At 74.7% G+C, this 54,692-nt stretch carries 58 protein-coding genes and 2 pseudogenes (1 of these 60 running past the window's edge); 40 read left to right on the forward strand and 20 right to left on the reverse strand.

Annotated elements, in window-relative coordinates; genetic code table 11:
• The 7 genes from K353_RS25925 to K353_RS25955 all read left to right on the forward strand — a co-directional run.
• A protein-coding gene (locus tag K353_RS25925; RefSeq protein WP_111555952.1) for a toxin glutamine deamidase domain-containing protein crosses the window boundary here: on the forward strand, positions 1–2,215 show its 3' portion. 1,085 nt of this gene lie to the left of the window's left edge; only the last 2,215 of its 3,300 coding nucleotides appear in the window; its start codon lies beyond the left edge, outside the window; the stop codon is at positions 2,213–2,215.
• Positions 2,212–3,489 (forward strand): SUKH-4 family immunity protein, encoded by a 1,278-nt coding sequence (locus K353_RS25930; RefSeq protein ID WP_111555953.1) that lies wholly within the window; start codon positions 2,212–2,214, stop codon positions 3,487–3,489. Before K353_RS25925 ends, K353_RS25930 begins: the two co-directional genes overlap by 4 nt.
• A 61-nt stretch (positions 3,490–3,550) precedes the next feature.
• A complete protein-coding gene (locus K353_RS25935; RefSeq protein ID WP_111555954.1) occupies positions 3,551–4,504 on the forward strand; it encodes a Ppx/GppA family phosphatase in 954 nt (317 codons plus the stop codon).
• 267 nt (positions 4,505–4,771) lie between these two features.
• On the forward strand, positions 4,772–5,599 hold the full coding sequence (locus tag K353_RS25940; RefSeq protein ID WP_111555955.1) for a sugar phosphate isomerase/epimerase: 828 nt from the start codon (positions 4,772–4,774) through the stop codon (positions 5,597–5,599).
• A 61-nt stretch (positions 5,600–5,660) separates the two neighbouring features.
• The gene (locus K353_RS25945; protein WP_233533837.1) at positions 5,661–6,440 is read left to right on the forward strand and encodes a class I SAM-dependent methyltransferase; all 780 of its coding nucleotides are present in this window, start codon (positions 5,661–5,663) and stop codon (positions 6,438–6,440) included.
• Positions 6,441–6,568: 128 nt separating this feature from the next.
• The gene (ilvD, locus tag K353_RS25950) at positions 6,569–8,413 is read left to right on the forward strand and encodes a dihydroxy-acid dehydratase (RefSeq protein ID WP_111555957.1); all 1,845 of its coding nucleotides are present in this window, start codon (positions 6,569–6,571) and stop codon (positions 8,411–8,413) included.
• A gap of 47 nt (positions 8,414–8,460) precedes the next feature.
• Entirely contained in the window at positions 8,461–8,982 is a 522-nt protein-coding gene (locus K353_RS25955) for a hypothetical protein (RefSeq protein WP_111555958.1), read from the forward strand.
• 7 nt (positions 8,983–8,989) lie between these two features.
• Here the strand turns inward: K353_RS25955 and K353_RS25960 are convergent, their stop codons facing one another.
• On the reverse strand, positions 8,990–10,183 hold the full coding sequence (locus K353_RS25960; RefSeq protein ID WP_146616571.1) for a hypothetical protein: 1,194 nt from the start codon (positions 10,181–10,183) through the stop codon (positions 8,990–8,992).
• Between the two features lie 61 nt (positions 10,184–10,244).
• On the reverse strand, positions 10,245–10,688 hold the full coding sequence (locus K353_RS25965) for a hypothetical protein (RefSeq protein WP_146616572.1): 444 nt from the start codon (positions 10,686–10,688) through the stop codon (positions 10,245–10,247).
• Between the two features lie 121 nt (positions 10,689–10,809).
• Here K353_RS25965 and K353_RS25970 point away from each other — a divergent pair, with 121 nt between their 5' ends.
• The 8 genes from K353_RS25970 (at position 10,810) to K353_RS26005 (ending at position 17,629) form a co-directional block, all read left to right on the forward strand.
• Positions 10,810–11,424, forward strand: coding sequence for a DUF6461 domain-containing protein (locus K353_RS25970; protein WP_111555961.1), 615 nt, complete (start codon positions 10,810–10,812; stop codon positions 11,422–11,424).
• A gap of 187 nt (positions 11,425–11,611) precedes the next feature.
• A complete protein-coding gene (proC, locus tag K353_RS25975; protein WP_111555962.1) occupies positions 11,612–12,439 on the forward strand; it encodes a pyrroline-5-carboxylate reductase in 828 nt (275 codons plus the stop codon).
• 11 nt (positions 12,440–12,450) lie between these two features.
• Entirely contained in the window at positions 12,451–13,104 is a 654-nt protein-coding gene (locus K353_RS25980) for an HAD family phosphatase (RefSeq protein WP_111555963.1), read from the forward strand.
• A 171-nt stretch (positions 13,105–13,275) separates the two neighbouring features.
• Positions 13,276–14,487: an MFS transporter gene (locus tag K353_RS25985; RefSeq protein WP_111555995.1), complete on the forward strand. Its 1,212-nt coding sequence runs from the start codon at positions 13,276–13,278 to the stop codon at positions 14,485–14,487.
• A gap of 136 nt (positions 14,488–14,623) precedes the next feature.
• Positions 14,624–14,884, forward strand: coding sequence for a hypothetical protein (locus tag K353_RS25990; RefSeq protein WP_111555997.1), 261 nt, complete (start codon positions 14,624–14,626; stop codon positions 14,882–14,884).
• A complete protein-coding gene (locus K353_RS25995; RefSeq protein ID WP_199528248.1) occupies positions 14,859–15,389 on the forward strand; it encodes a DUF6879 family protein in 531 nt (176 codons plus the stop codon). Before K353_RS25990 ends, K353_RS25995 begins: the two co-directional genes overlap by 26 nt.
• 21 nt (positions 15,390–15,410) lie before the next feature.
• Positions 15,411–16,259: a helix-turn-helix transcriptional regulator gene (locus K353_RS26000; protein ID WP_111555964.1), complete on the forward strand. Its 849-nt coding sequence runs from the start codon at positions 15,411–15,413 to the stop codon at positions 16,257–16,259.
• Positions 16,260–16,495: 236 nt separating this feature from the next.
• Positions 16,496–17,629, forward strand: a complete 1,134-nt coding sequence (locus K353_RS26005; protein ID WP_111555965.1) for a methyltransferase domain-containing protein — start codon at positions 16,496–16,498, stop codon at positions 17,627–17,629.
• Between the two features lie 95 nt (positions 17,630–17,724).
• Here the strand turns inward: K353_RS26005 and K353_RS26010 are convergent, their stop codons facing one another.
• From K353_RS26010 to K353_RS37290, 3 genes and pseudogenes are all read right to left on the reverse strand, one after another.
• The gene (locus tag K353_RS26010; RefSeq protein WP_111555966.1) at positions 17,725–17,940 is read right to left on the reverse strand and encodes a DUF397 domain-containing protein; all 216 of its coding nucleotides are present in this window, start codon (positions 17,938–17,940) and stop codon (positions 17,725–17,727) included.
• A gap of 50 nt (positions 17,941–17,990) precedes the next feature.
• A pseudogene (locus K353_RS37285) lies at positions 17,991–18,491 on the reverse strand (DUF5753 domain-containing protein); the annotation flags it as partial.
• Positions 18,492–18,540: 49 nt separating this feature from the next.
• Positions 18,541–18,744: pseudogene (locus tag K353_RS37290) on the reverse strand (multiprotein-bridging factor 1 family protein); the annotation flags it as partial.
• Between the two features lie 269 nt (positions 18,745–19,013).
• Between K353_RS37290 and K353_RS26015 the strand changes: the two are divergent.
• The 6 genes from K353_RS26015 (at position 19,014) to K353_RS26040 (ending at position 23,808) form a co-directional block, all read left to right on the forward strand.
• Entirely contained in the window at positions 19,014–20,201 is a 1,188-nt protein-coding gene (locus tag K353_RS26015; protein ID WP_111555967.1) for an acetoin utilization protein AcuC, read from the forward strand.
• Positions 20,198–21,055 (forward strand): phosphatase, encoded by an 858-nt coding sequence (locus K353_RS26020; RefSeq protein WP_233533838.1) that lies wholly within the window; start codon positions 20,198–20,200, stop codon positions 21,053–21,055. The genes K353_RS26015 and K353_RS26020 overlap by 4 nt, the downstream gene beginning before the upstream one ends.
• 117 nt (positions 21,056–21,172) lie before the next feature.
• A complete protein-coding gene (locus tag K353_RS26025) occupies positions 21,173–21,382 on the forward strand; it encodes a helix-turn-helix domain-containing protein (protein ID WP_014136488.1) in 210 nt (69 codons plus the stop codon).
• A gap of 123 nt (positions 21,383–21,505) precedes the next feature.
• Positions 21,506–21,604, forward strand: coding sequence for a 30S ribosomal protein bS22 (locus K353_RS26030; RefSeq protein ID WP_003948845.1), 99 nt, complete (start codon positions 21,506–21,508; stop codon positions 21,602–21,604).
• A 147-nt stretch (positions 21,605–21,751) separates the two neighbouring features.
• Entirely contained in the window at positions 21,752–22,807 is a 1,056-nt protein-coding gene (locus K353_RS26035) for an NAD-dependent epimerase/dehydratase family protein (protein ID WP_111555968.1), read from the forward strand.
• Positions 22,804–23,808 carry a lysophospholipid acyltransferase family protein gene (locus K353_RS26040; protein ID WP_111555969.1) on the forward strand — a complete coding sequence of 335 codons (1,005 nt, stop codon included), beginning with the start codon at positions 22,804–22,806 and terminating at the stop codon, positions 23,806–23,808. Before K353_RS26035 ends, K353_RS26040 begins: the two co-directional genes overlap by 4 nt.
• 61 nt (positions 23,809–23,869) lie before the next feature.
• On the opposite strand, the gene K353_RS34950 is transcribed toward K353_RS26040, so the two are convergent.
• The 3 genes from K353_RS34950 to K353_RS26060 form a co-directional block, all read right to left on the reverse strand.
• Positions 23,870–25,078, reverse strand: coding sequence for a DUF5667 domain-containing protein (locus K353_RS34950; protein ID WP_199528249.1), 1,209 nt, complete (start codon positions 25,076–25,078; stop codon positions 23,870–23,872).
• A gap of 303 nt (positions 25,079–25,381) precedes the next feature.
• Entirely contained in the window at positions 25,382–26,257 is an 876-nt protein-coding gene (locus tag K353_RS26055; RefSeq protein WP_370447657.1) for an ECF subfamily RNA polymerase sigma factor, BldN family, read from the reverse strand.
• Between the two features lie 518 nt (positions 26,258–26,775).
• On the reverse strand, positions 26,776–27,708 hold the full coding sequence (locus K353_RS26060) for an HAD family phosphatase (protein WP_111555971.1): 933 nt from the start codon (positions 27,706–27,708) through the stop codon (positions 26,776–26,778).
• A 95-nt stretch (positions 27,709–27,803) separates the two neighbouring features.
• On the opposite strand from K353_RS26060, the gene K353_RS26065 reads away from it, so the two are divergent.
• The 7 genes from K353_RS26065 (at position 27,804) to hemB (ending at position 35,181) form a co-directional block, all read left to right on the forward strand.
• Positions 27,804–28,076: a glutaredoxin family protein gene (locus K353_RS26065; RefSeq protein ID WP_111555999.1), complete on the forward strand. Its 273-nt coding sequence runs from the start codon at positions 27,804–27,806 to the stop codon at positions 28,074–28,076.
• Positions 28,077–28,258: 182 nt separating this feature from the next.
• On the forward strand, positions 28,259–28,942 hold the full coding sequence (locus K353_RS26070) for a 3'-5' exonuclease (protein WP_111555972.1): 684 nt from the start codon (positions 28,259–28,261) through the stop codon (positions 28,940–28,942).
• A gap of 107 nt (positions 28,943–29,049) precedes the next feature.
• A complete protein-coding gene (locus tag K353_RS26075; protein ID WP_111556000.1) occupies positions 29,050–29,925 on the forward strand; it encodes a redox-sensing transcriptional repressor Rex in 876 nt (291 codons plus the stop codon).
• 31 nt (positions 29,926–29,956) lie between these two features.
• Entirely contained in the window at positions 29,957–31,501 is a 1,545-nt protein-coding gene (locus K353_RS26080) for a glutamyl-tRNA reductase (RefSeq protein WP_111555973.1), read from the forward strand.
• A gap of 41 nt (positions 31,502–31,542) precedes the next feature.
• The gene (hemC, locus tag K353_RS26085; protein WP_111555974.1) at positions 31,543–32,517 is read left to right on the forward strand and encodes a hydroxymethylbilane synthase; all 975 of its coding nucleotides are present in this window, start codon (positions 31,543–31,545) and stop codon (positions 32,515–32,517) included.
• Positions 32,514–34,133 carry a uroporphyrinogen-III synthase gene (locus K353_RS26090; RefSeq protein ID WP_100837724.1) on the forward strand — a complete coding sequence of 540 codons (1,620 nt, stop codon included), beginning with the start codon at positions 32,514–32,516 and terminating at the stop codon, positions 34,131–34,133. The genes hemC and K353_RS26090 overlap by 4 nt, the downstream gene beginning before the upstream one ends.
• Positions 34,134–34,200: 67 nt before the next feature.
• Positions 34,201–35,181, forward strand: coding sequence for a porphobilinogen synthase (hemB, locus tag K353_RS26095; protein ID WP_111555975.1), 981 nt, complete (start codon positions 34,201–34,203; stop codon positions 35,179–35,181).
• 55 nt (positions 35,182–35,236) lie between these two features.
• Here the strand turns inward: hemB and K353_RS26100 are convergent, their stop codons facing one another.
• From K353_RS26100 to K353_RS26115, 4 genes are all read right to left on the reverse strand, one after another.
• Entirely contained in the window at positions 35,237–35,800 is a 564-nt protein-coding gene (locus K353_RS26100) for an RNA ligase family protein (protein WP_111555976.1), read from the reverse strand.
• Between the two features lie 211 nt (positions 35,801–36,011).
• Entirely contained in the window at positions 36,012–36,269 is a 258-nt protein-coding gene (locus K353_RS26105) for a hypothetical protein (RefSeq protein WP_100837727.1), read from the reverse strand.
• Positions 36,270–36,472: 203 nt separating this feature from the next.
• Entirely contained in the window at positions 36,473–36,817 is a 345-nt protein-coding gene (locus K353_RS26110; protein ID WP_111555977.1) for a rodlet layer protein, read from the reverse strand.
• A 148-nt stretch (positions 36,818–36,965) separates the two neighbouring features.
• Positions 36,966–37,310: a rodlet layer protein gene (locus tag K353_RS26115; RefSeq protein ID WP_111555978.1), complete on the reverse strand. Its 345-nt coding sequence runs from the start codon at positions 37,308–37,310 to the stop codon at positions 36,966–36,968.
• 277 nt (positions 37,311–37,587) lie between these two features.
• On the opposite strand from K353_RS26115, the gene K353_RS26120 reads away from it, so the two are divergent.
• A complete protein-coding gene (locus K353_RS26120; protein WP_111555979.1) occupies positions 37,588–38,295 on the forward strand; it encodes a hypothetical protein in 708 nt (235 codons plus the stop codon).
• Positions 38,296–38,386: 91 nt separating this feature from the next.
• Here K353_RS26120 and K353_RS26125 read toward each other — a convergent pair whose 3' ends face one another.
• The 3 genes from K353_RS26125 to K353_RS26135 form a co-directional block, all read right to left on the reverse strand.
• Positions 38,387–38,770 carry a hypothetical protein gene (locus K353_RS26125; RefSeq protein ID WP_111555980.1) on the reverse strand — a complete coding sequence of 128 codons (384 nt, stop codon included), beginning with the start codon at positions 38,768–38,770 and terminating at the stop codon, positions 38,387–38,389.
• Between the two features lie 112 nt (positions 38,771–38,882).
• A complete protein-coding gene (locus tag K353_RS26130; RefSeq protein ID WP_111555981.1) occupies positions 38,883–39,176 on the reverse strand; it encodes a chaplin in 294 nt (97 codons plus the stop codon).
• 88 nt (positions 39,177–39,264) lie between these two features.
• Positions 39,265–39,507, reverse strand: coding sequence for a chaplin (locus K353_RS26135; RefSeq protein ID WP_100837733.1), 243 nt, complete (start codon positions 39,505–39,507; stop codon positions 39,265–39,267).
• Between the two features lie 445 nt (positions 39,508–39,952).
• Between K353_RS26135 and K353_RS26140 the strand changes: the two genes are divergently transcribed.
• Both K353_RS26140 and K353_RS26145 read left to right on the forward strand, forming a co-directional pair.
• Positions 39,953–40,192 carry a chaplin gene (locus tag K353_RS26140; protein WP_030457840.1) on the forward strand — a complete coding sequence of 80 codons (240 nt, stop codon included), beginning with the start codon at positions 39,953–39,955 and terminating at the stop codon, positions 40,190–40,192.
• A 315-nt stretch (positions 40,193–40,507) separates the two neighbouring features.
• Complete coding sequence (locus K353_RS26145) at positions 40,508–42,163, forward strand: RICIN domain-containing protein (protein WP_233533839.1); 1,656 nt, start codon at positions 40,508–40,510, stop codon at positions 42,161–42,163.
• Positions 42,164–42,182: 19 nt separating this feature from the next.
• Here the strand turns inward: K353_RS26145 and K353_RS26150 are convergent, their stop codons facing one another.
• On the reverse strand, positions 42,183–42,761 hold the full coding sequence (locus K353_RS26150) for a DUF4291 family protein (RefSeq protein WP_111555982.1): 579 nt from the start codon (positions 42,759–42,761) through the stop codon (positions 42,183–42,185).
• Between the two features lie 110 nt (positions 42,762–42,871).
• Here K353_RS26150 and K353_RS26155 point away from each other — a divergent pair, with 110 nt between their 5' ends.
• Positions 42,872–43,900: an N-acetylglucosamine kinase gene (locus K353_RS26155; protein ID WP_199528250.1), complete on the forward strand. Its 1,029-nt coding sequence runs from the start codon at positions 42,872–42,874 to the stop codon at positions 43,898–43,900.
• A gap of 53 nt (positions 43,901–43,953) precedes the next feature.
• Here the strand turns inward: K353_RS26155 and K353_RS26160 are convergent, their stop codons facing one another.
• Positions 43,954–44,448, reverse strand: coding sequence for an ATP-binding protein (locus K353_RS26160; protein WP_111555983.1), 495 nt, complete (start codon positions 44,446–44,448; stop codon positions 43,954–43,956).
• Between the two features lie 167 nt (positions 44,449–44,615).
• On the opposite strand from K353_RS26160, the gene K353_RS26165 reads away from it, so the two are divergent.
• Complete coding sequence (locus K353_RS26165) at positions 44,616–45,374, forward strand: GntR family transcriptional regulator (protein ID WP_111555984.1); 759 nt, start codon at positions 44,616–44,618, stop codon at positions 45,372–45,374.
• A 261-nt stretch (positions 45,375–45,635) separates the two neighbouring features.
• Here the strand turns inward: K353_RS26165 and K353_RS26170 are convergent, their stop codons facing one another.
• Entirely contained in the window at positions 45,636–46,124 is a 489-nt protein-coding gene (locus K353_RS26170) for a hypothetical protein (protein WP_100837737.1), read from the reverse strand.
• A 378-nt stretch (positions 46,125–46,502) separates the two neighbouring features.
• Here K353_RS26170 and hemL point away from each other — a divergent pair, with 378 nt between their 5' ends.
• The 7 genes from hemL (at position 46,503) to K353_RS26205 (ending at position 53,474) form a co-directional block, all read left to right on the forward strand.
• On the forward strand, positions 46,503–47,831 hold the full coding sequence (gene hemL, locus K353_RS26175; RefSeq protein WP_111555985.1) for a glutamate-1-semialdehyde 2,1-aminomutase: 1,329 nt from the start codon (positions 46,503–46,505) through the stop codon (positions 47,829–47,831).
• A gap of 32 nt (positions 47,832–47,863) precedes the next feature.
• Positions 47,864–48,514 carry a histidine phosphatase family protein gene (locus K353_RS26180; RefSeq protein WP_111556003.1) on the forward strand — a complete coding sequence of 217 codons (651 nt, stop codon included), beginning with the start codon at positions 47,864–47,866 and terminating at the stop codon, positions 48,512–48,514.
• Positions 48,515–48,688: 174 nt separating this feature from the next.
• Entirely contained in the window at positions 48,689–49,285 is a 597-nt protein-coding gene (locus K353_RS26185) for a TlpA disulfide reductase family protein (RefSeq protein WP_111555986.1), read from the forward strand.
• Between the two features lie 5 nt (positions 49,286–49,290).
• A complete protein-coding gene (locus K353_RS26190) occupies positions 49,291–50,067 on the forward strand; it encodes a cytochrome c biogenesis CcdA family protein (protein WP_370447658.1) in 777 nt (258 codons plus the stop codon).
• 2 nt (positions 50,068–50,069) lie between these two features.
• Positions 50,070–51,887 (forward strand): cytochrome c biogenesis protein ResB, encoded by a 1,818-nt coding sequence (locus K353_RS26195; protein ID WP_111555988.1) that lies wholly within the window; start codon positions 50,070–50,072, stop codon positions 51,885–51,887.
• A gap of 3 nt (positions 51,888–51,890) precedes the next feature.
• Entirely contained in the window at positions 51,891–53,012 is a 1,122-nt protein-coding gene (gene ccsB, locus K353_RS26200; RefSeq protein WP_233533840.1) for a c-type cytochrome biogenesis protein CcsB, read from the forward strand.
• A gap of 57 nt (positions 53,013–53,069) precedes the next feature.
• Entirely contained in the window at positions 53,070–53,474 is a 405-nt protein-coding gene (locus K353_RS26205; protein ID WP_111555989.1) for a hypothetical protein, read from the forward strand.
• A 67-nt stretch (positions 53,475–53,541) separates the two neighbouring features.
• On the opposite strand, the gene K353_RS26210 is transcribed toward K353_RS26205, so the two are convergent.
• Positions 53,542–53,742, reverse strand: a complete 201-nt coding sequence (locus tag K353_RS26210) for an acyl-CoA carboxylase epsilon subunit (protein WP_111555990.1) — start codon at positions 53,740–53,742, stop codon at positions 53,542–53,544.
• A gap of 57 nt (positions 53,743–53,799) precedes the next feature.
• A partial coding sequence (locus K353_RS26215; protein WP_305000337.1) for an acyl-CoA carboxylase subunit beta occupies positions 53,800–54,692 on the reverse strand: 893 nt, incomplete at its 5' end.

Below are 54,692 nucleotides of genomic sequence, written 5' to 3' on the forward strand. Positions count from 1 at the left end.
GGTGATGCTGGACGCCGACGGCACCCAGGTCGCCGGCCTGGTCGCCGACCCGGACGGCCACCTGCTGACCGGCCACGACGGCCACCCGGTCACCGTGGACGCCGCCGGCCGGGCGGCCGGCCCGGGCGGACAGGTGATCCAGTTCGGCGCGGACGGCCGCCCGCTGGACCTGCTCGGCCCCGACGGGCAGCCGGTCAGCGTGGTGGACGACCAGCAGCCGGACGGCCCGTTCCAGAACGACCTGCCGCACGCCCACGGCCACGGCGGCCCGGACGGGCACGGCACCTGGGCCGGCGACGGCACCGGGCCGGGCACGGGCCCGGGCCTCGGGCACGGCGGCCCGCTCGGCCCCGGCCACGGCGGCCTGCTGACCGACCTGACCGGCACCGTCACCGACCCGGTGTCGGCGGTGACCCAGAGCGCGCTCGGCGACCCGGGCGGCCACCCGCAGTCCGGCCCGGCCGACAGCGGCGGCTACCGCGGCCACCAGGGCACCGGCTACCAGGGCACCGGCTACCAGGGCGGCTCGCACAACGTCTCCTACGGCAGCCCCGCGGCGCCCGCCTACAGCGGACCGACCGTCAGCACCCCGTCCGGCGGTGGCTCGTACGGCGGCGGTGGCGGCTCGTACGGCGGCGGCTCGTACGGGGGCGGCTCGTACGGGGGCGGCGGCCACAGCGTGCCGGACCTGCCGGTGTCGGTGCACGTCGACTCGGTGGTCGCGCCGCCCGCGCCGAGCGCCCCGCCGGTGGTGAGCGGCGGCGACATCTGGTCGTCCGGCGGCGGCGGTGGCGGCGGCGGTCACCGCCTCGCCGACCCGGGGCCGTCCTCCGGCGGGTCGGGCCCGTCCGGCGGCTCCTCGTTCCAGCTCGGCCCGGTCGGCGGCGGTACGGCCGCCCCGGTCGGCGGCGGCATCCCGACGGGCGGGCCGGTGGCGACCGGCCCGGTGGCCGGTGCGGGCCCGATCGGCGGACCGGTCGGCGCGGTGCCCGGCGGCGCGGCGGCGGTGCCCGGCGCCCCGGGGGCCCCCGGCGCGGCCGGTGTCCCGGGCGCGCCCGCGGCGGGCCCGGTGGGCGGCGCGGTCGGCGCTCCCGGCCCGGTCGGCGCGGTCGGCACCCCCGGTGCCCCCGGCGCGGCGGGCGGCGGGGCCGCGGTGATCGGCGTCGGCCAGCAGCCGGTCGGCGGACGCCCGGTGGCCGGCGTCCCGGTGCCGACCGCGGGCGGCGGCGGGATCGGCCAGCACGCGTCCGGCACCCCGGCCCGCGGCTACGAGCCGCTGGTGGACACCCGGCGCCAGGCCGGTACGGACGAGCAGGGCCTGCCGGTGAACCCCGGACAGGCGTCCGCGGCCTGGCTGGTGATCGCCAACGGCCGCCGCCCCGGCGCCGTCGCCCCGCGACCGGCCGGCGAGCGCGAGCGGACCCTCGCCGACAGCCGCCCGTACGGCCTGCCCGGCGGGCTCGGCCCGGTCGACCCGGCGCACCAGGCCGAGGCGGTGCGCCGCACCCCGGTGCCCGCGCCGGACCCGATGGTCGGCGAGTGGACCGAGGTGCTCAACGGCGGCGGCCCCGCCGAGAGCGGGCGCGCCAACAACTGCGTGGACGTGTCGCTGTCCGCCGTGGACACCCTCGGCGGCGTCCCGACCTGCGCCGCGCCCCGGCTGCCCGACGGCCCGGCCGGCGAGCGCGGCGGCCGCGACCGCGCCGAGCTCGAACTCGGCACCCGCTTCCTCGACCTCGGCGACGGCACCGAGGCCCACGGCAAGCTCGGCCGGGCCCTGCTCGCCCACGGCACCGGCACCCGGGCGGTGCTGCTCACCGTCGACGCGTTCGGCCGCTCGCACACCTGGAACGCCGTCAACCACAAGGGCGTCCTCAGCTACCTGGACCACCAGACCGGCTACGCCGGGCCCACCCCGCTCTACCCGGCCGACCACGGCCTCTGGGCGATCGCGGTGGACGCCGCCGACCGGCCGATCGACCTGACCGCGCCGCTGCCGGCCACCGTCGCCGTCCCGGAGCACGCCCCGGAGCGCGCCTCCGAGCGGGCCCCGGAGCCGGCCCTGGTCGGCGCGGCCGGTACGGCCGGTACGGCCGGTACGGAGGACGGTGCCCCCGCCGGGGCCGCTGACGACACCGCCCCCGCCGCGGCGCCCGCCCCGCCGCGCTCCCGGCTCACCATCCACCGCACCACCACCGGGAGCACCAGCCGATGATCACCCGCGAGCAGGCCCTCGCCACCGCCCACCGCTGGGTCAACGGCGACCTCCCGCAGGAGGGTTCACGGCCTGTCAGGTGCCACGAGTTCGACCTCGGCTGGGTGCTCTGGCCCGAGCCCGCGCCGGTCCTCACCGACCCGCTGACCGGCGCCCGCCGGGCCCCCGAGGAGATCGGCGCGGCCTGCGCCGTGGTCGACCGGGTCACCGGCGAACTCGTGGTCTACCCGTCCGTCCCGGTGCCGGTGGTCGAGCAGCTGCACCGCGACCGCCTCGGCGCCGGCAGCCACCGCCCGGCGCTGCCGCCGGTCACCGGCCCGGGCACCCGGGCCACCCTGACCTACCGGGACGACCGGGACGAGCTGCGCTCGCTGACCGTCCACTCCGCGCACGGCCGCCCGCACCCCGCGCTGCGGGCCCGCCGCCAGCTCGCCGAGCAGGGCGTCCCGGCCGAGAACCTGGTCGCGCTCCGCACCGACCTGCGCCTGTCGATGCTCCCCGGCGGCTACTTCGAGCAGGCCGTCGCCGAGCAGCTTCCGGGCGTCCGGCTGGAGTTCGAGCAGCCGTACGGGCCGCGCCACGACCACCGGGCGGTGGCCGTGCGGGCCCTGGTGGCCCGGGCCCGCAGCGGCTACAACCGGGTGCCGTTCCCGCCCGCGGTGCCGCCCGCCCAGCCCGAGGACGAGACCGGCCTGGGCAAGCGGCTGGCCGCCCTGTTCGGCGAGGACGGCACCCGCCGCTTCGAGCAGGCCGAGGTGCTCGCCGCCGACCTGCCCGAGGCCGTCGGCCGCCCGCTGCGGCGCACCGGACTGCCGCGCGAGGTCCCCGGCTTCTTCACCCTGCACCTGCCGGAGGCCGACGGCATCGCCGGGCCGGCCGCCCCGCCGCTGCCCGACCTCGCCGAGCTGCTGGCCGCGCGCGGCCGGGGCCGCCGGGCCACCGCCGCCGCCCGGGCCGCGCTGCTCGGCCAGCGGGTGATCGGCACCGACGGCTGGGCGCTGCTCACCGTCGACACCGCCCAGGGACGGGTCCGCGCCGTCGACCCGGACACCTGCGAGGCCCGCTACTGCAACGCCGACCTGACCGCCTTCACCCGCTGCCTGGCACTGCTCGCCGAACGCCGCCCCCGGCTGCTCGACCTGCCCCCCGAGCAGGCCGGCCCGGCCGTCGCCGAGCTCCAGTGGGCGCTGGCCGCCCTGGACCGCACCGCGCTGAGCGACCCGGAGAACTGGTGGGCGGTCATCGTCGAGCAGCTCTGGGACGGGATGCTGTGACCCCTCCGCCGTCCCCCGCGGTATCCCTGGCGGTCACCGGTCTGGGCTAGGTTGGGCGGTCATGCGACTCGGTGTGCTCGACGTAGGCTCCAACACCGTCCACTTCCTCGTGGTGGACGCCCACCCCGGCGCGGCCCCGCTGCCCGCCTACTCCCACAAGGCCGAACTCCGCCTCGCCGAGCTGCTGGAGGAGGACGGGGCGATCAGCGGGACGGGGGTCGAGCGCCTGGTCTCCATGGTCGCCTCCTCGCTGCGGGTGGCCGAGGACAAGGGCGTGGTCGACCTGCTGCCGTTCGCCACCTCGGCGGTGCGGGAGGCCGCCAACGGCGAGGAGGTGCTGCGCCGGGTCGAGGACGAGACCGGCGTCGCGCTCAACGTGCTCTCCGGACAGGACGAGGCCCGGCTGACCTTCCTCGCCGTCCGCCGCTGGTTCGGCTGGTCCTCCGGCCGGCTGCTCAACCTGGACATCGGCGGCGGCTCGCTGGAGATCGCCTGCGGCATCGACGAGCAGCCCGCCGTCGCCACCTCCCTGCCGCTCGGCGCCGGCCGCCTCACCTCCCGGCTGCCCGGCGAGGTCGCCGACCCGGGCGACCTGCGCGAACTGCGGCGGCACATCCGGGCCGAGATCGCCGGCGCGGTCGGCGGCATCGCCCGGCTCGGGCCGCCCGACCACGCGGTGGCCACCTCCAAGACCTTCAAGCAGCTCGCCCGGATGACCGGCGCCGCCCCCGAGGGCGCGGGCGTCCGGGTCCCCCGCCGGCTCACCCGCGCGGGCCTCTCCGCCTGGCTGCCCCGGCTCGCCGCGATGACGCCCGCCGAGCGGGCCCAGATCCCCGGCGTCTCGGCCGGCCGGGCCCGCCAGCTGCTGGCCGGCGCGCTGGTCGCCGACGCGGCGATGGACCTCTTCGGCCTGGAGGAGCTGGACATCTGCCCGTGGGCCCTGCGCGAGGGCATCATCCTGCGGCGGCTGGACACGATGGACGGACCCGAGCCCCGGACCGCCGTCGGGGCCTGACCGGACAGCGCGGGCCCCCGCGCGGCGGCGCGGTCCGCCGCCCTGCGCCGCGAGCCTGCGCGCGGGCCCGGCCGGCCGCGCGGTTCCCCGCGTCCCCGTCCGCGCTCCCAGCAGGGCGGTTCTCCCCGAGCCCCTGGTTTTCCCGGGGCGTGACCTAGTCTGGTCTGCGTGGTGGATGCAACGGGCGGTCGGAGCACGAGGCGCGGCCCGCTGCCGTCCAAGGCGGCCCGGGCCGCCCGGGCGGCGCGGCGCAAGCTGGACCGGCCGGTGCTGCCGGCCCCGCACCCGGCGCTGCACGTGCCCGACACGAAGGTCGCGCTGTCGACCGCGTCGGTGTACCCGTCGACCACCGGGACGGCCTTCGAGCTGGCCGCCCGGCTGGGGTACGACGGCGTCGAGGTGATGGTCTGGAACGACCCGGTGAGCCAGGACGTGGAGGCGCTGCGGCGGCTCTCCGACCGGCACGGGGTGCCGGTCCTCGCGGTGCACGCGCCGTGCCTGCTGATCACCCAGCGGGTGTGGAGCACCGACCCGTGGACCAAGCTGGTGCGGGCCCGGAAGGCGGCCGAGCGGCTGGGCGCGGACACCGTGGTGGTGCACCCGCCGTTCCGCTGGCAGCGGCAGTACGCCAAGGACTTCGTGGCCGGGATCGGCCGGATGGCGGGCGAGACCGACGTCCGGTTCGCGGTGGAGAACATGTACCCGTGGCGCTACCGGGACCGCGAGGTGCTGGCGTACGCGCCGGGCTGGGATGTCACGGACGAGGAGTACCGGCACTTCACCGTCGACCTCTCGCACGCCGCGACCTCCCGCACCGACGCCCTCGAACTGGTCGACCGGATGGGCGACCGGCTGGCCCACGTGCACCTGGCGGACGGCTCGGGCTCCGGCAAGGACGAGCACCTGATCCCCGGACGCGGCAAGCAGCCCTGCGCGGAGCTGCTGGAGCGCCTGGCCCGCACCGGCTTCGACGGCCACGTGGTGCTGGAGGTCAACACCCGCAAGGCGGGCGGCCCCGCCGAGCGGGAGGCCGACCTGGCCGAGGCGCTGGCCTTCACCCGGCTGCACCTGGCGACGGCCCGGCCGGCCGACTGACCCCTTCGCCGTCGGCGAACCCCCGCCGCCGCGCGGTGCGTTCGCGCCTAGAGTCGGACCCGTGACGGAACAGGGGAACCCGCCGGTGTACGACACCGCGGCGCACGCCAACTCCTTCGGCCCGGTGGCCGCCCAGTACCAGGCCGCCCGGCCGTCCTACCCGGACGCGCTCTTCGACGCGCTGGAGCGGCTGGCCGGCCGCCCGCTGGCCGGGGCCGAGGTGCTGGACGTCGGCGCGGGCACCGGCATCGCCACCCGGCTGCTGGCCGGACGCGGCGCCCGGGTGGTCGCGGTCGAGCCGAGCGAGGGGATGGCCGCGGTGCTGCGCGAGCTGAGCCCGGACGTCCCGGTGGTGAAGGCGGTGGGTGACGAACTCCCGTTCCACGACGCCTCGGTGGACCTGGTGACGTACGCCCAGGCGTTCCACTGGACCGACCCGGCGCGCTCGGTCCCGGAGGCGCTGCGGGTGCTGCGCCCGGGCGGGTCGCTGGCGGTGTGGTGGAACGTCAAGGACGTCGGGGTGCCCTGGCTGGCGGCCCAGCAGGAGCGGCTGGCGGCGGCCCTGCCCACGTACGACCACCACAGCGGGGTGGACGCCAGGCCGGAGAAGTTGACGGGACCGGGCCTGGAGGTGCGCTCCGCCCGGCTGCGCTGGGAGCGGACCGTCCCGGTGGAGCAGGTGATCGACGACCTGACCTCCCGCTCGTACTTCGCGGTGCTGGAGCCGGAGCGGCGCGCCCCGGTGCTGGCCGCCGAGCGGGCGGCGCTGCTCGCCGAGTTCCCGGACGGGCAGGTCACCGAGCCGTACCGGTTGGACGCCTTCGTGCTGTCGAAGCCGTAGCGTCCGGGGCCGCGGGGCGGCCCGCGCCGACCGCCCGCACTGACCGCATCGCGGACACCGGGTCCGGGGACGGCCGTCGCGGGCGTAGGCTCGACAGCCCCCGAGAGTCTCCTGAAGGAGCGGCAACGATGCCCCAGCTGAGGTCCAACACGGTCACCCAGGGTCGCAACATGGCGGGCGCGCGCGCCCTTCTGCGCGCCGCGGGCGTAGCCCGCGAGGACTTCGGCAAGCCGATCATCGCGGTCGCCAACTCCTTCACCGAGTTCGTCCCGGGCCACACCCACCTCCAGCCGGTCGGCCGGATCGTCTCCGAGGCGATCAAGCAGGCGGGCGGCATCCCGCGCGAGTTCAACACCATCGCGGTGGACGACGGCATCGCGATGGGCCACGACGGCATGCTGTACTCGCTGCCCTCGCGCGACCTGATCGCCGACTCGGTGGAGTACATGGTCAACGCGCACTGCGCCGACGCGCTGATCTGCATCTCCAACTGCGACAAGATCACCCCCGGCATGCTGATGGCCGCGCTGCGCCTGAACATCCCCACCGTCTTCGTCTCCGGCGGCCCGATGGAGGCCGGCAAGGCCACCCTGGTCGACGGCACGGTGCGCAAGCTGGACCTGGTGGACGCGATCTCCCAGGCGGTGAACGAGAACGTCTCCGACGCGGACATCTCGATCATCGAGGAGAACGCCTGTCCGACCTGCGGCTCCTGCTCGGGCATGTTCACCGCCAACTCGATGAACTGCCTCACCGAGGCGATCGGCCTCTCGCTGCCCGGCAACGGCTCGCTGCTGGCCACCCACACCGGCCGCCGCGCCCTGTACGAGCAGGCCGGCCGCACGGTCGTGGAGATCACCGAACGCTACTACGGCGGCGACGACGAGTCCGTCCTGCCGCGCAACGTCGCCACCCGCGCCGCGTTCGAGAACGCCATGGCGCTGGACATCGCGATGGGCGGCTCCACCAACACCATCCTGCACCTGCTGGCCGCCGCCCAGGAGGCCGAGGTCGACTTCGACATGCGGGTCATCGACAGCATCTCCCGCAAGGTGCCCTGCCTGTCCAAGGTCGCCCCCAACGGCTCCTACTACATGGAGGACGTGCACCGCGCGGGCGGCATCCCCGCCATCCTGGGCGAGCTCTACCGCGGCGGCCTGCTGCACGAGGACGTCCACACCGTGCACTCCGACTCGCTCGCCGAGTGGATGAAGACCTGGGACGTGCGCGGCGGCTCGGCCTCCGCCGAGGCCGTCGACCTCTGGTACGCCGCCCCCGGCTGCGTCCGCTCCGCCGAGGCGTTCAGCCAGTCCGAGCGCTGGGACACCCTGGACACCGACGACGCGGGCGGCTGCATCCGCAGCGTCGAGCACGCCTACTCGGTCGAGGGCGGCCTCGCCGTCCTGTACGGCAACATCGCCGAGGACGGCTGCGTGGTGAAGACCGCCGGCGTGGACGAGTCGATCTGGCGCTTCCAGGGCAAGGCCGTGGTCTGCGAGTCCCAGGACGAGGCGGTCGAGAAGATCCTGACCAAGCAGGTCACCGAGGGCGACGTGGTGGTCATCCGCTACGAGGGCCCCAAGGGCGGCCCCGGCATGCAGGAGATGCTCTACCCCACCTCCTTCCTCAAGGGCCGCGGCCTGGGCAAGGCCTGCGCCCTGATCACCGACGGCCGGTTCTCCGGCGGCACCTCCGGCCTGTCCATCGGCCACGTCTCCCCGGAGGCGGCCTCCGGCGGCGCCATCGCCCTGGTCGAGGACGGCGACCCGATCACCATCGACATCCCGGCCCGCACCATCAACCTCGACGTCTCCTTCGAGGAGCTGCACGAGCGCCGCCTCAAGCTGGAGTCCGAGGGCGGCTACCGCCCGAAGAACCGCGACCGGAAGGTCTCCGCCGCGCTCCGGGCGTACGCCGCGATGGCCACCTCCGCCGACAAGGGCGCCGTCCGGGACGTCTCCAAGCTCGGCTGAGGCGCGTTGCCCCGGGGGCGGGCCCCGCTCGTGGTGATAATCGGACCGTGAGTACGACGCGTACGACGGCCACGACCACCACCGCGGACGGGGCACCCGCCCCCCGGCCGATCCGCTGGTTCGGCACCACCTGGGTCCGGCGCGGCCCCGACTACTGGCTGCGCCGCGTCGCGGTCTCGCTCGGCGCCCTCGCCGCCACCGCCGCCGGAGCGCTCGCGCTGCGGCTGGGCGTCTCCGGCGTCCGGCTCTCCGAAGCCGCCCCGCTCGCGCTGCCGCTGACGCTCGCCATCGGCCTCTGCTCGGCGCTGGCCGGCCTGCGGAACTGGAAGATCCTCACCGAGGGCCGGGACTCGCTCACCGGCTGGATGGCGGAGGAGAAGTCGCTGGCCGGGGTCTGGCTGATCGGCTCCGTCGGCGCGCTCGCCGCCTACTTCGCCCGCAGCCTGGTCGAGGCCCCCGGCGAGGGCCTCCGGCGGGCCGTCCACGACCAGGAGACCGCCACCTGGCACCGCCGCCGCACCGCCCGGGCCGAGCGCGACGCGCGCAAGGCGGCCCGGCGGCGGGCCTGAGCGCCCGTCAGGTGCGGCTCAGCGTGCCGCACTCCCCGTCGCTCCTGAGCGGCTCGGTCCGGTCGTACGGGTCGGTGGTCGGGCCGCTTGGCGCCGGGTCGGTCGAGGCGTCCCCCATGAAGTCGAACACGGGCTCCAGGTAGCCGGAGCCCATCTCGCACCGGTTGTTGCCGAAGTCGCTGCTGCTCCTGTCCAGCACCGGCCTGCCGGGCGTCACCCGGTAGTGCTTCGGGTCGTAGAACCGGAAGTCCTGCACCCGGCGGACGATCTCCCGGTCCACCACCCGGCTGTGGTCCGCCTCCGCCCAGGCGGCCGGCTGCGCGCTCCCGCCGGTGCCCGGGTCGGCCTTCCCGGCGTCCGGGCCGGGGCGCAGCGCGTACACGTAGGTCACGTCGGTGTGCACCAGCATGCCCTGCTTGCCGTCGCCCTCGACGCTGATCCGGCCCTGCACCTTCACCTGGTCGGTGACCGGCACCGCCCGGGCCGGGTCGAACCGGCTCAGCCAGGTGGTCGGGTCGTTCTCGGCGCTCGGGTGGGCCAGCGCCGCGCTCAGGTCCTTCGCGTCCTGCTCGTCCATCAGGTCCAGGACGGGCTGCGCGCTGCCGCCCGACAGTACCTGCGGGTTCAGGTTGGCGGCGACCAGGTACGCCTTCACCGCGTCCACGTTCGCGGCCACCTGCTTCGCGCTGAACACGCCCGTCGCGGGCATGCCGTCGGGCCCGCCGATGCCGTCCGCGCCGTTCGGCCACGCCTCGGCGGGCGAACCCGCCCAGGGGTGCTCCGGGGTCGGCAGGTCCGGGTCCACGGACGGCGGGGCGCTGCTCGGCGGGGCGGTCTCCGCGCCCACCGCGGGCAGCGCGGAGGATTTCGGCGCGTGCGAGGAGCGCCCCGCGCCGGTCAGGCCCAGGGCGGCCAGCACGCCGCCCACCACCAGCACCAGCAGCAGCGCGTCGCGCACCCGGCGCGAGCGCTTCGGCCCGGCCGGGCGGTCCGTGCGCCGGACCTCCGTGGTCGGACGCCACGGCTCGTTCTCCGGCGGCGGGTTCCTCTTCCACCGCTCCGCCAGCATCCGGGAACGCCCGGACGCCTCCTTGTTCGTCGCGGCGCGGACGAACTCCTCGTCCAGCACCAGCCCCTCGAAGGGGTCGTCGGTTCTCCCGGGACCGCTGTCGGCGGGTCCCGGCTCGTCTATCGTCGGCACGGCCGGAAGTATGCCGACCACCCCCGACACGCACGACAGCGGGGGCGGACGTGACGCGCCGTCAGCCCCTGCGGGCCGCCTTCACCGCACCCACCACGCCCGCCACCGCCAGCAGCATGCCGGCCGGCAGCAGCGAGGTGAACAGCGCCCCGAACAGGCCGTGGCTGCCCAGCAGCCACAGCGCCAGGGTGTTGAGCACCAGCAGCGCCCCGGTGGCGGGCAGCGCCGACTGCCACGGGTGGGCGTCCGCCCAGCGGCGCAGCCGCCGGTCGCCGCCGCCGCGCAGCCGCCCGCCCACGGTGCCGACCAGGAAGAAGAAGAACAACCCGAGGCTCACCGGCCCGGCCAGGATGCCCCATGACCAGTCCAGGGTGACCACGTCCACCGCGAGCGCGGCCCCGCCGACCACCGTGCCCACCGCCGCCGCCGTCCGCCACGGGCCGAGCGTCGCGGCGGCGACGGCGACCTGGCGGTTCTCACGTCCTGACAACTCTCCGTGTCCCATGCCTCCACGGTGCTCCCCGCCGGGCCCGGAAGCCATAGCCGGCACCCCTGAGATTCCCCCTACGGGCCCCGGCCCGCCGCGGCCGTGACGGAGTGTCGGAGCGGCCCGCCACAATGGGGCCATGACGTCGACCGCGCACGACTACGCCTGGATCGCCGACTCCGACTGGTTCCCCGACTGCCTGGACGCCGGATACTCGCTCACCCTGGTCCGCGGCCGTCCCCCGCGGGAGGCGCTCGACCTGCTGGGCGCCGTCCCGCAGGGCTTCGCCGACGGCGTGGACGACCTGTTCGACTGCGCGGAGGAGCTGCGCGCCTGGGTCCGGGGCGGCCGGGACGCCTCGTTCACCGTCGGCGCCCTCCCCGTCCCCGGCGACGGCGGCGGCTGGACGCTGCTGCTGGCCCTGGACCGGAGCGCCGGCCTGGACGCCGCCCAGCTGGCCGCGCTGTCCCGCGGCGGCGACGCCGTGCAGCACGACAGCGCCGCCGACGGCTCCGTCGACCGCTTCCGGCACTACCGGGACGGCGAACGGCGGGTCTCCTTCGCGCACCCGGACGCGGCGGACGGCCCCGACGCGGCGGCGACCCGGGCGCTGCTGGCCGAGGTCGACCGCCCGGGCGGCGACCTGCGGCCGGCGGTCTTCGCGCTCGCCGAGCGGCTCACCGGCGTCCGGATCACCGAGGAGTTGGTCCGGGACGGCGCGTTCGCCCTCGGCGTCGTCCCGGACGCGGACTGACCGGAGCGGTCCGGCCCGCGGACCGACCGGGACGGCCCGGCCCGCGGACCGACCGGGACGGCCCGGCCCGCGGGACCGACCGGGACGGCCCGGCCCGCGCCCGCAGGGTGGACACCTCCGCCGGGCCGGGCGGCTCCGGGGGCAAGATGGCGGCCAGGAACCGGAACCGCAGCGTACGGAGAGGCCCATGAGCGACACCACGACCGGCGGCCAGAAGATCGCCTTCCTCGGCACGGGCAAGATCGGCGAGGCCCTGCTCTCCGGACTGCTGCGGGCCGGCACCTCGCCCGCCGACGTGCTGGTCACCGCCCGCCGCCCCGAGCGCGCCACCGAACTCGCCGACCGCCACGGCGTCACCACCGTCGGCAACGCGGAGGCCGCCAAGCTCGCCGACACCCTGATCCTCGCGGTCAAGCCGCAGGACATGGGCACCCTGCTGGAGGAGCTGGCCGAGCACGTCGCCGCCGACAAGCTGGTCGTCTCGGCCGCCGCGGGCATCCCCACCGCCTGGTTCGAGGAGCGCCTCGCCCCCGGCACCCCCGTGGTCCGGGTGATGCCCAACACCCCGGTGCTGGTGGACGAGGGCATGAGCGTGATCTCCGGCGGCTCGCACGCCACCGAGGCGCACCTGGCGCGCACCGAGGCGATCTTCCGCTCGGTCGGCAAGGCGCTGCGCGTCCCGGAGAACCAGCAGGACGCGGCCACCGCGCTGTCCGGCTCCGGCCCCGCCTACTTCTACTTCCTGGTCGAGGCGATGATCGACGCCGGCATCCTGCTCGGCCTGCCCCGGCAGGTCGCGCACGAGCTGATCGTGCAGTCCGCGATCGGCGCCTCGGTGATGCTCCGCGACTCCGGCGAGCACCCGGTCAAGCTCCGCGAGGCCGTCACCTCCCCGGCCGGCACCACCATCGCCGCCATCCGCGAACTGGAGAACCACGGCGTCCGGGCCGCCCTGCTCGGCGCCCTGGAGGCCGCCCGGGACCGCTCCCGGGAGCTGGCCGGCGGCGGCAAGTAGGCTCGGGCCCCGTGAGCTACGACCTGCTGATCCTGGACAACGACGGCGTGCTGGTGGACAGCGAGCCGATCTCCAACCGGGTGCTCGCCGAGTACCTGACCGAACTCGGCCACCCCACCACCCTGGAGGACTCCTACCGGGACTTCATGGGCACCGCCGCGCACACCGTGCACGACGTGGTCGCCGAACGGTACGGGGCCCGGCTCCCGGAGGGCTTCGACGACCTGTTCCACGCCCGGGTGTTCGCCGCCTTCGAGCAGGAGCTGCGGCCGGTGGCCGGGGCTGGGAAGCTGCTCACCCACCTCCGGGAGCGCGGCGTCCGCTACTGCGTCGCCTCCTCCGCCCACCACTCCTGGATCCGCACCGCGCACCGCCTCACCGGCCTGTCCGGGTACTTCACCGACGAGCTGCTGTTCTCCGCCCAGGACGTCGGCGTCGGCAAGCCCGCCCCCGACCTGTTCCTGCACGCCGCCCGCACCATGGGCGCCGACCCGGCCCGCTGCCTGGTCCTGGAGGACAGCCGCAACGGCGTGCTGGCCGCCCGCGCGGCCGGCATGGACGTGTACGGGTACGCCGCGCTCACCGACCCGGCCAGGCTCACCTCGGCGGGCGCCACCGGGCTGCTCACCGGGCTGGACGAGGCGATCGGCCTGCTGGGCAGCTGACCGGCCGCCGCGCCCCTCCGGCCCCTCCCGCCCCTCCGGCCGTGCCGCGCCCCGTCGGCCGGCGCCGCCGAACTGGTCCCGCCGCACCCCTCCCGCCGGCGCCGCCGACCGCCTACGCTCTGCCCAACAGTTGCGTACCGGCCGGTAGCGTCGGTGGTGAGCGAGGTCCCGATGCAGGTCACGGCCACGGCCGCCCCCACGCCCCGGCTCCGGCGGGCCCGGGCCGCGCTGGCCGTCTCCTTCTTCCTCCAGGGCACCACCTTCGCCCTGCTGGTCACCTGCATCACCGACTTGCAGAGACGCTACGGCCTCAGCGACGGCCTGCTGCCGGTCTTCCTCGCCGCCGTCCCGATCCTGGCCGGGGTCGGCTCGATCACCTCCGAGACGCTCGTCGAGCGCACCACCGCCCGCGGCGTCCTGCGGGTCGTCCAACCCGCGCTCTGCCTCACCCTCGCACTCACCGGCCTCGGCTCCCGGCTCTGGCAACTCGCGCTCGCCCTCGGCCTGTTCGGCCTGCTGGTCGGCGCCCTCGACGCCTCCATGAACATGCTCGGCGTCGGCCTCCAGCACCGCTACGGCCGCAGCATCATGATCGGCTTCCACGCCGCGTTCAGCCTCGGCGGCATCCTCGGCGCCGCCCTCGCCGCCCTCGGCGCGCACCGGGACACCGGCCTGCCCCTGCTGTTCGGCGGCGCCGCCGCCGTCCTGGTCCCCGCCGCGCTGATCGCCGGCCACTGGTTCGCCGGCCCCGCCGAACTCGGCGACGCCGTCCGCGAGGCCGCCGCCCTCGCCGCCCGCCGCATCCCCTGGAAGCCGCTGCTCCCGCTGTGCGCCGTGATGGCCTTCGCCTACATCGCCGACGCCTCCGTCTCCAACTACAGCGTCAAGTACCTCACCGACGGCCTGCACAGCCCCGACGACCTCGCCAAGTTCTCCTACCTCGGCTACATGGTCGCCATGCTGCTCGGCCGCGCCGTCGGCGACCGCGCCGTCCAGCGCTTCACCGTCCTGCCCGTGGTCCGCACCGGCACCGCCGTGGCCGGCGCGGGCTTCCTGATCGCCGTCCTCGCCCCCGGCACCTGGACCGGCGTCCTCGGCTTCACCGTCCTCGGCTTCGGCATCTGCGCGATCATCCCGCAGGTCTTCGCCGCCGGCGGCCGCCTCTTCCCGCACGCCAGCGACGCCGCCGTCGCCCGCCTCAACCTCTTCAACTACGTCGGCTTCCTGATCGGCTCCCCCCTGGTCGGCGCCCTCGCCGAACTCTCCGACTACCGCTGGGCCTTCTGCGCCCCCATGCTCCTCGTCCTCGCCATCCTCCCGCTCGCCCCCCACTTCGCCCCCGCCCCGGCCGAACAACCCGCCCCGGCCCGCACACCGGCCTGAGCCCCGGCCCTCCCCCACCTCGGGGCCCGCCCGCCGGTGCGCGCCCACCCGCAACCGCGCGCCCTTGACGGCCCGCCCCCGGGAAGAGGACGGTGGGCCCCAAGTGGCCACAACCGGTTCGGTGACGGAGGGCGCGGTGGAGCTGGATTTCATCGGGATCGACCCGGAGACGGGCAGAGAGGGCTCGCCGACCGAGTGGGTGGACCGGGAGAGCCGGGAGATCGTCATCCAGGGCTGGACCGCCGGTGCGGACCTGCTGGACGTGATCTCCCGGATCGCGTGGGCGCCCGACCACACCCCCGGGATTCCGGAGGGCGAGGCCGTGGTGCGCGTCCCGGCCCGGATGGCGCGGATCCTGAGGGAGGCATGCGATGTGGCTGAACGCGCCGGACTTTGACCAACTCCTCGGCGGTGCCCGGCACACCGCGGTGCACCTGGAACTGCGCGACACCTACAGCGTCCCGGACGAGGCCGACGCCGTCGAGCGCTTCCGCCGGACCGGTGCCTCCGACCTCGACCCCGACTCCGAGTACTGGCGCGAGTGGACCCGGATGGTGCGCGAGGCGGCCGATCGGGGAGTCGTCATCCGCCGGGCCCGGATCGTCTCCGAACCGGTCACCCTCTACACCCGCTACCTGCACGCCATGACCCGGGTCAACGTCACCGCCGGTGAGGAGGTCCGCTGGCTGGCCCGCCGCGACACCTGCGACCTGGCGCTGCCCGGCGAGGACTTCTGGCTGGTCGACAGCAGCCGGGTGCGCTTCCACCACTTCACCGGCGACGGCGACTGGGCCGACCCGCGCTTCTCCTACACCGAGGACCCGGCCGTGGTGAAGCTGTGCACCACCGCGTTCGACGCGGTGTGGGAGCGCGCCGTCCCGCACGAGCAGTACACCGTCTGACCCGCCGCGCCGAGCCCCGCCGTGCCCGCCTCCCCGTCGTCCAGCATCCGGGCCGCCCGCGCCGCGCTCGCCGTCCGCCTGCGCGAGCTGATGTCGGACGCCGGGCTCGACGGCAAGGACCTGTCCGCCCGCTGCCGCTGGCACCCCGCCAAGACCTCCCGCATCCTCTCCGGCAAGTCCGTCCCCTCCGAGTCCGACCTGCGCGCCTGGTGCGCGGCGTGCGGCGCGAACGACCAGGCCGACGACCTGATCGCCACGCTGCGCGCGGTGGCGCTGATGTACCGGGAGTGGCGGCAGGCACACCGCGCCGGAATGCGCCGGGCGCAGGAGGAGTCGCTGACGCGCCACCAGGAGACCTCGGTGTGCCGGGCCTACGTCTCCAACGTCCTCCCCGGCTTCCTCCAGACCGCCGCCTACGCCACCGCCCTCCTGCACGCCATCACCGCCTTCCAGCAGACCCCCGACGACGTGGCCGCCGCGGTCGCCGCCCGCCTCGAACGCGGCCGACTCCTGCACGATCCACGCCACCGCTTCGTCGTCCTCATCGAGGAGACCGTGCTGCGCTACCGCATCGGCGACGCCGCCGCGATGGCCGACCAACTCGGCCACCTCCTGGCCGTGATGCCGCTGCCCGCCGTCTCGGTCGGTGTCATTCCCTCCACCGCGCAGCGCACGATGTGGCCGCTGGAGGCGTTCTACCTGTTCGACACCGCGCAGGCATCGGTGGAGACGCTGACCGCCGAGGTGACGGTGACCCGGCCCCGCGAACTCGCCGACTACCACCGGGCCTTCGCCGAGCTCGCGAAGATGGCCGTCCACGGCGCCGCCGCCCGGGCGCTGGTCACCGCGGCGATCGACGCCCTCGGGTGATTCCCCGCAATCGTCCGCAATCCCGTTGAGGACGGCTCGCACCGCTCTCTACCGTCGAAGTCCCACACCCTCGACAGCAACGGCAAGGAGGCCGGCATGGACATCGAGGTGGAGAACGACAACGGAGGCGGTGGCGGAAGCGGGGGAGACGGGCACCCCGGCACGCCGTGGACGCCGCCGCCCGCACCGCCGTCTCCGGACGGCACGACTCCGCCCGGAGACGGCGGACACCGCAGGTGACGCTCGCACCCGAGCAGGAGGACCGCCCCGAGCCGGGGCGGTCCTTCCCCGTCGCCGCCGCATGGGCACCGGCCTTCGCCGCCGTGCCGCGCTCGCTGTTCCTGCCGGACCTCATCTGGGCGTACGACATGGCCACCGGCACCAGCCGCCCCCTCGATCGGACCGCCGACGAGAGCACCTGGCGGGCGGCCGCCGCCGCGGACATCCCGATCGTCACCCAGTGGGACGACGGTGAGCACCGGGGCACCGAGCCCGGCACGGTGCCGACCAGCTCCGCCTCACAGCCGTCCCTGGTCGCCGCCATGCTGGACGACCTCCGGGTCGAGTCCGGGATGCGGGTGCTGGAGCAGGGCACCGGCACGGGCTGGAACGCCGCCCTGCTCGCCCACCGGATCGGCGACGCGAACGTGACCACCATCGAGATCGACCCCCAGGTCTCCGCCCGGGCCCGGGCCGCGCTGCACGCCGCCGGTCACCGCCCGCACCTCGTGTGCGGGGACGGCGCGCTCGGCCATCCGCCCGGAGCCCCGTACGACCGGATCACGGTGACGTACGGGCTGCGGGAGATCCCGCGCCCGTGGATCGAGCAGACCCGTCCCGGCGGGATGATCCTGGCTCCCTTCGGCACCCACTACTCCAACGCCGACGCCCTGGTCCGCCTCACCGTGGCCCGCGACGGCACCGCGACCGGGCCGTTCCTCCAGCCGGTCGAGTTCATGAAGATGCGCTCCCAACGCCTGCGGTGGCCGAACGCCCCGGCCGACGGAGGCACGGTCGCCGAGGGCACCACCACCGCCACGCTGCCCGGGCACGGCAAGTTCGACCCGTTCCCGCTCGCTGCCGGCCTGCGCCTGCGCGACGTCGTCCACGCCGTCCAGCCCCACGAGGACGGCGCCCGGACGCTGTGGCTCTACTCCCTCACCGTCCCGGCCTGGGCCGCAGCGACCTTCCGCGACGGCGAGACCGCCCACCTGGTCCGCCAGTACGGCGGTCGCCGCCTCTGGGACGACTTCGAGCGGGCCCTTGCCTGGTGGCACGAAGCGGGCCGGCCCGGGACCGGACGCCTCGGACTCACCGTCACCCCGGACGGCTGGCACGCCTGGCTCGACGACCCCGCCCAACCGGTCTGACCGGCCGCACGGCGGAACGCCCTCCCCGGGGACGGACGTTCTCGGCGACGGGCGACGGGCGACGGGCGACGGGCGACGGGCGACGGGCGACGCGGTCAGGCCGGGTCGAACCGGCCGGTCGCGGTGGCGGTGACGAAGGCCGCCCAGGCGGTGGGGGTGAACTCCAGGTGGGCACCGTGCGGGTCCTTGGAGTCGCGGACGTGGCCGAAGGCGGCGTCGTCCACCTTGATGCACCCGCCGCCGTCGGAGTTGCTGTGGCTGCTCTTGCGCCAGCGGCGCCCGGCGGGCGGCGCGGGGTCGTCACGGGCCATCGTGGGCCAGTCCTTCCCACTCGGCACTGATCCCACTGCTCGGACAGCGCCTGGGCCTTCAGCAGATCGTAGAGCTCCCTGCGTTCCGCGACGTCGCCCTCCCCTTCGGAGACCGTCCCGGCCCGGGTGGTCTCCTCGTAGGCGATCTGCCGGCCGTCCTCCAGCCCGAGGAGCCAGAGCGACGCGGTCTCGGAGTGGGCGCCGGCGGAGAAGGGGAGCACCTGCACCGCGACGTTCGGGAGCCGGGCCGCCGCGAGGACGGCGCGCAACTGCTCGGCCATCTCGGCCCGGCTGCCGATCCGGCGGCGGATCGCGCTCTCGTCGAGGATGAACCGGTACCGGCACTCCGCGCTGTTGTGCAGGCGGACCTGCCGTCCGAGCCGCGCGCACGCGCTGCTCGACCTCCTCCTCCGGGCCGTGGGGGAGGCCGGAGCGCAGGATGTGCCGGGCGCACGCCCCGGTCTGGAGCAGGCCGTGGATGCCGGGGCTGTAGGACTCGTCCAGCTCGGCCCGGTCGGCGAGGGCCAGGATCTCCCGGTACTTCGCGGGATGGTCCTCCTGCCGGGCCAGGGGCAGCAGCCGCACGAAGCGGCCGTCCGTCGCGAACACCCGGTCCAACTCCTCGGACAGGCCGTCGGGCACGCGGTGCTCCCCGGTCTCCACCCGGAACAGGACGGTGGCGGGGCAGTGCGTCTCGGCGGCCAGGCGGTCCGGCGACCAGCCGTGCTCCTCCCGGAGCCGCAGGACCTCGGACCCGTAGAACTGGCGGGCGCCCGGGGCCGGGCGCCGCTTCCGGAAGGCCATGGCCGTCCTCCCCCCTCTCCGTGGTGCACGCGTGCCGTGCGACGGGACGCGGAGTTCCGCCGCGTTCCGGCTCCCGGCCGGCGCGTGCCCCTCCCGCCCAGGCCGGTACCGTTCCGCGACGCCCGGGGCGCGGAGCGTGACAATCGCGGGGCGGGGAGGGGCCGGTGGCCGCCGGGGCCGCCGCCCCGCCCTCCCGCGACGGCGGCGCCGCCCGCGAAACCGCCCGGAGCGGACCGGGTGCCGGGGGCGGTCCCGATACGGTGGGGGCCATGGCGGAAACCACCTGCGGCCTGCACCTGTTCTGGGACGAGGCAGAGACCGGATACGACTTCGGGCCCGGGCACCCGATGGACCCGACGCGCCTGGCGCTGACGATGCGGCTGGTCGAGTCACTGGGGCTGGCGGCGCGGCCGTCCGTGACGGTGCGTTCGGCACCGGCCGCGGGGGACTCGACGCTGCGGCTGGTGCACACCGCCGAGTACGTGGCGGCGGTGAAGCGGGCCGCCGCCGACCCGTCCGCCGTCGACGCCGCGCACGGGCTAGGGACGGACGACAACTGGGCGTTCCCGGGGCTGCACACCGCGTCCGCGCTGATCGCCGGCCAGTCGGTGGCCGCCGCCGAGGCGGTCTGGCGCGGGGAGACCCCGCACGCCGTCAACTTCGCGGGCGGGCTGCACCACGCGATGCCCGGGCGGGCGTCCGGGTTCTGCGTCTACAACGACCCGGCGCTGGCCATCGCCCGGCTGCTCGAACTCGGCGCCGAGCGGATCGCCTACGTCGACGTGGACGTCCACCACGGCGACGGCGTGCAGCAGGCGTTCTGGAACGACCCCCGGGTGCTGACCGTCTCGCTGCACGAGAGCCCGGCCACGCTGTTCCCGCAGACCGGCTGGGCCACCGAGACCGGCGGCCCGGACGCCGAGGGCACCGCCGCCAACCTCCCGCTGCCCGCCGGGACGGGCGACGCCGGCTGGCTGCGCGCCTTCCACGCGCTGGTGCCGGAACTGCTGGCCGCGTTCCGCCCGCAGGTGATCGTCAGCCAGCACGGCGCCGACACCCACGTCGAGGACCCGCTGGCCCACCTCGCCGTCACCGTCGACGCCCAGCGGCTGATCGCCGAGGCCGTCCACCGCCTCGCCCACGAGCACGCCGACGGCCGCTGGATTGCCACCGGCGGCGGCGGGTACGCGGTGGTCGACGTGGTGCCCCGCACCTGGACGCACCTGGTGGCCACCGCCGCCGGCCACCCCGTCGACCCGGCCACCGAGACGCCCGAGGCGTGGCGCGCCGAGGTGTACCGGCTCACCCGCCGCCCCGCCCCGCTGCGGATGACCGACGGCGCCACCCCGCACTGGTCCGACTTCCAGGACGGCGGCTACGACCCGGCGGACCGGCTCGACCAGGCGATCCTGGCCGCCCGCCGGGCCGTCCTGCCGCAGCACGGGCTGATCCCGTGACCGCCCGGCCCGCCCGGACCACCCGTGCCGAGCTGCGCGCCTACCTGGTCAAGCACCGCCTGGCCGGCCCCGAGGTCCCCACCCCCCGGCAGAACAACCTGCGCCACTACCGGCTGTTCGCCCAGGGCGACCCCAAGGCCCTGATGGGACTGGAGCCGGAGCCCCGCCGCGACGAGGCCGCCGTGCTGCGGCTGATGGCCGCACGCGTCGGGGTGAACCCCGACCCGCGCCACACCCGGGGCCCGGACTCCATCGACCCCGACCGCACCCTCGACGCCCTGGACCGCCTCGCCGCCCTGCTGCGCCGCACCGCCGACCGGCGCGGCAGCGTGCTGGCCGGCACCGGCCACCCCACCAAGCTGGCCGGCTTCCACCGCGCGCTGGCCGAGGCGCTCGAAGCGGCCGGCTGCACCGTGCACACCCCCGCGCGCGGGGCGCGCTTCCGCGAGCCCACCCCCGAGGGCGAGCGCCCCCGTTACCTCGACGTACTCGACGGCGTCCTGGTGGTGCGCGCCCTGGACGGCCCCGACGGGCCCGGCCGCCCGGGCCCCGGCGACCTCGCGCACACCCACTCCCCGCTGCCCGTCCGGCTCGCCCTGACCGCCCTCGCCGACGCCGGACACCCCCCGCCCGACCTGGTCCTGGGCGACCACGGCTGGCTCTGCGGCGCGGGCCGCCTCGGCATCCCGGCCGGCGGCGTCGCGGACTGCAACGACGTCGCCCCGTTCGCCGCCGAGGCGGACGGCCTGGTGGAGGTGGTCGTCCCGCTGGAGGACGGCTCCGCGCCGAGCTGCTACGTTCCGCTGAGCGACTACGTACTGCAACGGGCGGATCTCGCACCGTACAACAGGTGACGGCCCCCCTCTTCCCACCCGTACCATGCATAACTACTCTGGGGATACACGTGTGCCGGTGGAGTCACCGGAGGGGAAGCCGGTGCCTTGCACACGGGTAAGGGTCGGTGATGGGTCATGAGTTCCGGCGAGCGTCCCCTGCAGGATGTCGTCTTCCTGACCGTGGCCGAGGTCGCCTCGGTGATGCGGGTGTCGAAGATGACGGTCTACCGTCTGGTGCACAGCGGCGAGCTTCCGGCCATCCGGGTCGGCCGCTCCTTCCGGGTGCCCGAGCAGAAGGTGCACGAGTACCTCCAGGAGTCCTACGTGCGGCTCGAAAGCGCGTAGCTCACCACCACCACGGGCACCGATTACGGCAAACGCGAGGTGGACGGTAGGCTAGGGCCTCCGTCAGTCGTATGGACTCCCGTTCTCTCACGGGCGCGGGTCCGAGTGAGCGAGGAATGTTCCGTGGGCTCTGTCATCAAGAAGCGTCGCAAGCGTATGGCCAAGAAGAAGCACCGCAAGCTTCTGAAGCGCACTCGCGTGCAGCGTCGCAACAAGAAGTAACACCGCCTGCGGTCGCCTCGCGTCGCCAGGTTTCCGTCCTGCCCGTCCCGGATTGATTTCCGGGGCGGGCAGTGGCGTTTCAGCCCGGGTGTCCTCCGCGCGGTACGGTGCAGACGCAGGGTGGGCATCCAGGGAGGACGGGGCAGCGTGGGCAAGGTCGTGCTCGTCACCGGCGTGGCGCGCCCGCTCGGCGCGCGCTTCGCCGAGCGGATCGCCGAACGGCCCGAGGTGGACCGGGTGGTGGGGGTGGACGCCGTCCCGCCGCCGCCCGGACTCCCGCCCGGCGTCCGGTACGCCCGGGTCGACCCGCGGCGCCCCGCGGTCGCCCGGGTGATCGCCGAGCACGGGGTCGACACCGTCGTGCACCTCAACGTCACCGCGCTCGGCCACGGCGGCCGGGCCGCGGTGAAGGAGAGCAACGTCATCGGCACCATGCAGCTGCTCGGCGCCTGCCAGCAGGCCCCCGGGCTGGCCCGGCTGGTGGTCAAGTCCACCACCGCCGTCTACGGTTCCGCGCCCCGCGACCCGGCCATCTTCGGCGAGCTGACCCAGCCCAAGGCGCTGCCCCCCGGCGGCTTCGCCCGGGACGCCGCCGAGGTCGAGGGCTACGTCCGCGGCTTCGCCCGCCGCCGCCCCGACGTCGCGGTCACCGTGCTGCGCTTCGCCAACATCCTCGGCCCGGACGGCGACACCCCGCTCGCCGCGTACTTCCGCCTCCCGGTGCTGCCCACCGCCTTCGGCCACGACCCCCGGCTCCAGTTCGTCCACGAGGACGACGCCCTGGAGGCGCTGCGGCTGGCCGTCCTCGGCGCGCCCCCCGGCACCTACAACGTCGCCGGGGACGGCGTCCTGCTGCTCTCCCAGTGCGCCCGCCGGCTCGGCCGCCCCACCGTCCCGCTGCTGCGGCCCGCGCTCGGCCTGGTCGCCCGGCTGACCCGGCGGCTGGCCGCCCCCGCGGACCGCGCCTTCTCCCAGGAACAGCTCCAACTGCTCACCCACGGACGGGTGGTGGACACCGCCCGGCTGCGCGAACGGCTCGGCTGGAGCCCGCGCCGGACCACCCCGGAGACCTTCGCCGACTTCGTCGCGCACTGCCCGCCCGGCCCGCTGCCGCCCGAGCGGCTGACCGCCGTCACCGACCGGCTGGCCGGCCTGCTCGACGACCACCACCCCACCGAGACCCAGGAGTTGAGGCCGCGATGACAGCCGCCCGGGAGTCCGCCGACCCGGCGGCCAAGGTCATCCCGATCGAGTCCGCCCCCAGCTGGAGCGGCCCGGAGCCGCGGCCCGCCCTCGCCGACCGGATCGCCGACGGCGTCGGCGCGGCCCTCGCCGGACAGCTCGGCGCCACCGCCACCCGGGTCCTCGGCAGGGGCTGGGAGGAGCGGGCCGCCCACGGCCTCGGCTTCCTGCGCCGCCGGCTCACCGGCGACTACGAGGTCGACGACTTCGGCTTCGACCGGGAGCTCACCGAGGAGGTCTTCCTCGCCCTGCTGCGGCCGCTCGCCGAGAAGTACTTCCGGATCGAGGTCCGCGGCACCGAGCACATCCCCGCCGAGGGCGGCGTGCTGATCGTCGCCAACCACTCCGGCACCATCCCGCTGGACGCCCTGATGACCCAGGTCGCCGTCCACGACCACGCCGACCGCCACCTGCGGATGCTCGCCGCTGACCTGGTCTTCGTCCTCCCCGTGGTCAACGAGCTCGCCCGCAAGGCCGGACACACCCTGGCCTGCAACGAGGACGCCCAGACCCTGCTGGAGCGCGGCGAGGTGGTCGGCGTCTGGCCCGAGGGCTTCAAGGGCATCGGCAAGCCCTTCGCCGACCGCTACAAGCTCCAGCGCTTCGGCCGGGGCGGCTTCGTCGCCTCCGCGCTGCGGGCCGGCGTCCCGATCGTGCCCTGCTCGATCGTCGGGGCCGAGGAGACCTACCCCATGATCGGCAACTTCAAGTCCCTGGCACGCCTGCTCGGCCTGCCCTACGTCCCGATCACGCCCACCTTCCCCTGGCTCGGCCCGCTCGGCGCGATCCCGCTGCCCACCAAGTGGACCATCCAGTTCGGCGAGCCGATCCCCACCGACAGCTACCCGAAGGACGCGGCGGAGGACCCGATGCTGGTCTTCAACCTCACCGACCAGGTCCGGGAGACCATCCAGCACACGCTGTACAAGCTGCTGGTGCAGCGGCGCTCCGTCTTCGGGTGACCCACTGGCCGGGGGGCGGGGGGAGCCGTCCGGCTCCCCCCGCCCCCCGGCCGACGCGCCCTCAGTCGAGCGTCAGCCCCGGCAGCAGGCCCGGGATGAGCGGCGGCAGGGTGATGCCCGGCACCGCGCCCTGGGCGGGCGCGGACGGGGAGCCCGAGGGGGCCGCCGGGGCGGCGCCGCCGGAGGCCGCCGGGGAGCCGGTCGCGGCGGGGGAGGCCCCGGTGCCGGTCAGGCCGCCCAACAGGTCGCCGAGCCCGCCCGAGGTGGCCGCGCCGGGCGGCGGCGTGACCCGCACGGACGGGACGGCGCCCGGCGCGTGGCCGCCGCTCGCGCCGCCGGACGCCCCGGTGCCGGGCAGCAGCGGCTGCTGCCCCGTACCGGTGCCGGTGCCGGCGCTGCTGCCGCCGTCCCCGCCGCTCCCGGCGGTGCTCCCGCTGCCGCCGCTGCCGCCCTGGCCGGGGGTCTGCTCCAGCCTGAGCGGCGCGACGTCCTCGCTTATGTCGTCGAAGAGCTGGTCGACCTTGGTGGCCTGGCTGCTCAGCCCGGACGGGAGCCTGGACTGCAGGACCGACCAGCGCTGGTCCTCCCCGGCGAAGCCGGCGAGCTGGCGCATCGGGGTGAGCGAGCCGTTGGTGCGGTAGACGGCGCGCAGCAGGTCCCGGCCGCGCAGCGCCTCGGCGTGCATGTCGTCGAGCGCGCGGCGGACCTGGTCGACCGTGGCGGGGCTGAGCGCGGTCGGGCCGTCGGAGCGGCCGAGCAGCGACTGCGCCTCGTCGAGGCGGGTGGACGCCTGCTGGAGCAGCAGCGCGCCGCGCTCGGTGTCGTTGTCCGCCCAGTCGAGGCGCAGCCCCTCCAGGCCGCGCTTCATGCCGTACAGGGCGTCGCCGGGGAGGGCGTTGGTGGAGGCGGCGGCGGCCCCGGCGAACCCGCCGACCGCGACGCCGGCGACCAGGCCGCCGATGGCCAGGCGGCGGCCCCAGCGGGTGCGCTGGGCGCGCCGACCGCGCTGGGCGGGCAGGACCGCGGTGGGGGCGCCACCGGCCCACTCCTGCTCGAACGCGGCCATCAGCTGGGCACGTTGGACCGTCCGCGCCTCGGCGCTGAGCTCGGGGGCGGGGACCGCGCCGAGCGCGTCGGCCGTCGCGAGGAGCTCGGTCATGGCGGCGGAGCCTGCCCGGTGCGAGCCGCTGCTCCGGTGGTCACTCTGGTGGGCCTCCAGCGCCTCGGCGAAGGACTTCGCCCGCCGGTGCTCCAGCACGTTTGCCGTCACGGGCCACACCTCCCTTCGTCGTTTTCGACACCGTGGCCCACCGGTTGGTTGTCCCGACAGGCCGAAACCACACCATCGGGTGACAGTTCGAGTTCCCGCTTGACCGCGGGCCCGGTGGCGGATTGCACGCTGGCCAACGAGCGGTGTCCGGAGTCGGTTACGCACGACCCCCCTGGCGTATTAAGCAGAGCAGATGACCGCCGCTTCACCCGGACGTGCCTGTGCCCGGAGCGGGTTGACGGCCCGTCGGGCGCCGGCGGGCGCGACGACGGCCCGTGGGCTATCGCGTCCACGGTCGGCGGTTCACCTGGCGTCCGGCGGCAGCAGGCGGGCCAGCGTGCGCACCGCCCGGTACTGCAGCGTCTTGATGGCGCCCTCGTTCTTGCCCATGATCCGGGCCGTCTCGGCGACCGACAGGCCCTGCAGGAAGCGCAGCGTGACGCACTCCTGCTGCTGCGGGTTGAGCCGGCGCACCGCGTCCAGCAGGGCGGCGTTGGAGAGCGACTCCAGCACCGACTCCTCGGGGCTGCGCTCGCACTCGTTGGAGTCGAGCATCTCGCCGGTGGTGACCTCCAGCCGGAACCGGCTGGACTTGAAGTGGTCGGCCACCAGGTTGCGGGCGATGGTCACCAGCCAGGCGCCGAAGTCGCGGCCCTGCCAGGTGAAGGTGCCGATCCGGCGCAGCGCGCGCAGGAAGGTCTCGCTGGTCAGGTCCTCGGCGGTGGCCCGGCTGCCGACCCGGTAGTAGATGTACCGGTACACGGTGTCGGCGTAGTGGTCGTAGAGCCGGCCGAAGGCCTCGCTCTCGCCGTTCTGGGCCCGCTCGACCAGCTCCACCACCGGGTTGTGCTCGGTGTCGTAGCCGGGACCGGCGGGCGCGCTGCGGGAGCGGCCGCGGCTGCCGGGGGCGGGCACGGCGCGGCCGCGCGGACCGGTGGCGGGGGTGCTGCCGGAGGTTCCGCCGCCGGCGGAGCCGGTCGTGGTCGAGCGCAGCAGCGGCGCGGCGAACGCGGCCGGGGCGGGCGCGGCGAACGCGGGGCCGGCCACCGCGGGCTGCGGGACGGCCAGTTCGAACTCGCGGATCGCGGCCCACAGCCGTTCCAGGCGCACACCGCGGCGCAGAGTGGCGGTCGACGGGCGGGAGGCGGCTGGCGCGTCGTTCCGGACGGGTGGGTACACGGGACTCCCAGAGGCAGAACTGTGGACGGATCACCTCCGCCTGTGCGGAGAGCACGCCGCACGGACCGCCCGTCACGGGGACGCTGCGGGCGGGGTGCATCCAGGAGAGAATAACGCTTTGTGCAATGACAGCTACACCGCGTGGTCGAAGTGGTCGATTGAGGTCCACTTCTTGCGGATATTCACCTGTCGATGACCGGAGTTGGCGCCATCCATCCGGCTCAATGTGACCACTTGTGCACATCGGGTGACCGAACACCGGTGCGCGGGCCGGGTTTCCCCGCTACCGGCCGCCCCAACCCATGACTTTGCCCGTCTGCCGAACGATCAGTTCCGGTCAGGGCCGGACGTTCCCGAACCGCCGCCCGCCCGGAGCGGGTTCACCCCCGCTGACGTGCACGACCACCCGCCGGGGGGCGTGTCGGCGGCGCCGCGTTGACGCCGGGTGCGGCGCCGCGTTGACGCCGGACCGACGCGTCGCTGCGGTGGCGCCGCGTCGCCCCGGTGCCGGCGCGGCGTCAGGCCCGCTGCCGGCGGTGCACCGCGACCGCCGCCGCGGCCGCCCCCACCAGCACGCCCAGCCCGGCCGCCGCCGGGACGCCGATCCGGGCCGCCTTCCGCCCGGTCCGGAAGTCCCGCACCCGCCAGCCCATCGCCCGGGCGTGCCGGCGCAGCTCCCCGTCCGGGTTGATCACGTACGGGTGGCCGACCAGGCTCAGCATCGGGATGTCGTTGGCGGAGTCGCTGAACGCCGCGCAGCGCGCCAGGTCCAGGTGCTCGCGGCGGGCCAGCGCCTGCACCGCGGCGGCCTTGGCCGGGCCGTGCAGCATCCCGCCGACCAGCCGGCCGGTGTACTCGCCGTCCCGGGTCTCCGCGACGGTGCCGAGCGCGCCGGTCATGCCCAGCCGGCGCGCGATCAGCCGGGCCACCTCCTGCGGCGCGGCGGTCACCAGCCACACCCGCTGCCCGGCGTCCAGGTGCATCTGCACCAGCGCCCGGGTGCCCGGCCAGACCTTCTCGGCCAGCACCGGCTCGAAGATCTCCTCGCAGATCCGCTCCAGGTCCGCGGTGCGCTTGCCGGCCACCAGTCCGAGCGCGCTGTCCCGGGCGTCGGCGATGTGCTCCGGATTCTCCGCGCCGCGCAGCCGGAACGCCGCCTGCTGCCAGGCGAACCGGGCCAGGTCGCGGCGGGAGAAGAACCGCCGCCGGTACAGCCCGACCCCGAGGTAGAAGATCGCCGCGCCGCGCAGGATCGTGTTGTCGCAGTCGAAGAACGCGGCGGCCCGGACGTCCCCGGGCTCCGGCGTGTGGTCGCCCGCCGGCGCCTCGGGGGCCTTCGACGGCTCCGGCGCGAGCTGGGCGCTGGCGGCGTCGGCGGCGGCCTCGGCCGCCAGGGCGGTCCGGTCGTCGGTGGAACGCCTTGACTGGGTGAGCCTTCGTAGCGCGGCCATGCGACGAGCATAGTCAGCGCGCCCGCCCGGCCCCGTGACCGAGGAGTGCCCGGGCAGTGAACGGGCGGCGGCGCGACGAGCGGCACAATGAACCGGTGAGCCTGCTGCGACGCGCGGGGAAGAACCCCGCCGACACCACCGTCACCCTGATCGGCAAGCCCGGCTGCCACCTCTGCGAGGACGCCCGCGCGGTGATCCTCAGGGTCACCGCCGAGCTGGGCGCGTCCTTCGAGGAGAAGGACGTCCTCCAGGACCCGGCCCTCTACGCGCAGTACGCCGAGCAGATCCCGGTCACCCTGGTCGACGGCCGCCAGCACGACTTCTGGCGGGTCGACGAGGCCCGGCTCCGCAAGGCGCTGGGCGCCTAGCCCGCCACCCCCGGCCGGCCCCGCCTCCTGCCCGCCCCGCCGCCGGATCCGCCGCCCGCCCCTCCCGCGGCAACGGTGCTTCGTGAACGCCCGATGAAGATCGGCCTAGGAGTTCCCTCACTTCTCGGCTTACGATCGAACGGTTTCCGTGTCCGCCGGGGGCCGTGCAAGAGGAGGGCGCGATGAGCGGCTACGCCGTCGTCGACGTCGAGGCCACCGGTCGCAGCCCCTGGCGCCACCGGGTGGTCGAGGTCGCCGTGGTGCAGCTGGACGCCGCGCTGCGCACCGAGCGGGAGTTCGCCACCCTGCTCGACCCGGCCGGCCCGGTCGGACCGACGCACGTGCACGGGATAGCGCAGGGCGACGTCGAGGGCGCGCCGAAGTTCCGGCAGATCGCGCCGCGGCTGCTGGAGCTGCTGGCCGGCCGGGTGCTGGTGGGCCACCACGTGACCTGCGACCGGGCGTTCCTGGAGCGCGAGTTCGCCCGGATCGGGGTGGCGCTGCCGCCGGTGCCGCTGCTGTGCACGATGCGCATCGCCCGCCGGATGCTGCCGGAGGCGGGCGGGTTCGGCCTGTCCGCGTGCGTGGAGGCGGCCGGGCTGGGCCGGTTCCCGGCGCACACCGCGCTGGGCGACGCGCGGGCGACGGTCGAGCTGCTGCGGCACTGCCGTCGGACGGGCTGCGCGGACGTCCGGCTGCCGGCCGCCCCCGCCGGGCCCGCGGTGCCGTGGCCGCGGTTGGGCCCGGCCGGGTCGGCGCGCTCCCGGGCGGAGGCCCCGCTGCGGTGCCGGGTGGCGCCGCCGGGGCCGTGGCCGGCCGGGGCGGAGGGCCCGCGGGCGCTGACCGGTTCGGCGGGCGACGAGTGATGCGTGTCACTGTTCGGGGACAAATCGGACACCATCTTTGTGCACACGTTCACAAACGCATAGCCTGGCGGTCCAAGCCCAGCTTCACCCACAGGAGCAACGTGGCAATCGGCCGACCCTCACCCAGCAGTTCGCAGACGCCCGACCAGGGCGCCGCGCGCAGGCCCTCGCGTGCGCGGGGCATCCCGGAGGCGACCGTGGCCCGCCTCCCGCTCTACCTGCGGGCCCTGACCGCGCTCTCCGAGCGCTCGGTCCCGACCGTCTCCTCCGAGGAGCTGGCCGCCGCCGCCGGGGTGAACTCGGCGAAGCTCCGCAAGGACTTCTCCTACCTGGGCTCCTACGGCACCCGCGGCGTCGGCTACGACGTGGAGTACCTCGTCTACCAGATCTCCCGCGAGCTGGGCCTCACCCAGGACTGGCCGGTCGTCATCGTCGGCATCGGCAACCTGGGCCACGCCCTCGCCAACTACGGCGGTTTCGCCTCCCGCGGGTTCCGGGTGGCCGCCCTGCTGGACGCCGACCCGCAGGTGGTGGGCAGCACCGCCGCGGGCCTGCCCGTGCGGCACATGGACGAGCTGGAGGAGATCGTCGCCACCCAGCAGGTCTCCATCGGCGTGATCACCACCCCGCCCGGCGCCGCCCAGCAGGTCTGCGACCGGCTGGTGGAGGCCGGCGTGACCAGCATCCTGAACTTCGCCCCGACCGTGCTGACCGTGCCGGACGGGGTGGACGTGCGCAAGGTCGACCTGTCGATAGAGCTGCAGATCCTCGCCTTCCACGAGCAGCGCAAGGCCGGCGACGAGCCGTCCGCGGGCGACTCGGTGCTCGACCGCGCCCCCGGCCCGGTCCGGGCCGCGGCCGCCAAGCTGCGCCGGGCCGCCGGCGGCAAGGCCGAGCAGGCCAAGGGCGCCCCCGCCGCCAAGGGCGCCCCCGCCGCCAAGGGCGGCCCGGACGACGACCTGTCCGCGGTGATGCCGGCGTGAGCACGAACATCCGTCACGACGAGGTGGGGGCATGAGTCTTCTGGTAGTCGGTCTGAGCCACCGGACCGCGCCGGTCGGCGTGCTGGAGCGCGCGGCGCTCACCGGCGACAGCCCGACCCGGGTGCTGCACGAGGCGGCCGCCTCGGCGACCGTCGGCGAGGCCGCGCTGGTCAACACCTGCAACCGGATCGAGCTGTACGCCGACGTGGACAAGTTCCACGCGGGCGTCGCCGAGCTGTCCCAACTGCTCGCCGGGCACAGCGGCGTCGACCTCGACGAGCTCACCCCCCACCTGTACGTGCACTACGAGGACCGGGCCGTCCACCACCTGTTCTCGGTGGCCTGCGGACTGGACTCGATGGTCGTCGGCGAGGGCCAGATCCTCGGCCAGCTGCGCGACGCGCTGGCCAAGGCGCAGGAGGAGCACACCGCGGGCCGCGGCCTGAACGAGCTGTTCCAGCAGGCCCTGCGGGTCGGCAAGCGGGCGCACAGCGAGACCGGCATCGACCGGGCCGGGCAGTCGCTGGTCACCTTCGGCCTGGAGCAGGTCGCCGCCGGGGCCGGCCCGGTGGCCGGCAAGCGCGCCCTGGTGGTCGGCGCGGGCTCGATGAGCTCGCTGGCCGCCGCCACCCTGGTCCGCTCCGGCGTCACCGACCTGCTGATCGCCAACCGCACCCCGGCCCGCGCCCAGCGGCTGGTGGAGATCCTCGGCGGCACCGCCCGCACCCTGGACCTCGCGAAGGTCCCGCAGGCGCTCGCCGACGTCGACCTGGTGATCTCCTGCACCGGCGCGGCCGGCACCGTCATCGACGCCGCCGAGGTCGCCGCCGCCATCGCCGTACGGCGCTCGCGAGCCGAAGGGCGCGCCGGTGTCGAAAGCGACGAGCGACAAGCGACCGACGAAGGAGGAAGTGCCGGAGCGAGGAGCGTCGACGCCGGGTCAGAGCGCCCGGAGGCGAGTCGAGAAAACACGGCCGCCCGCACCGCCGCCTCCCCGCTGGCCTTCCTCGACCTGGCCATGCCCCGGGACGTCGACCACGCCGTGCGCGAGCTGGACGGCGCCCTGCTGGTCGACCTGGAGAGCCTCTCGCACGCGCACGCCGCCACCCCCGGCGCCGGCGACGTGGACGCCGTGGCCACCATCGTCGCGGACGAGGTCACCGCCTTCGGCCAGGCCCAGCGCGCCGCCCGGATCGCCCCCACCGTGGTCGCCCTGCGGGCCATGGCCTCCGAGGTGGTCCGTGGCGAACTCGCCCGGCTCACCTCCCGGCTGCCGGACCTGGACGAGCGCTCCAGCGCGGAGATCTCGCAGACCGTCCGCCGGGTGGTCGACAAACTGCTGCACGCCCCCACCGTCAAGGTCAAGCAGCTCGCCGCCGAACCCGGCGGGGCCTCCTACGCGGAGGCCCTGCGCGAGCTGTTCGACTTGGACCCCGCGGCGGTGCACGCTGTCTCCGGCACCCCGATCGGCGCCCAGGCGGGTTCCTCGATCCCGCCGGGCGGCGTCCCCGCCGCCCAGGCCGCCCTCGCCCCGCCCGCCGGAGCGACCGCCCCGCCCGCCGGAGCCACCAGATGAACACCCCGTCAGCCCCCCAGCACGACCAGGACGATCACCTCATGAATGGTCCAGAGACAGTGACGCCGCTGCGCCTCGGCACCCGCCGCAGCGCCCTCGCCATGGCCCAGTCGGGCATGGTCGCGGAGGAGGTGGTCGCGATCACCGGCCGCCGGGTGGAACTGGTCGAGATCACCACCTACGGGGACGTCTCCCGCGAGTCGCTGGCCCAGATCGGCGGCACCGGGGTGTTCGTCTCGGCCCTGCGCGACGCCCTGCTGGAGGGCCGGATCGACCTGGCCGTCCACTCGCTCAAGGACCTGCCCACCGCCGCCCCCGCCGGGCTGCTGCTGGCCGCCGTCCCCGAGCGCGAGGACGTCCGGGACGCGCTGGTCGCCCGCGACGGCCTGGACCTGGCCGGGCTGGTCGGCGGGAGCGCCGGCCGCCCCGTCCGGATCGGCACCGGCTCCCCGCGCCGGATGGCCCAGCTGAACGCCTGGGCCCGCGCCCGCGGCGCCGACCTGGAGACCGTGCCGATCCGCGGCAACGTCGACACCCGGATCGGCTACGTCGCCTCCGGCCAACTCGACGCCGTGGTGCTGGCCACCGCCGGACTCAACCGGCTCGGCCGCTCCGCCGAGATCACCGAGCACCTCGACCCCGCGCTGATGCTCCCCGCCCCCGGGCAGGGCGCGCTCGCCGTCGAGTGCGTCGACCCGACCCTGGCCGCCGTGCTGGCCCGGCTCGACCACCGCCCCACCCGGGCCGCCGTGGTCGCCGAGCGCGCCCTGCTGGCCACCCTGGAGGCGGGCTGCTCCGCCCCGGTCGCCGCACTGGCCGGCTGGACCGGCACCGAACTGCGCCTGGACGGCGTGGTCGGCACCACCGACGGCACCGAACTGCTCAAGATGTCCGCCAACGGCCCCCTCGTCCCCGACGAGACCGCCGAGGAGCAGGCCGCGGCCCTGGGCCGCGCCCTGGCCACCAGGCTGCTCGACACCGGAGCGGCCGACCTGATGGGGGAGCGCGCCCGATGACCGCCGCCGGATTCCACCCGCCCGCAGGGCGCTGCACCTTCCTCGGCGCCGGCCCCGGCGACCCCGGACTGCTCACCCTGCGCGCCGTCGACGTGCTCGGCACCGCCGACGTCCTGGTCGCCGACCCGCTGACCGCCGCCGCGGTCCGCACCCACTGCCCGAGCGGCGTCCAGGTCCTCGACCCGGCCGACGCCGGCCGGGAGCTCGCCGACCTGGCCGCCGACGCGGTCCGGGCCGGCCGCCACCTGGTCCGCACCGTCGACGGCGACCCCGGCCTGGACGGCTGCGCCGCCCAGGAGATGCTGCGCTGCGCCCAGGCCGGCGTGCCCTTCGAGGTCGTCCCCGGCGTCGCCCAGTCGGTCGGCGTGCCCGCCTACGCGGGCGTGCCGCTGCGCGGCGGCCAGGGCGCGGACGTCCGCTTCGTGGACGCCGAGGCGCTGCTGGCCGGCCAGGTCGTCGACCTGGGCTCGCCGGAGACCACCCTGGTGGTGCGCACCACCCTGGGCCAGCTGCCCGCCACCGCCAACTCCCTGGTGGCGCACGGCCGCAAGCCCGACGCGGCGCTCTCCGCCACGCTCTCCGGCACCACCACCCGGCAGCGCACCTTCACCTCCACGCTGGCCGCCATCGCCGCCGACCTGAAGGCCGCCCGGGTGCTGCCCTCGCCGGTCTCCGCCCCGGTGGACCCGGCGACCTCGGTGATAGCCGTGGTGGGCGAGCAGGTCGCCCACCGCGCCTCGCACTCCTGGTTCGAGACCAAGCCGCTGTTCGGCTGGAACGTCCTCGTCCCGCGCACCAAGGAGCAGGCCCACGGCCTGTCCGACCAGCTGCGCTCGTACGGCGCGGTGCCGCAGGAGGTGCCGACCATCGCGGTCGAGCCGCCGCGCACCCCGCAGCAGATGGAGCGGGCCATCAAGGGCCTGGTCACCGGCCGCTACGAGTGGATCGCCTTCACCTCGGTCAACGCCGTCAAGGCCGTCCGGGAGAAGTTCGAGGAGTACGGCCTGGACGCCCGGGCGTTCGCCGGGATCAAGGTCGCGGCGGTCGGCGAGACCACCGCCCAGGCGCTGGTCGACTTCGGCGTCAAGCCCGACCTGGTGCCCTCCGGCGAGCAGTCCGCGGCCGGGCTGCTGGAGGACTGGCCGCCGTACGACCCGGTGTTCGACCCGATCGACCGGGTGCTGCTGCCGCGCGCCGACATCGCCACCGAGACCCTGGTGGCCGGCCTGGTCGAGCTCGGCTGGGAGGTCGACGACGTCACCGCGTACCGCACGGTGCGCGCCTCGCCGCCGCCAGCCGAGACCCGGGAGGCGATCAAGGGCGGCGGCTTCGACGCGGTGCTGTTCACCTCGTCCTCGACCGTCCGGAACCTGGTCGGCATCGCCGGCAAGCCGCACAACGTGACCGTCATCGCCTGCATCGGCCCGGCCACCGCCAAGACGGCGGAGGAGCACGGCCTGCGGGTCGACGTGATGGCCCCGGCCCCGTCCGCGTCCGCGCTCGCCCAGGCGCTGGCCGACTTCGGGGCCACCCGCCGGGACGCCGCCACCGCGGCGGGCGAGCCGGTCTACCGGCCGAGCGAACGCCGCCCCGGCTCGCGCCGCAAGGCGCGCTGACCCTCCGGCGGGGGGAGGCCGCGGCCTCCCCCCGCCGCGTCCTTCCGTGACTCAGGGAGCCTTCGAAGTGTCCGCCGAATTCCCGTCCGTCCGCCCGCGCCGACTGCGCTCCACCCCGGCGATGCGCCGCCTGGTCGCCGAGACCCGGCTGCACCCGGCCGAGCTGATCCTCCCGGCGTTCGTCCGCGAGGGCATCACCGAGCCGAAGCCGATCACCTCGATGCCGGGCGTCGTCCAGCACACCCGGGACACCCTGCGCCGGGCCGCCGTCGAGGCCGCCGAGGCCGGGATCGGCGGCCTCATGCTGTTCGGCGTCCCCGAGGTGCAGGACGCGGTCGGCTCCGAGGGCACCAACCCCGAGGGCATCCTCCAACTGGCCATCCGCGACGTGGTCTCCGAGGTCGGCGACCGGCTGGTCGTGATGTCCGACCTGTGCCTGGACGAGTACACCGACCACGGCCACTGCGGCGTGCTCGCCGAGGACGGCTCGGTCGACAACGACGCCACCCTGGAGCGCTACGCCGAGATGGCCGTGGTCCAGGCCGACGCGGGCGTCCACCTGGTCGGCCCGTCCGGGATGATGGACGGCCAGGTCGCGGTGGTCCGCAGGGCGCTGGACGCGGCCGGCCACCGGGACACCGGCATCCTCGCCTACACCGCCAAGTACGCCTCGGCGTTCTTCGGCCCGTTCCGGGAGGCCGTCGGCTCCTCGCTCAAGGGCGACCGCAAGACCTACCAGCAGGACCCGGCCAACGCCCGCGAGGCGCTGCGCGAGCTGGAGCAGGACGTCGCCGAGGGCGCCGACCTGGTGATGGTCAAGCCCGCCATGGCCTACCTGGACGTCCTGCGCCAGGTCGCCGACGCCTCCCCGGTGCCGGTCTCCGCCTACCAGGTCTCCGGCGAGTACGCGATGGTCGAGGCCGCCGCGGCCAACGGCTGGATCGACCGCGAGCGGACCGTCCTGGAGACCCTCACCTCGATCCGCCGGGCCGGTGCCGAGCAGATCCTCACCTACTGGGCGGTCGAGGCCGCCCGGATGCTGGGCTGACCCGGCCGCGCGACTCCGGCCGCGCGACTCCGGCCGCGCGCCGGGCGCGCCCGGCTCAGGCGGACCCCGGGAAGTCCTTCCGCTTGATCTTGGCGCGCCGCCCGTCCGGGTGGTGGAAGACGATGCCCTCGGCGAGCGCGCCCGGCGCGAACCGGCTCTCCAGCCCCGCCAGGTACGCCCGCAGCCCCGCGTAGTCGCGCGGCGCCCCCTCGTACACCGGCGCCTCCCGGTCGAACGGCAGGCACAGGTGCCCGTCCAGCTCCAGCGGGTTGCCCTGGATCCGCGGGCCGAGCGCCTCGCACGGGTGCGCGCCGTCCGGCCAGCCGCGCACGTCGGTGCCCCGGGCGGCGGCCAGGATCCAGCGGTCCTCGGGGGCGTCCTCGGCGGTCTCGGCGTACCAGCCGTCGACGACGCCCGCCCGCTTCTGCGCGGCGCTCGGGTTGCGGCGCTTCTCCACCCGCACCAACTGTCCGGAGCGGACGGTCAGCCGGACGTTCGTGCCGTCCAGCTTCTCGGTCGCCGCGCCCTCCCCGGCGAACACCCAGGCGCACTCGGCGCGCGGGCGGTCCACCACCCGGAAGGCGCCGTCCCGCTCGAACAGCGTCGGAATCTTCTCCACGGCCGTCTCCCCCCTCCGCATCCGGCCCGGGCGGGCCGGTCGGCCAGTCTTCCGCGCGGCGCCGACCGGGACAACGGAGTATCCGGCGGGGCGCCGGCGGCGCGGACGACGGAGGGCGGGGACGACGGAGGGCGGGGACGCCGAAGGGCGGGGACGCCGAAGGGCGCGGCGGCCGTGAACGGCCGCCGCGCCCAGGGGTGCTGACGCGGGGTCAGTGGATGGCGACGATGCCGCCTTCGCCGCCGCCGACGGCGGTGGAGGTGGCCCAGCCGTAGCCGCCGCCCGCGGTGAAGATGTGGGAGGTCTCGGCGAAGCCCGCCCAGTGGCCGGCGACGAAGGGCTCGTCGGCGCTGGCCACGCCCTCGTGGCCGCCGCCGACGGCGACGTGCGCGTACGCGGGGGCGGCGATACCGGCCAGCGCCAGGGCGGCGACCGAGGTGACGACGACCTTGCCCAGCTTGCTCTTCATGGGAGGTTCCTCTCTGCGTCGGGGGAGTGGATTTCTACGGGAACACAGCGGTGCGGCTGGAGCGGCGCTGCACGCGCCCACCGGCGCTCCGATCACCCGATCGCGCCGCGGACGACCGGGTTTCCGGGAGCGGCCGGAGACATGGAACCGCCGGGCCCGCGGGATCGCTCCCCCGGACCCGGCGGTCGGCCACGACCGGAAGGTCAGCCGATCAGGTGGCTGACGCCACCGTCGCCGCTGCCCACGGTGTTCTGGCCGACGACGCAGGTCTGCGCCGGCTTGTTGTCCAGGACGTCGGCCTCGATCGGCACCGCGACGCCGATGACGGCGACGGCGATGTTGTGCACCTCGGGGAGGCAGAGGTTCGGGTTGTCCAGGGTGTGGAAGTTCGGGCTGTGGTTGCCCGAGGTGCCGGTGGCGTTGGTGCCGCCGCTGCCCTGGATGGAGGTGGCGGCGCCGTCCGCGTCGCCGATGGCCATCGCCGGGGAGGCGATCGTGGCGAGACCGGCGGCGGCGACGCCGGCGGCGGCGAGAGCCTTCTTGATCATTGGGTTATTCCTTTTCGGATCTGATGGAGTGGAGCAGCGGCCCGGCGCGTGGCTCGCGCCGGGTCCTGACCGCCGGGCCGGGGGAGCGGACCGGGCGGGTCGTGCCGCGCGGAGCGTGGGGCTCCGCGCCGGGGGCAGCGACGGTGGGTCAGCCGACCAGGTGGGAGACGCCGCCGTCGCCGCTGCCGAGGGTGCCCTGGCCGACCACGCAGGTCTGCTTGGGCTGGTTGTTGAGCGCGTCGACCTCGACCGGGACGGCCACGCCGAGCACGGCGACGCCGACGTTGTGGATCTCCGGGAGGCAGATGTTCGGGTTGTCGGCGAAGTGGAAGTTCGGGCTGTGGTTGCCCCAGGTGCCGGTGGCGTTGGTGCCGCCGTTGCCCTGGATCGAGCCGGCCGAACCGTCCGCGTTGCCGATGGCGACGGCGGGGGTGGACACCGCGGCCAGCGCTGCGGCGGCCAGGCCGACGGTAGCGAAAGTCTTCTTGAGCATGGTGGAGATACCTCTCTGAAATGCTGTTCGAGGGGTGCTGCCCCGTCGTCGTCGGGATCAAAGAATGGCGGCACGGAAAGTTACGGGGTCGGCGGGAAATTCGTCATTGGCCACCGTTTTACCCGCGCGCCGGTCGGATTGTTGACGATGCGGAGATCGGACTATTCAGCCGTTCCGGTCAACACCCGCTATCCGCGGGGGAGCTGGCTCGTTCGCCAGGGTGCCCACCGGGCACTCGAACCGATTTCCCGAACTCCCCGAACGAACGGCGAACAGCATGAAGCTCTCCAAGCGGGCGACCGGCGCCCTGCTGCTGGCGGTCGGCGCCGGCGTGGCGGCGGCGCAGGGCGTGGCCCAGGCGGCTCCGAAGACCCCGGCCGAGGTGGCCGCGATCGAGAACGCCACGGCCGGCCAGGAGGTGCCGTTCAGCATCCCGCTCAGCACGGCCGCCACCCCGCTCCCGCTGCTGCCGGACGGCGGCGGGATCCACGGCGCGATCCCGGCCTCGCCGCTGTCGGCCTCCACCGACAACGGCCAGAGCAGCACCCACCCGGTCCCGGACCAGGTGCTGCCGTCGATCGCCGGCGGCAAGGAGGGCCCCTCGCTGGCCGCGGCGCTGCCGCTGCCCGAGGCCGACCGCGGCGCCGAGCTGGGCACCCTCGGCCTGGACGCCCCGGCCGCCCCGCTCAACCTGGCCGGCCCGGCGCTGGGCCTGGGACAGCCGGTCTCCTTCGTCGAGGGGCAGGGCGGGCAGATCACCGACGCCGCGCTGAGCCTGGACAAGGTCGACCCGCACCTGGTGACCGCGCCGGTGCAGGCCGTCCCGGGGGCGAGCGCCTCGCTCGGCGGCGAGCAGGACCAGCTCTCGGTCACCGACTCGGTGCGGAACCTGGCCGCCACCACCACCGCCACCACCGGCGAGATGATGAACCAGGCCGACCCGGTGGGCACCCTCACCGGCGCGCTGGACCAGAGCAGGGTCTGACCCGGCGGCACGCGAACGGCCCGGGCCCCGTCGGGGGTCCGGGCCGTCGGCGTCCGCGCCGGTCGGTGGGCCGGGTGCTCGGCGTACCGGCTCAGCCCGGCAGCGCGCCGAGCAGCGGGCCGGCCAGCGGGAGGTCCTTCGCGCCGCCGCCGCCGGACAGCGGGGCGGTGAGCGGGGCGGTGCCGACCGGGGCGACGCCGTTGTCGGGGACGACCGCGACGCCGTTGTTCAGCACGTCCGCGCCGGACCCGGCCCACGGGTCGAGCCGCAGCTCCTTCAGCGGGGCGACCGCGTAGCCGAGCGCACCGGTGGTGCTGCCGAGGGCCTGCTGGGCGTCGGTGTTCTGCAGGTGGGTGGTGGGCGCGGGCAGCCCGCCGAGCGGTTCGGTCTCGGCGTGCGCGGCCTGGGCGGTGACGCCGCCGAGCAGCACGGCGGCGCCGAGCGCGGCCACGGCGCCGGTGGTCTTCCGGGTCATCGGCCAATCCTTCGGGGTGAGTGGAGCGGTGCTCCGGGGGAAACGCGCGCGGCCCCCCGGCCGCTGGGCCGAGGGGCGGTCTGCACGGGGTTGCCGATCAGCGGGGGGCTGGTCAGCAGTCTTCGTCGACCGGCGGCTCGTGGTGCTCGTGGTGCTCGGCCGGCAGGTCCACGTTGGCGCAGGAGTTGCCGAACGCCGGGTTCAGCAGGCCGATCACGTTGATCGAGTTGCCGCAGACGTTCACCGGGACGTGCACCGGGACCTGCACGGCGTTGCCGGAGAGCACGCCGGGGGAGTTGGCGGCGACGCCCTCGGCACCGGCCGAGGCGTTGGCCAGACCGGCCGAGCCGAGCACCAGGCCGGCCGCGGCGGCCGACAGGACGGCGGCCTTCTTCACGTTCTGCATGGGGGTTGATCTCCTAGATCACACAGGGAGTTGGTGCGCCGCACCGCACGGGGTCGTGCGGTGCGGCGCGGGCGCTGCGTCAGGCAGTTCAGCCGACGTTGGCGCAGGAGTTGCCGAACGCCGGGTTCAGCAGGCCGATCACGTTCACGGTGTTGCCGCAGACGTTGACCGGGACGTGGACCGGGACCTGGATCAGGTTGCCGGAGAGCACGCCGGGGGAGCCCGCGGCGACGCCCTCGGCACCGGCCGAGGCGTTGGCCAGACCGGCCGAGCCGAGGACCATACCGGCGGCGGCGACGGACAGGACCGCGGCCTTCTTGAAGTTGCGCATAGCTTTCTTCCTCACGTTCTGCCCGACTGTGGATGGTCGGGTGCCGGGCGATCGCATCATCACCCGCGGTTTTCCGGATGCGCCGTGAATGTCACTCACGCGGCCCAACACCCTCGTGTCGCCCGTGGCTTGGGCGACGCGTGCCGCGTCGGGGTGCGCCGACGGCTGCCCACTCACGGCTGGGGGCGGTCGTTTGGCGGCGCGTCCAGGGCGGCACGGGGCTGCCTGTGGAGCGGTGTTCGTGAGGAAGAACGAGCCGACGCGGCCGGGGAAACGGGCGGATTCCCCGATCACCCGAATGCGCGGATTAGGCCGAGTGGGTGATTGTTCGGGGGCGTCCGCAACCGCCCCGGGGCGGCTTCGTTGGCCTGGTGCACGTCCCGTGTGCTTCCTTCGGCAGCCCCCGGCGCGGCAATTGGAAGATCTGATTTATCGAGGAGACTCAATGAGCATCAAGAAGGCCGCCGCCGTCGGCGCCGCTGTCGTGGGCATCGTCGCCGCCGGTGCGGGCTCCGCCATGGCGAGCAGCGGCGCCGAGGGTGTCGCCGCCGGTTCCCCCGGTGTCGCCTCCGGCAACGAGATCCAGGTGCCGGTGCACATCCCGGTCAACCTGTGCGGCAACTCGATCGACGTTATCGGCGCCCTGAACCCGGCGTTCGGCAACTCCTGCGCCAACGTCGGCTGACGCACGGCCCGTCGGCCGAGCCGCCGTCCACACCCTCCTGGCGGGGTGCGGGCGGCGGCTCGTCCGCTTTTCCGGGCCCGGGTCCGCGCCTGGAGCGGCGCCGGGTGCGGTGTCGGGTGCGGGCCGGACGCGGTACCGGGCGCGGACCCGGGCACGTCCGCTGACGCTCCGTCATGCTGTCGCGAGTCTTGTTGTGTTACCTGTCAGTACCTAGCATGTGAGCCTGCCTCATGTTCGCCGGGCCCCCGCCCGGCCCCGTGCTCCGCGCCGCCCGGCAGCCGCCGGGCGATCCCCCACCCTCGCAAGGAGTCATGAGTGTCCAGGTCACTCCTCGGGAAGACCGCCCGCCGCCGCCCACCCGCACTGCTCGCCACCGCCGCGCTGCTCGCCGCCCTCGGCCTCGGCGCCGGGCTCGGCACCGCCGACGCCAGTGCCGCGTCCGGGAACCCGGGCAAGCCCGCCGCGATCGTCGCGCTCGGCGACAGCGCGATCTCCGGCGAAGGCGCCGGCACCGACACCGGCGACGACTACGTCCCCGGCACCGACACCCCCACCAACTACTGCCACCGCTCCACCAGGTCCGAGATATTCGTGACCCAGCTGCCCGGCGTCACCCCGGTCGACCTGGCCTGCTCCGGCGCGCAGACCGGCGACCTGGTCAGCGACCCCGAGCTGGCGAAGATCACCGGCCCCGGCAGCGGCGACTTCGGCGAACCCAAGCAGGACGTCCAACTCGCCGCCACCGCACGCCAGTACGACGTCAAGCTGGTGGTCGTCACGATCGGCGCGAACGACGACTTCGAGTTCGCGAACATCATGATGGACTGCCTCGCCCAGTACTTCCCGATCCCGCAGTCCCAGGGCTGCCGGGACACCATCGGCAGCGCCGAGATCACCCGCCGCGCCGCCGGCGTCAAGCCCAAGGTGACCGCCGCGCTCACCAGCGTCCGCGACGCGATGCGGGCGGCCGGCTACGCGGACGACTCCTACCAGCTGGTCTACCAGTCGTACTTCAACCCGATCACCCCCGACATCCGGCGCAACGACTACGCCGGCAAGGTCGCCGACGGCTGCCCGGCCTTCCCCGAGGACCTCGCCTGGGGCCACAACTGGGTGGTGCCCACCCTCAGCGACGCCCTGCGCGAAGCCGCCGCCGGCGTCCCCGGCGTGCGCTACCTCGACCAGCGCCGGGTCGCCTTCGGCCACGAGGTCTGCGCCGAGTGGACCAGCTCGCCGTACGAGTACACCAACGGCGACGTGATCGACCTGTCCGAGAAGACCCGCAACGGCTGCGACAGCCCGATCTCCATCCCCGGCCTGTGCATGAACAACGTCCGCCAGTCGTACCACCTGCGGGTCGCCGGGTACGCCGCCGAGGCCGCCTGCCTGCGGCAGTTCTACCAGCAGGCCGCGCTCGGCCAGGCGTTCTGCTCGCTCAACCAGCAGAACACCACCTCGATCACCCCGCTCACGCCCGGCAAGCCGTTCCCCGACACCCCCGAGGACGGCGCCTGGTACCAGCTCACCAACCAGTCCGACGGCCGGGCGCTCGACCTGTCCGGCGGCGGCAGCTACGGCGACTCCACCAACGGCCGCACCGCCCTCACCTATCCGGCCACCGGCGGGCTCAACCAGTCCTTCGTGTTCGAGGCCAAGGCCGGCGGCTCCTACGAACTCGACTTCAGCGGCAACCGCGACATGTGCCTCGACGTGGCCGGCGCCTCCACCGCACCCGGCGCCAAGATCGAGCAGTGGCGCTGCAACGGCGGCGGCAACCAGCACTGGCTGCTCCAGCCCGTCGGCGACGGCAGCTACAAGCTCGCCGACTCCCAGGACCCGACCAAGCTCGCCACCGCCACCACCCAGACCGACGCCCAGGGCAACCACCTGGTCCAGCTCGCCGCCGACAACGGCTCCGCCGCCCAGCACTGGCAGCTCACCAAGCTCGGCATCGTCTACCTGCACGGCTGACGGTCCCGCAGCGGGCCCCTCAGGACATCCCCAGCCGGACGGCCGTACCCGGAGCCACCGGGTACGGCCGCTCCGGCGGCAGCAGCCCCGCGTCCCGCGTCGCGTGCAACTCCCGGACCAGCGGCGTCAGGTCCTCGATCCGCACCAGCCACTCCCCGACGTACCGCCGCACCAGCTCCCCGCCCAGCCCGAGCTGGAGCGAGCGGTGGTCCAGCGGCCGTAGGCGCAGGTCCCGCTCCGGGTCCCACTGCGCCCGGGCCGCGCCGCGCCGCAGCTCCCGCTGCCACTGCGCCTTCGAGGCGTGCACCCCGCGCCGGTACGAGCTCAGCACCGCCGCCGCCAGCGCGGCGTCGAACCCCTCCCGGCGGATCACCACCCCCAGCACCCGCTCCTGGCCCCCGGCGCGAGCCCAGTCGCTGCGGTGCAGCAGCCAGCGGAACGACGGCTTCACCCACGTCATCCGCCCGGTCTCGAACGCCGCCGGGAACCGCCCCGCCGCGGCGGCGGGCTCCGCGATCTCCGGCCGGAACGCCTGGTAGACCGTCACCGTCTCCTCGTCGTAGCGGGCCCTGACCTGCCTCTTCGGTGTCTCCTCCATCCCTTCATCCTGGCTGCCGGGTCAACCGGATTGCCCGCCCCCGGGGGCCGGGAACGCGGCCGGGCCGCGGGTGGGAGCATGTGAGCCGTCGATCTGCCTGGAGGTGCGCGGTGGCCGGTGCGCGGCTGGTGTTGGGGTTGGACGTCGGGGGCACCAGTACCCGGGTGCTGGTCGCCGACCTGGACGGGCGGGTGCTGGGGGCCGCCCGCGGGGCCGGGGGGAACCCGGTCGCGCACGGTGCGGAGGCCGCGGCGAAGGAGATCGGGGACACCGTGCGGGCCGCGCTGGCCGGGCTGGACCCGGCGCGGGTGGCGGCCGGGGTGCTGGGGCTGGCGGGCGGGCTGGTGGCGCGGCCCGCGTTCGGCGGGCTGTGGGACGCGCTCGGGCTGGGCGCGCACCCCGTGCTGGTCAGCGACGTCCTGCTGGCGCACGCCGCGGGCACCTCCGCGCCGGACGGCCACGTGGTGCTCAGCGGGACGGGCGGGATGGCCGCCGAGGTCCGCGGCCACGAGCTGACCCGCACCGCGGACGGGCACGGCTGGCTGCTGGGCGACCGGGGCTCGGGCGTCTGGCTCGGCCGCGAGGCCGTCTCCGCCACCCTGACCGCCCTCGACCGGGACGAGCCGCTCACCGGCCTGGCCGCGGCGGTCGCCGGGGAGCTGACCGGCCCGGACGGCCTGGACGGCCCGGACGGCCCGGACGGCCCGGACCGCTCGGACCGCTCGGACCGCGCGGAAGGCCGGGACGGCTCGGGCCCGGGCGACGACCTCCGTTCGGCGCTGATCACCGCCGTCCACGGGCAGGCCCCGACCCGGCTGGCCCGGCTCGCCCCCGTCGTCCTGGAGCGGGCCGGGGCGGGCGACCCGACGGCCCTCGCCCTGGTCGCCCGGGCCGCCGACCACCTGCTCGACACCCTCGGACTGCTCCGCGCCCCCGGTTGCGCCCTCCCGATCGTGCTGGCCGGCGGACTGCTCAGCACCCCGACCCCGCTGGCCGCCCGGCTCCGCCCGCTGCTCGCCGCCCGCTGGCCGGACGTCCCGCTCCGCCCCGCCGGGAACGGCGCGGGCGCGGCGGCCTGGCTGGCGGCGCGGTCACTGGGCCGCGGCACCGAGGAGTTGCACCGCGCGCTGACGGCCTGACGCCCCGTCCACCGGGTGCACCGGGCCTGCGGGGCTCGCCGGGCTCGCCGGGTTCACTGGCAGGTCATCGCCCAGGGCGCGATCTTGCCGGGCGGCGCCGGGCGCGGCGTGCCGTCGGCGGTGCCCCCGGCCGGGCGGGAGGCCGCGCCCGGGAGGGCGATCTCGGCCCAGACCCACTTGCCGCCGCGCTTGCGCACCACCCCGTGCGCGAGGGCGAGTTCGGCGATCAGCAGCAGGCCGCGGCCGGACTCCGCGTCGTCGGCGGGGCGGCCGGCGGCGGGGCCGGGGAGGGCGGGGGAGGAGTCGTAGACCTCGATGACGGCGCGGTGGTGCAGCGGGTCGGCGTGCACGCCGACGGTGACGGCGGGGCCGGTGGCGTGGCGGACGGCGTTGCCGAGGAGTTCGGAGGTGACGAGGTCGAGGGTGAGGCGGGTGTCCTCGTCGAGCGGGGTGTTCCAGGTGGTGAGGAGGTCGCGGACCCGGCGGCGTCCGGCGGCGACGGTGGCGGGCTCGCGGGGCAGTGAGAACCATCGACGGTGGACGGACATGGCGGGCTCCTCACGCGGTTTCGCCCGATGGGCGGAGACTCGGCAGCCGATATGAGGGTATGTCAGATCCCAGCATCTCTAGACAAGCTGAAATCTCTAGAGATGTCAATGCGTCAGGGACCCGGCCCTGCGTAGGATGTCTAGAGAGGGGAAGGAAGTCCGCCGCCATGAACAGTCACCCGCGCGTCACGCAGCCCAAGTACCAGCGGATCGCCGAGGACCTCAAGCGCGAGATCGACACCGGCCGCTACCGCCCCGGCGACCGGCTCCCCGGCGAGAACGACCTGATGGCGACGTACGGCGTGGCCAGGATGACGGCCCGTCAGGCGCTCGGGGTGCTCCAGGGCGAGGGGATAGCGGAGGCCCGCCGCGGCGTCGGCGTCTTCGTCCGGGAGTTCCGGCCGATAAGGCGGCGCGGCATCCAGCGGCTGTCCGGCCGCACCTGGGGCGGCGGCGCCTCGGTCTGGTCGGCGGACATAGCGGCCCGCGAACTGACGGTGGACCAGCTGAGCGTCGCCGAGCGGGAGGCGCCCGAGCAGATCGCCGCCGTGCTCGGCCTCAAGGGCGGCGAACCGGCCTGCGTGCGCAGCCGCCGCTTCGTCCTGGACGGCAAGCCGGTGCTGGTCTCCGACTCCTACCTCCCCGCCGCCCTGGTCGCCGGCACCCGGATCGCCGACCCGGACACCGGCCCCGGCGGCACCTACGCCCGGCTCGCCGAACTCGGCCACAAGCCGGTGCACTTCCAGGAGCAGATCCGCTCCCGGATGCCCTCCGGCGACGAGGCCGAACGCCTGGCCCTGGCCCCCGGCACCCCCGTCTTCCTGGTGCGCCGGATCGCCTTCGCCGAGGACGGCCAGGCGGTGGAGGTCAACGAGATGGTGCTCGACTCGGCCTCCTACATCCTGGAGTACGACTTCGACGCCTGACCGGCCCGTCCGCCGCCGGTGGAAAACCCGAACAGTTGTCCACAGGTCTGTGGAAAACCGCCGCGCCCGTCCACCGTTCCGGTGCGGCGCCCGGCAGCACCGGTCGAACGGGGGCGGCCCGGCGGTGTGCGGTGCCGGGGAGGCCCGACTGCGGCTGACCGCAACGGAGTTCACCGCCCCGGAGCGCCCGGCCCGGCGGTCCGGACCCGCCGCGTCATCGGGACGGTGCGCGGCGTCGGCCGCCGGCCGGTGCCCCGAGGGTCAGGGCCAGACCAGGCAGTAGAGCTGGTGGCCGGCCTCGTGCAGGCGGCTGGCGAAGTCCTGCCACTCGTGCAGCATCTGGTAGATGACGAAGGCGTCCCGCGGACCGCGGCGGTCGGGGACGGTGGACCAGATGAAGGCGGCGGCGCCGAGCTCGGTCTCGTCGGCCTTGCGGAGCGGTTCCACGACGGTGTGCGGGAGTTGGACCACCGCGTAGTCGGGGTGCAGGACGACGAGTTCGAGCGGGGGGACGTGGTGCAGCGGGACGCCCTGGATGCCGGTGAGGACCATCGCGCTCATGGTCTCGGGCTTGATCTTGGTGGAGAGGTGGCCGTTGACGGAGCCGCTGGTCTCCATCAGGTCGCCGAGCCGGCCGAGGGCGCCGAGCTCTCCGGCGTCGAGCCCGAGGCCGCCGGGGCCGAGGGCGGTGGGAACCCTGGCGGCGGTCGCCCGGTCCGGAGCGCCGAAGTACTTGTAGGTGACCCCCACTCTGCCCTCGCCCCTCCTTCCCCTGCCGGTACCCGTACCCCCGCCGGCCTCGCCGGGCCTGCGGCCGTGGCCCGCGCCCTCGTCGAAACCGTCCTGCCTCTCGGACACTGGACCATCCTCACCGGAACTCGCCGGAATCGACAGACCCCCGCACGCTCGGTGTCCCTCCGAACATGCCCCTTACCCGTCTGTTTGGCGTGCTACACGAGCGCGCGTCACTCGACCTTACCTTCGGCACAGCCGGTGAGGGGAGCAGCACACGGATCATCGTTCCAGATGATCGGGCCCGACATGCAGAACGCCAGGACACGATTTGAGACCATGTGCGGGTAAGGGCGGTTCCCGGCCGCTCCCAGCACCCAACGGATGAGCGAGCAGATGAGCTACCCGTACGAAGCCCCCCAGTCCCAGTCGCTGTTCGACCGCGCCCTGGCCGTCACCCCCGGCGGGGTCAACTCGCCGGTGCGGGCCTTCCGCGCGGTCGGCGGCACGCCCCGCTTCATGGTGTCCGGCACCGGCCCGTACCTGACCGACGCCGACGGCCGCGAGTACGTGGACCTGGTCTGCTCCTGGGGACCGATGCTGCTCGGCCACGCCCACCCGGCGGTGGTCGAGGCGGTCCAGCGGGCGGTGGCCCTCGGCACCTCGTTCGGGACGCCCGGGCAGGGCGAGGTGGAGCTGGCCGAGGAGATCGTCTCCCGGATCGCCCCGGTCGAGCAGGTCCGGCTGGTCTCCAGCGGCACCGAGGCGACCATGTCGGCGATCCGGCTGGCCCGCGGCTTCACCGGCCGCGCCAAGGTGGTCAAGTTCGCCGGCTGCTACCACGGCCACGTGGACGCCCTGCTGGCCGCGGCCGGCTCCGGCGTCGCCACCTTCGGCCTGCCCGACACCCCCGGCGTGACCGGCGCCCAGGCCGGCGACACCATCGTGCTGCCGTACAACGACCTGGACGCGGTGCGCGCCGCGTTCGCCGCCCACCCCGGCGAGATCGCCTGCGTGATCACCGAGGCCTCGCCCGGCAACATGGGCGTCGTCCCGCCGCTGCCCGGCTTCAACCACGGCCTGGCCGAGCTCTGCCGGGCCGACGGCGCGCTGTTCGTCTCCGACGAGGTGATGACCGGCTTCCGGGTCTCCAAGGCCGGCTGGTACGGGCTGGAGGCCGCCCGGGAGGGCTGGGCGCCGGACCTGCTGACCTTCGGCAAGGTGATGGGCGGCGGCTTCCCCGCCGCGGCCTTCGGCGGTCGCGCCGACGTGATGGCGCACCTCGCCCCGGCCGGCCCGGTCTACCAGGCGGGCACGCTCTCCGGGAACCCGGTCGCCACCGCCGCGGGCCTGACCCAGCTGCGGCACTGCACCGACGAGGTGTACGCCAAGGTCGACGCGGTCGCCGCCGAGGTCTCCGGCCTGGTCGCCGCGGCGCTCGCCAAGGAGGGCGTGGCGCACCGGCTGCAGACCGCCGGCAACATGTTCTCGGTCTTCTTCACCGAGCAGCAGGTCACGAACTACGACGAGGCGCGCGCCCAGCAGGCGTTCCGCTTCAACCCGTTCTTCCACTCGATGCTGAGCCAGGGCGTCTACCTGCCGCCGTCGGCCTTCGAGTCCTGGTTCGTCTCGGCCGCGCACGACGAGCGCGCGGTCGAGCGGATCGCCGCCGCCCTGCCCGCGGCCGCCCGCGCCGCCGCCGAGGCCACCGAGGAGCCCAAGTGACTGACCAGAAGGACATCACCGTCGTCCACGTGATGCGGCACGGCGAGGTGCACAACCCGGAGGGCGTGCTCTACGGCCGCCTGCCCGACTACCACCTCTCCGACCTGGGCCGGGAGATGGCCGAGCGGGTCGCCGAGCACCTGAAGGACCGGGACGTCACATACGTGGTGGCCTCGCCGCTGGAGCGGGCGCAGGAGACCGCCGAGCCGATCGCCAAGGCGCACGGCCTCCAGGTGGCGGCCGACCCGCGGCTGATCGAGGCGGAGAACGTCTTCGAGGGCAAGACCTTCGGCGTCGGCGACGGCTCGCTGCGCAACCCCGGGTACTGGAAGCACCTGACCAACCCGTTCCGGCCGTCCTGGGGCGAGCCGTACATCGACCAGGCGGTCCGGATGATGGGCGCCCTCGCGGCGGCCCGGGACGCCGCGCGCGGGCACGAGGCGGTGTGCGTCAGCCACCAGCTGCCGATCTGGATCCTGCGCTCGTTCGCGGAGCGCCGCCGGCTGTGGCACGACCCGCGCCGCCGGCAGTGCTCGCTGGCCTCGCTGACCAGCTTCACCTACGAGGGCGACCGGATCGTCTCGATCGGCTACCGCGAGCCGGCCCGGGACCTGCTGCCGGCCCACCTGGTGGGCCGGGGCAAGAAGGGCGACAAGCCGGTCGGGAAGAGCTTCGGCGCGTAGCCCGCGCCGGCCTCGCACCCGTCCCGCGCCCGCCTCCCGCAGGTAAGCGGCGACGGTCGGCGATATGCCCGAATTAAGACGATCATAAGCGGAGAATGCGCAGGTCACGGGGGGTCCGGCCGACAAGGCCGGACCCCCCTAAAACGGGCCGAAGAGCCATGCGAAACTTTTCACATGTCACGGACGTCCAGCCGCCGCCTCCGCCTCACCGCCGCCCTCGGCGCGGCCACCGCCCTGGCCCTCGCCGGGTGCTCCAGCTCCGGCAGCAGCAGCGGCGGCGGAGTCGGCTTCGTCACCGGCAAGGGCGGCATCGCCACCGCCACCCCCGCGAAGCGGGTCGCCGCGCCCGACGTCACCGGCACCCCGCTGGACGGCGGCGGCGCCCTCAAGCTCTCCGACTACCGCGGCAAGGTGGTCGTCCTCAACATCTGGGGCTCCTGGTGCAGCCCCTGCCGGGCCGAGGCCAAGGGCCTCCAGGAGACCAGCGAGAAGTACGGCGACCAGGTCCAGTTCCTCGGCATCAACACCCGGGACACCGACCCCGCCAACGCCGTCGCGTTCGAGAAGAACTTCGGGGTGACCTACCCGAGCATCTACGACCCGGACGGCGCCGAGATCCTCAAGTTCCCCAAGGGCAGCCTCAACCCGCAGTCCATCCCGACCACCATCGTGGTCGACCGGGACGGGCGGCTGGCCGCCCGGGCGATGCGCGCGATGTCCGCCGAGGACCTGCAGAAGATGGTCGACCCGGTGCTGGCGGAGTCGAAGTGAGCGTCCTGCTGGCGGCGGAGGGCGTCGGGTACAACGAGACGGTCGGCAGCGGTGCGCTGGTGCTCGCGCTGCCGATCGCGCTGGCCGCCGGGCTGGTCTCGTTCTTCTCGCCGTGCGTGCTGCCGCTGGTGCCCGGCTACCTCAGCTACGTCACCGGCTTCTCCGCCGCCGACCTCTCCGACGCCCGGGGCGCCCGGCGCGGCCGGATGCTGGGGGGCTCGCTGCTGTTCGTGCTCGGCTTCGCCGCGGTGTTCGTCTCCGGCGGCGCGCTGTTCGGCTCCTTCGGCCACAGCCTGCAGGAGCACCGCCGGGTCATCTCGATCGTGATGGGCGCGCTCACCGTGCTGATGGGCCTGGCCTTCATGGGCCTGCTGCCCGGCTTCACCATGCGCGAACTGCGCTCGCACCGCCGCCCGGCGATCGGCCTGGCCGGCGCCCCGCTGCTCGGCGTGGTGTTCGGCCTCGGCTGGACGCCGTGCATCGGCCCGACCATGGGCGCCATCCAGGCGCTGGCCTTCAGCCAGGCCGACGCCGACGCCGGGCGCGGCGCGCTGCTGATGGCCGTCTACTGCCTCGGCCTCGGCGTACCGTTCGTGCTGGCCGCCCTGGCGTTCCGCAAGGCACTGGGTGCCTTCGGCTGGGTCAAGCGGCACTACCAGTGGGTGATGCGGATCGGCGGCGGCATGCTCGTCCTGGTCGGCCTGGCCCTGGTGACAGGGGTGTGGGACGCGCTGGTCAGCCAGCTCCAGTCCCTCACCCAGGACTTCTCGATCGGAATCTGACCGTGAGCGACACCAAGACCAGCCCCCAGCCGGCCGACGCCGCGGACGAAACCGACGTCGAACGGCTCAGCACCGCGCCCGAGGAGAGCGACACCGCCCCGGTCGGCATGGGCGTGCTCGGCTGGCTGCGCTGGTTCTGGCGCCAGCTGACCTCGATGCGGGTCGCCCTGCTGCTGCTGTTCCTGCTCTCGCTGGCGGCCATCCCCGGCTCGCTGGTGCCGCAGAACACCAACGCGTTCAAGGTCGCGGAGTGGAAGAACGCCCACAAGGGCATCACCCCGCTCTACGAGAAGCTCCAACTGTTCGACGTGTACAGCTCGGTGTGGTTCTCCGCGATCTACATCCTGCTGTTCGTCTCGCTGGCCGGCTGCATCCTGCCGCGCACCTGGCAGTTCGTCGGCGTGCTGCGGGCCCAGCCGCCCGCCGCCCCGCGCAACCTGACCCGGATGCCGGTCTACGCGGCCTGGCACACCGACGCCGCCCCGGCGGCGGTCAACGCCGCCGCGCACCGGCTGCTGCGCAAGCGCGGCTTCCGGGCCGCCGCCGGCCCCGGCTCGGTGGCCGCCGAGAAGGGCTACCTGCGCGAGGTCGGCAACCTGCTGTTCCACTTCGCGCTGTTCGCCCTGCTGGCCGGTTTCGCCTGGGCCAGCCTGTTCAGCGGCTCCGGCACCAAGATCGTGCTGGAGGGCCAGGGCTACTCCAACACCACCACCCAGCTCGACGACTTCACCGGCTCGGCGTTCTACGGCGTCGACGACCTGGACGCCTTCGGCTTCAAGCTGGACGGCTTCACCGCTGACTACCAGACCCAGGGCCCGGCGGCCGGCACCGCCAAGGAGTTCGTCGCCAACGTCCGCTACTGGGACGGCACCGACTCCAGCAAGCAGAAGAACGCCCGGATCGAGGTCAACCACCCGCTGGAGGTGGGCGGTTCCAAGGTCTTCCTGACCGCGCACGGCTTCGCCCCGGTGGTCACCGTCCGGAACGCGAAGGACGAGGTCGTCTACCGCGGCCCGACGCCGTTCCTGCCCCGGGACTCCAACGTCACCTCGCCCGGCGTGATCAAGGTCAACGACTACGGCACCGACGCCCGGGGCGACAAGACCCAGCTCGCCTTCAAGGGCTTCTTCCTGCCCACCGCGGCGGCCGACTTCACCGGCACCGGCCCGGTCTCGGTCTTCCCGGCCGCCGCCGACCCCCGCCTGGTGCTCAACGTCTACGCCGGCGACCTGCGCACCGACAGCGGCCTGCCGCAGAACGTGTACGAGCTCGACGACAAGGCGATGACCCAGCTCCAGGTCAACGGCGCGCCCGCCACCGCGATCCTCAAGGTCGGCGAGGGCTGGCAACTGCCCGACGGCTACGGCACCCTGACCTTCGACGGCTACCAGCAGTGGGCCAACTTCACCGTCTCGCACCGCCCCGGCAACACGCTCGCGCTGCTCGGCGCGGTCGGCGCGATCCTCGGCCTGATCGGCTCGCTGTTCGTCCAGCGCCGCCGGATCTGGGTCCGGGCCACCGCCGGCGCCGACGGCCGCACCCTGGTCGAGGTCGCCGGGCTGGGCCGCAGCGAGTCCGCCCGCACCGCGGAGGAGCTCGCCGAACTCGCCGTCGACCTCCAGGAGGACGCCCCGGCGACCGACGAACCGACCCGACCGGCCGACCCGGCCGACCCGGCCGACCCCGACCGCCAGGACCGCTCCGACCGTCCCGACCGTCCCGACCGCCCGGACAGCCCCGACCGCCCCGAAGACGACGCACCCGCCGCAGCCGACTCCCCGGCCGCTGCCGTTCCCACCGCCCCGGAAACCAAGGAGTAGACGGTGCTGCTCGCGCAGGTCGACACCCAGTTGGCCAACCTCTCCAACTACCTCATCTACTCGGCGATGACGGTCTACACCCTGGCCATGTTCGCCCAGATCTTCGAGTGGACGTTCGGCGCCAAGGGCGGCGTCGCCGTCCGCTCCGCGCAGCAGAGCACCCTCGCCGAGACGGTCGCCGACGCCGCGGACGCGGCCAAGGGTGTGCGCAAGGTCACCGTCACGGTCGCCGCCCAGGGCGGGGGCACCACCACCCTCACCCGCACCGCCCTCGCCGACGCCGGCGCCACCACGGTCACCAGCGGCCGCGGCGACGACGCCCCCGCCGACGGCACCGGCCCGGCCGGCACCAGCGAGAAGGCCGACCTGGCCGGCCGGATCGCGGTCTCGCTGACCGTCCTCGGCCTGCTCCTGCACGCCGGCAGCGTGATCACCCGCGGCCTGTCCGTGATGCGCTGGCCGTGGGGCAACATGTACGAGTTCTCGTGCGCCTTCGCCCTGATGATGGTCGGCGCGTACGTCATCCTGCTCGTCGCCGGGAAGAACGTCCGCTGGCTCGGCCTGCCGGTGACCGTCGTCGCGCTGCTGATCCTGGGCATCGCGGTCAGCGTGCTCTACACCGACTCCGAGCAGCTCGTCCCCGCCCTGCACTCCTACTGGCTCGGCATCCACGTCTCCACCGCGACGATCTGCGGCGGCGCGTTCTTCGCCGCGTTCGTCGCCACCGCCACCTACCTGCTCAAGGACCGCTACGAGCACCGGGTCGCGGCCGGCCTCACCGTCCGCGCCGCCAGCCTGATGGAGCGGCTGCCCGCCTCCGGCACCCTGGACAAGCTCTCCTACCGGATCAACGCGGTGATCTTCCCGCTCTGGACGTTCACCATCATCGCGGGCGCGATCTGGGCCGAGGCCGCCTGGGGCAAGTACTGGGAGTGGGACCCGAAGGAGACCTGGTCGTTCATCACCTGGGTCGCCTACGCCGCCTACCTGCACGCCCGGGCCACCGCCGGCTGGCGCGGGCGCAAGGCCGCCTACCTGGCCCTGCTCGCCTTCGCCTGCTGGCTGTTCAACTTCTACGGCGTCAACATCTTCATCACCGGCAAGCACTCCTACGCCGGCGTCTGACGCCCGTCCGCCCCACCCCCAACCCACGCACCACAAAGCCGCGAGGAGGGCCGCACCATGGAGTGCGACGAGGTCATCATGACCGTCCGAATCACCGCAGCGGAACGCACGCTGCTGCGACGGCTCGCCCAGGGCCATCACAGCGACGTCTCCGAAGTCGTCGCCGACGGGCTGCTGGACGTCCTGCCCACGCTGCACTGCGCGGCGGACGCCTACCGGCTGCTCGCCGCCATCACCACCCCGGCGCCCTGCGCGCTCACCGTCTGGCTCCCCACCGAGCTGGCCGACCTGCTCACCATCGCCACCGCCCGGATCGCCCAGTCCACCGGCGTCCGGCTCGGCTCCTCCTGCATCATGCTGGGGGCCGCCGTCCGGCTCTGGCTCGCCCAGGACCCGCAGCGGCTGGCGGCCAACCTGACCACCATGCACGCCGGCCGCCCGCCCGCGCTGGCGGCCGCGTAGCGACGGCGAGGGGCCCGGCGGACCGGGCGGGTGCGTCCCGCCGGTCCGCCGGGCCCCTCGTGGTGCCTCAGGCGGCCTGCTGCCAGCTGACCGGGGAGAAGTAGGCCGGGCGGCGCTCGACGCGCGACCAGGTGGCGATCGGCTCGACGGACGGGGCGGCGGCGGTGGCGGCGGCCACCGCGGCGCGGGCGGCCAGGACCGCGGTCAGCGCGGCCAGTTCCTCGGCGTTCAGCGAGCCGCGGACGACGCGGACGAGAGGTTCGCTCATGGTTCCTGTTCTCCCCCAAGCTTGATTCTGAAAGGTTTCGGCGCGCTTGACCGCTCGTTACATCGGCGGGTTGCCGTGCTTGCGGCTGGGCAGGTCGGCGTGCTTGGTGCGGAGCATGGCGAGTGAGGAGGCGAGTACGGCGCGGGTCTCGGCCGGGTCGATGACGTCGTCGACGAGGCCGCGTTCGGCCGCGTAGTAGGGGTGCATCAGTTCGCTCTTGTATTCCTTGATCTTCTGGGCGCGCATGGCTTCCGGGTCCTGGGCCCCGTTGATGTCGCGGCGGAAGATGACGTTGGCGGCGCCTTCGGCGCCCATCACGGCGATCTCGTTGGTGGGCCAGGCGAAGGAGAGGTCGGCGCCGATGGAGCGGGAGTCCATCACGATGTACGCGCCGCCGTAGGCCTTGCGCAGGATGAGCTGGATGCGCGGGACGGTGGCGTTGCAGTAGGCGTACAGCAGTTTGGCGCCGTGTCGGATGATGCCGTCGTGTTCCTGGTCGACGCCGGGCAGGAAGCCGGGTACGTCGAGCATGGTGACCAGCGGGATGTTGAACGCGTCGCACATCTGGACGAAGCGCGCGGACTTCTCGGAGGCGTTGATGTCCAGGACGCCGGCCAGTGACTGCGGCTGGTTGGCGATGATGCCGACCACGTGGCCGTCGATGCGGGCCAGGGCGCAGATCACGTTGGTGGCCCAGCGTTCGTGGACTTCCAGGTACTCGCCGTGGTCGACGATCTCCTCGATGACCTTGCGCATGTCGTAGGGGCGGTTGCCGTCGGCGGGGACGAGGTCGAGCAGGGAGTCGTTGCGGCGCTCGACGGGGTCGTCGTTGGCGGCGGAGGGCGGCATCTCGCGGTTGTTCTGCGGCAGCAGCGACAGGAGGTAGCGGACTTCCTCGATGCAGGACTGTTCGTCGTCGTAGACGAAGTGCGAGACGCCGGAGACGGAGG

Source organism: Kitasatospora sp. SolWspMP-SS2h, from assembly GCF_003259315.1.
Classification (GTDB): domain Bacteria; phylum Actinomycetota; class Actinomycetes; order Streptomycetales; family Streptomycetaceae; genus Kitasatospora; species Kitasatospora fiedleri.

Coding starts and splice junctions, on each gene's coding strand:
- K353_RS25930 (WP_111555953.1), top strand. CDS start 2,212: ATGATCACCCGCGAGCAGGCCCTCGCCACCGCCCACCGCTGGGTCAAC.
- K353_RS25935 (WP_111555954.1), top strand. CDS start 3,551: ATGCGACTCGGTGTGCTCGACGTAGGCTCCAACACCGTCCACTTCCTC.
- ilvD (WP_111555957.1), top strand. CDS start 6,569: ATGCCCCAGCTGAGGTCCAACACGGTCACCCAGGGTCGCAACATGGCG.
- K353_RS25965 (WP_146616572.1), bottom strand. CDS start 10,688: ATGGGACACGGAGAGTTGTCAGGACGTGAGAACCGCCAGGTCGCCGTC.
- K353_RS25970 (WP_111555961.1), top strand. CDS start 10,810: ATGACGTCGACCGCGCACGACTACGCCTGGATCGCCGACTCCGACTGG.
- proC (WP_111555962.1), top strand. CDS start 11,612: ATGAGCGACACCACGACCGGCGGCCAGAAGATCGCCTTCCTCGGCACG.
- K353_RS25985 (WP_111555995.1), top strand. CDS start 13,276: ATGCAGGTCACGGCCACGGCCGCCCCCACGCCCCGGCTCCGGCGGGCC.
- K353_RS25995 (WP_199528248.1), top strand. CDS start 14,859: ATGTGGCTGAACGCGCCGGACTTTGACCAACTCCTCGGCGGTGCCCGG.
- K353_RS26010 (WP_111555966.1), bottom strand. CDS start 17,940: ATGGCCCGTGACGACCCCGCGCCGCCCGCCGGGCGCCGCTGGCGCAAG.
- K353_RS26015 (WP_111555967.1), top strand. CDS start 19,014: ATGGCGGAAACCACCTGCGGCCTGCACCTGTTCTGGGACGAGGCAGAG.
- K353_RS26025 (WP_014136488.1), top strand. CDS start 21,173: ATGAGTTCCGGCGAGCGTCCCCTGCAGGATGTCGTCTTCCTGACCGTG.
- K353_RS26040 (WP_111555969.1), top strand. CDS start 22,804: ATGACAGCCGCCCGGGAGTCCGCCGACCCGGCGGCCAAGGTCATCCCG.
- K353_RS26060 (WP_111555971.1), bottom strand. CDS start 27,708: ATGGCCGCGCTACGAAGGCTCACCCAGTCAAGGCGTTCCACCGACGAC.
- K353_RS26070 (WP_111555972.1), top strand. CDS start 28,259: ATGAGCGGCTACGCCGTCGTCGACGTCGAGGCCACCGGTCGCAGCCCC.
- K353_RS26080 (WP_111555973.1), top strand. CDS start 29,957: ATGAGTCTTCTGGTAGTCGGTCTGAGCCACCGGACCGCGCCGGTCGGC.
- hemC (WP_111555974.1), top strand. CDS start 31,543: ATGAATGGTCCAGAGACAGTGACGCCGCTGCGCCTCGGCACCCGCCGC.
- K353_RS26090 (WP_100837724.1), top strand. CDS start 32,514: ATGACCGCCGCCGGATTCCACCCGCCCGCAGGGCGCTGCACCTTCCTC.
- K353_RS26105 (WP_100837727.1), bottom strand. CDS start 36,269: ATGAAGAGCAAGCTGGGCAAGGTCGTCGTCACCTCGGTCGCCGCCCTG.
- K353_RS26110 (WP_111555977.1), bottom strand. CDS start 36,817: ATGATCAAGAAGGCTCTCGCCGCCGCCGGCGTCGCCGCCGCCGGTCTC.
- K353_RS26115 (WP_111555978.1), bottom strand. CDS start 37,310: ATGCTCAAGAAGACTTTCGCTACCGTCGGCCTGGCCGCCGCAGCGCTG.
- K353_RS26120 (WP_111555979.1), top strand. CDS start 37,588: ATGAAGCTCTCCAAGCGGGCGACCGGCGCCCTGCTGCTGGCGGTCGGC.
- K353_RS26125 (WP_111555980.1), bottom strand. CDS start 38,770: ATGACCCGGAAGACCACCGGCGCCGTGGCCGCGCTCGGCGCCGCCGTG.
- K353_RS26130 (WP_111555981.1), bottom strand. CDS start 39,176: ATGCAGAACGTGAAGAAGGCCGCCGTCCTGTCGGCCGCCGCGGCCGGC.
- K353_RS26135 (WP_100837733.1), bottom strand. CDS start 39,507: ATGCGCAACTTCAAGAAGGCCGCGGTCCTGTCCGTCGCCGCCGCCGGT.
- K353_RS26140 (WP_030457840.1), top strand. CDS start 39,953: ATGAGCATCAAGAAGGCCGCCGCCGTCGGCGCCGCTGTCGTGGGCATC.
- K353_RS26150 (WP_111555982.1), bottom strand. CDS start 42,761: ATGGAGGAGACACCGAAGAGGCAGGTCAGGGCCCGCTACGACGAGGAG.
- K353_RS26160 (WP_111555983.1), bottom strand. CDS start 44,448: ATGTCCGTCCACCGTCGATGGTTCTCACTGCCCCGCGAGCCCGCCACC.
- K353_RS26165 (WP_111555984.1), top strand. CDS start 44,616: ATGAACAGTCACCCGCGCGTCACGCAGCCCAAGTACCAGCGGATCGCC.
- hemL (WP_111555985.1), top strand. CDS start 46,503: ATGAGCTACCCGTACGAAGCCCCCCAGTCCCAGTCGCTGTTCGACCGC.
- K353_RS26180 (WP_111556003.1), top strand. CDS start 47,864: ATGCGGCACGGCGAGGTGCACAACCCGGAGGGCGTGCTCTACGGCCGC.
- K353_RS26185 (WP_111555986.1), top strand. CDS start 48,689: ATGTCACGGACGTCCAGCCGCCGCCTCCGCCTCACCGCCGCCCTCGGC.
- K353_RS26205 (WP_111555989.1), top strand. CDS start 53,070: ATGGAGTGCGACGAGGTCATCATGACCGTCCGAATCACCGCAGCGGAA.
- K353_RS26210 (WP_111555990.1), bottom strand. CDS start 53,742: ATGAGCGAACCTCTCGTCCGCGTCGTCCGCGGCTCGCTGAACGCCGAG.